Source organism: Rhodobacter capsulatus, assembly GCF_003254295.1.
Taxonomy (GTDB): domain Bacteria; phylum Pseudomonadota; class Alphaproteobacteria; order Rhodobacterales; family Rhodobacteraceae; genus Rhodobacter; species Rhodobacter capsulatus.
The window spans coordinates 230,687-287,621 of sequence record NZ_QKZO01000004.1 but is presented as its reverse complement, the minus strand read 5'-3'; the positions used below and the strand labels follow the sequence as shown (position 1 = coordinate 287,621).

49 protein-coding genes (2 of these 49 cut by a window edge) are annotated in these 56,935 nt (G+C 66.6%); 21 read left to right on the top strand and 28 right to left on the bottom strand.

Going from position 1 to position 56,935, the window contains the following annotated elements; all coding sequences use genetic code 11:
- The 3 genes in view from nikC to LY44_RS07825 are tightly spaced (at most 46 nt apart) and all read right to left on the bottom strand, a layout consistent with a single transcriptional unit that may run on beyond the window.
- On the bottom strand, window positions 1–800 hold the 5' portion of the coding sequence (gene nikC / locus LY44_RS07835) for a nickel transporter permease (RefSeq protein WP_055213460.1). It extends 106 nt beyond the left edge of the window; only the first 800 of its 906 coding nucleotides appear in the window; the start codon lies at window positions 798–800; its stop codon lies beyond the left edge, outside the window.
- Window positions 800–1,864: an ABC transporter permease gene (locus LY44_RS07830; RefSeq protein ID WP_055213461.1), complete on the bottom strand. Its 1,065-nt coding sequence runs from the start codon at window positions 1,862–1,864 to the stop codon at window positions 800–802. The genes nikC and LY44_RS07830 overlap by 1 nt, the downstream gene beginning before the upstream one ends.
- Before the next feature lie 46 nt (window positions 1,865–1,910).
- On the bottom strand, window positions 1,911–3,509 hold the full coding sequence (locus tag LY44_RS07825; RefSeq protein ID WP_055213462.1) for an ABC transporter substrate-binding protein: 1,599 nt from the start codon (window positions 3,507–3,509) through the stop codon (window positions 1,911–1,913).
- 576 nt (window positions 3,510–4,085) lie between these two features.
- Between LY44_RS07825 and LY44_RS07820 the strand changes: the two genes are divergently transcribed.
- Both LY44_RS07820 and LY44_RS07815 read left to right on the top strand, forming a co-directional pair.
- Entirely contained in the window at window positions 4,086–4,691 is a 606-nt protein-coding gene (locus LY44_RS07820) for a hypothetical protein (RefSeq protein ID WP_055213464.1), read from the top strand.
- Between the two features lie 235 nt (window positions 4,692–4,926).
- The gene (locus LY44_RS07815; protein ID WP_055213466.1) at window positions 4,927–5,481 is read left to right on the top strand and encodes a hypothetical protein; all 555 of its coding nucleotides are present in this window, start codon (window positions 4,927–4,929) and stop codon (window positions 5,479–5,481) included.
- Here the strand turns inward: LY44_RS07815 and LY44_RS07810 are convergent, their stop codons facing one another.
- On the bottom strand, window positions 5,482–6,456 hold the full coding sequence (locus LY44_RS07810) for a DUF808 domain-containing protein (protein ID WP_055213468.1): 975 nt from the start codon (window positions 6,454–6,456) through the stop codon (window positions 5,482–5,484).
- 234 nt (window positions 6,457–6,690) lie between these two features.
- Here LY44_RS07810 and LY44_RS17650 point away from each other — a divergent pair, with 234 nt between their 5' ends.
- Window positions 6,691–7,536 (top strand): hypothetical protein, encoded by an 846-nt coding sequence (locus tag LY44_RS17650; protein ID WP_146707220.1) that lies wholly within the window; start codon window positions 6,691–6,693, stop codon window positions 7,534–7,536.
- Window positions 7,537–7,890: 354 nt separating this feature from the next.
- Here LY44_RS17650 and gatB read toward each other — a convergent pair whose 3' ends face one another.
- Together gatB and pepN are read right to left on the bottom strand one after the other, a co-directional pair.
- Window positions 7,891–9,408 carry an Asp-tRNA(Asn)/Glu-tRNA(Gln) amidotransferase subunit GatB gene (gatB, locus tag LY44_RS07805; protein ID WP_055213470.1) on the bottom strand — a complete coding sequence of 506 codons (1,518 nt, stop codon included), beginning with the start codon at window positions 9,406–9,408 and terminating at the stop codon, window positions 7,891–7,893.
- A 173-nt stretch (window positions 9,409–9,581) separates the two neighbouring features.
- The gene (gene pepN / locus LY44_RS07800) at window positions 9,582–12,128 is read right to left on the bottom strand and encodes an aminopeptidase N (protein ID WP_055213472.1); all 2,547 of its coding nucleotides are present in this window, start codon (window positions 12,126–12,128) and stop codon (window positions 9,582–9,584) included.
- Window positions 12,129–12,284: 156 nt separating this feature from the next.
- Between pepN and LY44_RS07795 the strand changes: the two genes are divergently transcribed.
- The gene (locus LY44_RS07795) at window positions 12,285–14,438 is read left to right on the top strand and encodes a malate synthase G (protein WP_055213474.1); all 2,154 of its coding nucleotides are present in this window, start codon (window positions 12,285–12,287) and stop codon (window positions 14,436–14,438) included.
- A 133-nt stretch (window positions 14,439–14,571) separates the two neighbouring features.
- On the opposite strand, the gene LY44_RS07790 is transcribed toward LY44_RS07795, so the two are convergent.
- Entirely contained in the window at window positions 14,572–15,195 is a 624-nt protein-coding gene (locus LY44_RS07790; RefSeq protein ID WP_055213476.1) for a J domain-containing protein, read from the bottom strand.
- A 146-nt stretch (window positions 15,196–15,341) separates the two neighbouring features.
- Window positions 15,342–15,713, bottom strand: a complete 372-nt coding sequence (locus tag LY44_RS07785; RefSeq protein ID WP_055213478.1) for a hypothetical protein — start codon at window positions 15,711–15,713, stop codon at window positions 15,342–15,344.
- A 175-nt stretch (window positions 15,714–15,888) separates the two neighbouring features.
- Here LY44_RS07785 and cobS point away from each other — a divergent pair, with 175 nt between their 5' ends.
- The 3 genes from cobS to LY44_RS07770 are packed head-to-tail and all read left to right on the top strand — an operon-like array spanning window position 15,889 to window position 20,554.
- On the top strand, window positions 15,889–16,863 hold the full coding sequence (gene cobS / locus LY44_RS07780) for a cobaltochelatase subunit CobS (protein WP_055213480.1): 975 nt from the start codon (window positions 15,889–15,891) through the stop codon (window positions 16,861–16,863).
- A gap of 9 nt (window positions 16,864–16,872) precedes the next feature.
- Entirely contained in the window at window positions 16,873–18,747 is a 1,875-nt protein-coding gene (gene cobT, locus LY44_RS07775) for a cobaltochelatase subunit CobT (protein WP_055213482.1), read from the top strand.
- Window positions 18,748–18,754: 7 nt separating this feature from the next.
- Window positions 18,755–20,554: an aminopeptidase P family protein gene (locus LY44_RS07770; protein ID WP_055213484.1), complete on the top strand. Its 1,800-nt coding sequence runs from the start codon at window positions 18,755–18,757 to the stop codon at window positions 20,552–20,554.
- A 184-nt stretch (window positions 20,555–20,738) separates the two neighbouring features.
- Here LY44_RS07770 and LY44_RS07765 read toward each other — a convergent pair whose 3' ends face one another.
- Both LY44_RS07765 and LY44_RS07760 read right to left on the bottom strand, forming a co-directional pair.
- On the bottom strand, window positions 20,739–21,908 hold the full coding sequence (locus LY44_RS07765; RefSeq protein WP_055213486.1) for an acetate/propionate family kinase: 1,170 nt from the start codon (window positions 21,906–21,908) through the stop codon (window positions 20,739–20,741).
- Window positions 21,908–23,293 carry a bifunctional enoyl-CoA hydratase/phosphate acetyltransferase gene (locus LY44_RS07760; RefSeq protein WP_055213488.1) on the bottom strand — a complete coding sequence of 462 codons (1,386 nt, stop codon included), beginning with the start codon at window positions 23,291–23,293 and terminating at the stop codon, window positions 21,908–21,910. The genes LY44_RS07765 and LY44_RS07760 overlap by 1 nt, the downstream gene beginning before the upstream one ends.
- 158 nt (window positions 23,294–23,451) lie before the next feature.
- Between LY44_RS07760 and LY44_RS07755 the strand changes: the two genes are divergently transcribed.
- Together LY44_RS07755 and LY44_RS07750 are read left to right on the top strand one after the other, a co-directional pair.
- Complete coding sequence (locus tag LY44_RS07755; RefSeq protein ID WP_055213491.1) at window positions 23,452–24,837, top strand: FAD-binding oxidoreductase; 1,386 nt, start codon at window positions 23,452–23,454, stop codon at window positions 24,835–24,837.
- Window positions 24,834–25,226, top strand: a complete 393-nt coding sequence (locus LY44_RS07750) for a Cif family virulence factor (protein ID WP_055213493.1) — start codon at window positions 24,834–24,836, stop codon at window positions 25,224–25,226. The genes LY44_RS07755 and LY44_RS07750 overlap by 4 nt, the downstream gene beginning before the upstream one ends.
- Window positions 25,227–25,390: 164 nt before the next feature.
- On the opposite strand, the gene recN is transcribed toward LY44_RS07750, so the two are convergent.
- The 12 genes from recN to LY44_RS07690 form a co-directional block, all read right to left on the bottom strand.
- On the bottom strand, window positions 25,391–27,040 hold the full coding sequence (recN, locus tag LY44_RS07745; protein WP_055213495.1) for a DNA repair protein RecN: 1,650 nt from the start codon (window positions 27,038–27,040) through the stop codon (window positions 25,391–25,393).
- A gap of 30 nt (window positions 27,041–27,070) precedes the next feature.
- Window positions 27,071–27,916: an outer membrane protein assembly factor BamD gene (locus LY44_RS07740; protein WP_055213497.1), complete on the bottom strand. Its 846-nt coding sequence runs from the start codon at window positions 27,914–27,916 to the stop codon at window positions 27,071–27,073.
- A gap of 151 nt (window positions 27,917–28,067) precedes the next feature.
- Window positions 28,068–28,985 carry a UDP-3-O-acyl-N-acetylglucosamine deacetylase gene (lpxC, locus tag LY44_RS07735; RefSeq protein ID WP_055213499.1) on the bottom strand — a complete coding sequence of 306 codons (918 nt, stop codon included), beginning with the start codon at window positions 28,983–28,985 and terminating at the stop codon, window positions 28,068–28,070.
- Between the two features lie 216 nt (window positions 28,986–29,201).
- Window positions 29,202–30,920 carry a cell division protein FtsZ gene (ftsZ, locus tag LY44_RS07730; protein WP_055213501.1) on the bottom strand — a complete coding sequence of 573 codons (1,719 nt, stop codon included), beginning with the start codon at window positions 30,918–30,920 and terminating at the stop codon, window positions 29,202–29,204.
- Window positions 30,921–31,122: 202 nt separating this feature from the next.
- Window positions 31,123–32,451, bottom strand: coding sequence for a cell division protein FtsA (gene ftsA / locus LY44_RS07725; RefSeq protein WP_055213503.1), 1,329 nt, complete (start codon window positions 32,449–32,451; stop codon window positions 31,123–31,125).
- Entirely contained in the window at window positions 32,448–33,401 is a 954-nt protein-coding gene (locus tag LY44_RS07720; protein WP_055213505.1) for a cell division protein FtsQ/DivIB, read from the bottom strand. Before LY44_RS07720 ends, ftsA begins: the two co-directional genes overlap by 4 nt.
- A complete protein-coding gene (locus tag LY44_RS07715; RefSeq protein ID WP_236692567.1) occupies window positions 33,389–34,267 on the bottom strand; it encodes a D-alanine--D-alanine ligase in 879 nt (292 codons plus the stop codon). Before LY44_RS07715 ends, LY44_RS07720 begins: the two co-directional genes overlap by 13 nt.
- 112 nt (window positions 34,268–34,379) lie before the next feature.
- The gene (murB, locus tag LY44_RS07710) at window positions 34,380–35,300 is read right to left on the bottom strand and encodes a UDP-N-acetylmuramate dehydrogenase (protein WP_055213509.1); all 921 of its coding nucleotides are present in this window, start codon (window positions 35,298–35,300) and stop codon (window positions 34,380–34,382) included.
- A 185-nt stretch (window positions 35,301–35,485) separates the two neighbouring features.
- Entirely contained in the window at window positions 35,486–35,725 is a 240-nt protein-coding gene (locus LY44_RS07705; RefSeq protein ID WP_055213511.1) for a DUF2484 family protein, read from the bottom strand.
- 23 nt (window positions 35,726–35,748) lie between these two features.
- Window positions 35,749–37,155 (bottom strand): UDP-N-acetylmuramate--L-alanine ligase, encoded by a 1,407-nt coding sequence (gene murC / locus LY44_RS07700; protein WP_055213513.1) that lies wholly within the window; start codon window positions 37,153–37,155, stop codon window positions 35,749–35,751.
- Window positions 37,152–38,255, bottom strand: coding sequence for a UDP-N-acetylglucosamine--N-acetylmuramyl-(pentapeptide) pyrophosphoryl-undecaprenol N-acetylglucosamine transferase (locus LY44_RS07695; protein WP_065118443.1), 1,104 nt, complete (start codon window positions 38,253–38,255; stop codon window positions 37,152–37,154). The genes murC and LY44_RS07695 overlap by 4 nt, the downstream gene beginning before the upstream one ends.
- Before the next feature lie 11 nt (window positions 38,256–38,266).
- Window positions 38,267–39,436, bottom strand: coding sequence for a peptidoglycan glycosyltransferase FtsW (locus LY44_RS07690; RefSeq protein ID WP_055213515.1), 1,170 nt, complete (start codon window positions 39,434–39,436; stop codon window positions 38,267–38,269).
- 293 nt (window positions 39,437–39,729) lie between these two features.
- On the opposite strand from LY44_RS07690, the gene LY44_RS07685 reads away from it, so the two are divergent.
- Entirely contained in the window at window positions 39,730–40,659 is a 930-nt protein-coding gene (locus LY44_RS07685) for an L-lactate dehydrogenase (RefSeq protein ID WP_055213517.1), read from the top strand.
- Between the two features lie 4 nt (window positions 40,660–40,663).
- Here the strand turns inward: LY44_RS07685 and ygiD are convergent, their stop codons facing one another.
- Window positions 40,664–41,494: a 4,5-DOPA-extradiol-dioxygenase gene (gene ygiD, locus LY44_RS07680; RefSeq protein ID WP_055213519.1), complete on the bottom strand. Its 831-nt coding sequence runs from the start codon at window positions 41,492–41,494 to the stop codon at window positions 40,664–40,666.
- A 56-nt stretch (window positions 41,495–41,550) separates the two neighbouring features.
- Entirely contained in the window at window positions 41,551–41,976 is a 426-nt protein-coding gene (locus LY44_RS07675) for a DoxX family protein (protein ID WP_055213521.1), read from the bottom strand.
- A 126-nt stretch (window positions 41,977–42,102) separates the two neighbouring features.
- Between LY44_RS07675 and LY44_RS07670 the strand changes: the two genes are divergently transcribed.
- The 6 genes from LY44_RS07670 (at window position 42,103) to ppx (ending at window position 49,124) form a co-directional block, all read left to right on the top strand.
- Window positions 42,103–43,014 (top strand): LysR family transcriptional regulator, encoded by a 912-nt coding sequence (locus LY44_RS07670; protein WP_055213523.1) that lies wholly within the window; start codon window positions 42,103–42,105, stop codon window positions 43,012–43,014.
- Between the two features lie 102 nt (window positions 43,015–43,116).
- Complete coding sequence (locus LY44_RS07665) at window positions 43,117–43,380, top strand: hypothetical protein (protein WP_055213525.1); 264 nt, start codon at window positions 43,117–43,119, stop codon at window positions 43,378–43,380.
- A 149-nt stretch (window positions 43,381–43,529) separates the two neighbouring features.
- Window positions 43,530–44,633, top strand: coding sequence for an AI-2E family transporter (locus LY44_RS07660; RefSeq protein WP_055213527.1), 1,104 nt, complete (start codon window positions 43,530–43,532; stop codon window positions 44,631–44,633).
- 1 nt (window position 44,634) lies between these two features.
- Entirely contained in the window at window positions 44,635–45,312 is a 678-nt protein-coding gene (locus tag LY44_RS07655) for a P-loop NTPase family protein (RefSeq protein ID WP_055213529.1), read from the top strand.
- A gap of 47 nt (window positions 45,313–45,359) precedes the next feature.
- Window positions 45,360–47,534, top strand: a complete 2,175-nt coding sequence (locus tag LY44_RS07650; RefSeq protein ID WP_055213531.1) for an RNA degradosome polyphosphate kinase — start codon at window positions 45,360–45,362, stop codon at window positions 47,532–47,534.
- Window positions 47,535–47,570: 36 nt separating this feature from the next.
- On the top strand, window positions 47,571–49,124 hold the full coding sequence (gene ppx, locus LY44_RS07645) for an exopolyphosphatase (RefSeq protein WP_055213533.1): 1,554 nt from the start codon (window positions 47,571–47,573) through the stop codon (window positions 49,122–49,124).
- Window positions 49,125–49,361: 237 nt separating this feature from the next.
- Here ppx and LY44_RS07640 read toward each other — a convergent pair whose 3' ends face one another.
- Genes LY44_RS07640 through LY44_RS07625 form a run of 4 tightly spaced genes read right to left on the bottom strand, consistent with a single transcriptional unit; the run spans window position 49,362 to window position 52,071 of the window.
- On the bottom strand, window positions 49,362–49,817 hold the full coding sequence (locus LY44_RS07640) for a hypothetical protein (protein WP_223230732.1): 456 nt from the start codon (window positions 49,815–49,817) through the stop codon (window positions 49,362–49,364).
- Window positions 49,818–49,835: 18 nt separating this feature from the next.
- Complete coding sequence (locus LY44_RS07635) at window positions 49,836–50,864, bottom strand: endonuclease/exonuclease/phosphatase family protein (RefSeq protein WP_055213535.1); 1,029 nt, start codon at window positions 50,862–50,864, stop codon at window positions 49,836–49,838.
- A complete protein-coding gene (locus LY44_RS07630) occupies window positions 50,864–51,568 on the bottom strand; it encodes a tellurite resistance TerB family protein (RefSeq protein WP_055213537.1) in 705 nt (234 codons plus the stop codon). The genes LY44_RS07635 and LY44_RS07630 overlap by 1 nt, the downstream gene beginning before the upstream one ends.
- Window positions 51,569–51,585: 17 nt before the next feature.
- Window positions 51,586–52,071 carry a GNAT family N-acetyltransferase gene (locus LY44_RS07625; protein WP_055213539.1) on the bottom strand — a complete coding sequence of 162 codons (486 nt, stop codon included), beginning with the start codon at window positions 52,069–52,071 and terminating at the stop codon, window positions 51,586–51,588.
- A 149-nt stretch (window positions 52,072–52,220) separates the two neighbouring features.
- On the opposite strand from LY44_RS07625, the gene nhaA reads away from it, so the two are divergent.
- The 5 genes from nhaA to mrdA all read left to right on the top strand — a co-directional run.
- Window positions 52,221–53,390, top strand: coding sequence for a Na+/H+ antiporter NhaA (gene nhaA / locus LY44_RS07620; RefSeq protein ID WP_074553603.1), 1,170 nt, complete (start codon window positions 52,221–52,223; stop codon window positions 53,388–53,390).
- A gap of 145 nt (window positions 53,391–53,535) precedes the next feature.
- Window positions 53,536–54,573 carry a rod shape-determining protein gene (locus tag LY44_RS07615; protein WP_055213541.1) on the top strand — a complete coding sequence of 346 codons (1,038 nt, stop codon included), beginning with the start codon at window positions 53,536–53,538 and terminating at the stop codon, window positions 54,571–54,573.
- A 36-nt stretch (window positions 54,574–54,609) separates the two neighbouring features.
- Window positions 54,610–55,509 (top strand): rod shape-determining protein MreC, encoded by a 900-nt coding sequence (mreC, locus tag LY44_RS07610; protein ID WP_055213543.1) that lies wholly within the window; start codon window positions 54,610–54,612, stop codon window positions 55,507–55,509.
- A complete protein-coding gene (locus LY44_RS07605; protein ID WP_055213545.1) occupies window positions 55,502–56,041 on the top strand; it encodes a hypothetical protein in 540 nt (179 codons plus the stop codon). The genes mreC and LY44_RS07605 overlap by 8 nt, the downstream gene beginning before the upstream one ends.
- A gap of 16 nt (window positions 56,042–56,057) precedes the next feature.
- A protein-coding gene (gene mrdA / locus LY44_RS07600) for a penicillin-binding protein 2 (protein WP_055213546.1) crosses the window boundary here: on the top strand, window positions 56,058–56,935 show its 5' end (the start). Its footprint extends 1,060 nt past the window's final position; only the first 878 of its 1,938 coding nucleotides appear in the window; it begins with the start codon at window positions 56,058–56,060; the stop codon falls past the right edge of the window.

Genomic DNA, 56,935 nt, shown 5'->3' with positions numbered 1-56,935 from the left:
CACCATTGCTCGAACAGGAACTTGCGGCCAGACGAAATCATCAGCCCCCATTCCGGCAGCGGCGGCTGCACGCCAAGGCCAAGGAAGCCCAGACCGGCCGCGATCAGGATCACCCCGGCCATATCGAGCGTGACGCGGATGATCACCGAAGGCAGGCACATCGGCACGACATGGCCCCAGATGATCCGCCCCGCCCCCGCGCCCTGCAGCCGCACCGCGGCGATGTAATCGGAATTGCGCACGGTCAGGGTTTCCGCCCGCGCGACGCGCGCATAGGGCGGCCAGGCGGTCAGCGCGATTGCCAGCACGGCATTCTGCACCCCCGGCCCCAGCACGGCAACCAGCGCCAGCGCCAGGATAAGCCGCGGGAAAGCCAGGAAGATATCGGTGATCCGCATCAGCACGGTATCGACCCAGCCGCCGAAATAGCCCGCGACCGTGCCGATCAACAGCCCGATCACCGGCGCGGTGACGGCGACAAGGGCGACGATGGACAGCGTGATGCGGGCGCCATGGACGATCCGGCTCCAGATATCGCGGCCGAAATCATCGGTGCCCAGCCAATGCCCGGGCGTGCCGGGGGGCAAAAGCCGCTCGGCCAGGTTTTGCGCGAAAGGGTCCTGCGGCGCAAAGACCGGCGCCGCGGCGGCCAGAAGGCACAGCGCCGCGATGATGAAAAGACCCAGCATCGCCAGCGGGTTGCGGCGCAGCCGCAGCCAGGCAAGCCAGGCTTGGCCCAACCGGGCCTGACGGCGCGAGCTGGGGTTCGGATCGGTCAGCCAAAGGGTCAGCGCGGTCATCAGCGGGCCCTCGGATCAACGATGCGGTAGAGGATGTCGGAAGCCATGTTCAGCGTGACGAAGACGACGCCCACGACGACGGTGCCACCCAGAACGGCGGGCATGTCGGCGGCGAAAAGCGCGTCGGTGATGTAAAGGCCAAGGCCCGGCCAGGCGAAGATCGTTTCCGTCAGGACCGAGCCTTCGAGCAGATAGGCGTAAGACAGCGCGATCACGGTGATCAGCGGCACCGAGACATTGCGCATCGCATGCACCCAGATCACCCGCCATTCCGGCATCCCCTTGACGCGGGCGGTGGTGACATATTCCTGGCTCAGTTCGGTCATCATGAAGCTGCGCGTCATGCGGCTGATGTAAGCCATGGAGACATACCCCAGAATTCCCGCAGGCAGCAGGATGTGGGAAATCGCATTGGCAAAGATGTCCCAGGCGCCGTTCAGCGCAGAATCGATCAGGATGGCGCCGGTGTAGCGGGTCATGCTGAATTCCAGCATCATCTCGTAAGTCGCATCCAGCCGCCCGGGGCCACCGACCCAGCCCAACTGGCCGTAAAACACCAGAAGGCCGATCAGGCCGAGCCAGAAGACCGGCATCGAATAGCCGACAAGGCCGACAAGCCGCACGATCTGATCGGAGAGCGTGCCGGGCCGGGTCGCGGCCAGAACGCCCGCGGGCACGCCCAGCGCGACGCCGATCAGCGTGCCCAGCGTGGCCAGTTCCAGCGTGGCGGGGAAGACGCGGGCGACATCCTCGATCACCGGGGTGCGGGTGCGGATCGACTGGCCCAGATCGCCCTGCACGGCGTCGCGGACATAGATCCAGAACTGCTGCCAGAGCGGTTGATCCAGGCCCAGCGCCTCGCGGACGGCCTGATACTGCGCCTCGGTGGCGCGTTCGCCGACGATCGAGAGCACCGGATCGATCGGCACGACGCGGCCGATGACGAAGGTGACCAGCAAAAGGCCCAGAAGCGTGATGGCAAGGGTGAGAAGACCCCCGGCCGCATGGCGCGCGAGCGCAGGCAGACGGGAGGACGGGGCGGGGGAAGGTTCGGTCGTGGTCATGGGGCAAGCCCCGCCGCCCGGATCGGCCCCGGGCGGCGGGATCGTCTTACTTGGTCACGGTCCAGTAGCTCGCCTGATCGGTGGCGCCGCCGGCGTGGAAGCCCTTGATATTGGCGCGCAACGCATCTTGCCGCGCCATCTGGAACATGGTCACGAAGGCCGAGCTGTCGCGGTGCACGCGCTGCATGTCTTCATACATCGCGGCGCGCTTGGCGGCATCGGGTTCGGCCACGGCGGCCTCGGCCTCGGCGCCCATCGCACCCGGATCCCAGGCCGTGCGCCAGGCCAGATAGCCCGTCGCCTTGGCCGCGTCCGAGTTGTCGGGGTTTTCGGCGAAGGTCGAGGCGTTGGTATGCGGGTCGGGATAATCCGGGCCCCAGGTCTGCAGGGTGATCTGATGCTGACGGCCCCGGTATTTCTCCAGCACCTGCTTGCCGTCGCCCACATCCAGCGTGACGTTGATGCCGATCTGCCCGAAGGTGTGCTGCACCGATTGCGCGATGTTCATCCGTTCGGGGTTGTTGCGCACGGTCAGGCTGACCTCCAGCGGCAGTTTCACCCCCGACTCCGCCAAGGCCGCCTTGGCCTTTTCCAGATCGAGGCTATAGGGCGTGTCGTCCAGCGCGCCCAGGAAGCCCCTGGGCAGGAAGGCCTGATGCACGACCCATTGCCCCTTCAGGATGCTGTCGGCCATGCCCTGATAATCGACCGCCCAGCGCATCGCTTCGAGCACCTTGGGGTTCGCCAGATCGGCCACCTTCTGGTTCATCGCCAGATAATAGAGCTGCCCGCCGACATCCTTTTGCACCACGATATCGGGATTGCCGCTGACGCCCTCGATATCGGTCGGGGTCATTTCGCGGGCAATGTCGATGTCGCCCTTTTCGATCAGCAGCCGCTGCGTCGCGCCTTCGGGGATATGGCGCATCAGCACGTTCCTGATCGGCGCATCGCCGCGCCAATGCCCCTCGCGGGCCTGCAGGATATAGCCCTCGTTCGGCTTGAACGAGCGCAGCACATAGGCGCCGGTGCCTTCGGAATGCGACTTGAGCCATTCATTGCCCATGTCGCCGTTCACCTCATGCTCCATCGCCGCCTTGACATCGACGATATAGGCGGTGGTCGAGGTCAGGCAGTTGTAGATGAAGCTGGGCGCATAGCGCTTGTCGGTCTTCAGGATCAGCGTGTCGCCGTCAAAGCTGACGGTCTGCTCGACATTCTCCTTGGTCAGCCCGAACTGGGTAAGGATGAAGGCCGGGGTCTTGTCCATCTGGACGACGCGGCGCAGAGATTGCGCGGCGGCCTCGGCGGTGACCGGATTGCCGCTCGAGAAGGTGACACCCGGGCGCATCTTGAAGCGATAGGTGACGCCATCTTCATCGACCGACCAGCTTTCGGCCAACCCCGGCACCAGCTCACCGGGTTTCGCGGGGTCAAGCTCCACCAGCGAATCGTAAAGGTTGTTGTTCAGGTCCGCGCCCGAGAATTCAAAGGCTTCGGCCGGGTCGATCGAGACGATATCGTCGATCGCATCCGCCAGAACCAGCGTGTCGGCGGGCGTCTGCGCAAACAGTGCTGCGGGCGCGACACAAGCAAGAAGGGCGGCGAAAGCGGCCGCCGGGCGAAGGCTGCGGAGTGATGTCATGTGCGGACTCCCTGTCCTGTCGTTTCTTGTCGCGGGCGATCCGAAGCGGACCGACCCGATCGGACGAAGCTGGCCCGTTCCTTGCGGAAGATCAAGCGCGCGTGAACGCAAAGGCGCCTTGCAGCGGGAAAACGCCCGGCGACTGCCCGGCGTTTCCGCAGCGCGAACGACCGCCCCCGCCCTGCCGCGCGAATCGTCAACGCGGCCACGTCAAGCCCCCCGGCCCGACCTCCGACGGCCGGGACGGCCAACCGCGGCGGGATCGCGGCAGAGCGGCCCGGATCGCGCAATTTTGACACAATTGCCACTGACCGACGGTTGAGCGCGCGCGGCCAGTGCCGCCCCGAAAGCAGAATTATTGCCGCTTGGTTAACAGTTTTCCCCAAGTTTTAAGGGGTTGGCCGGGGAATTAAGGAGTCATTAAGGATTCTTGACGGCCTCAACACGTCGTTAACCTTTTGTTTCCATTTTGGGCGACAATTCCGAAAAGCTTCCTCACTCATGCCGCAGGCGGTGCCGATAGTGTCCTCATCAGACGGGTGCCCAAAGGGTGCCGACCAGCCGAGGAGAACCAACATGGCGTTCACGTTCCGCAAGAAGCACGAGATGAAAGAAGCCCAGCCGGTTGCGCTCGCCGTGGCGGCGGAAACGGAACACCTGGCCCTGTCCGAGAAGATCGCGCAATACGACTATCTCGAACATCTGCTGGAAGATCTGATCGTCGAACAGGAAACCCTGTCGCGGCAGTTCTACGCCAAGCAGCGCGAGACCGAGACCGACACGGTCGCGCTGGACTCGGGTGAGATGGTGGCCCGGGACAGCCTGACGATCACCGATCTTTCCTACACGGATTTCAAGCAGTTGAGCGATCTGGCCAAGCGCGTCGTGCCGGAGGGCCTGCCCAATGCGCATCGCCGCTTCGTGCTCAAGGCCTGCAGCCCCGAGATGGTGGCGATCGAGGATCTGGAAGAGATGATCAAGCTTTACCGCTACCGCATGGGCGTGGCGGAGCAGGACATCCTCGACCACCGTCCGACCTCGATCCTCGAAGCGACGGCGAAGCTGCGCTTCATGTCCAGCCTGATGCTCGACGGGCTCGACATCAAGCACGACTATTTCTTCTACCTTGTCGAGGAATGCGCGATGATCATCGAAAAGGTCGAACGTCGCCGCATCGTCTGAGATCGAAGGCCCTGCCCGCCGATGCGGGCCGGGCAGAGCAGTGGCACGCGTTCCAGTGCCCGGTCGGTGCCAGAGCGATGCAAATCGACATCGCCGGAACCGATAATTCCTCCCCCCCAGGGGGAAGCCGGGATTGTTAACCATATCTTAACCAATCCTGCGCGAGTCTCGCACAAAAGAAACGTCGGGGTGGCCCACTCCCCCACCGACGCATGCGAGGCAAAGGAAGATCGAAATGTCCCCCGAAGACCACGGCCAAGAGCAGCCCCCCAGCCTCTGGGTGCGGATGCGCAACCTGCTGACGCCCGGTGCCACCCGCCGGGCGGCCCGTCTGACTGCATTGCACCAGCAGATCGAGGCGGTGCGCGACAAGGCGCTGCAAGTCGTCGCCCATGCGGGCGAGGCGCGCGAACGCTGGCTTTTGCTGCAGGAAGAAGATCTTGATCTGGCCGTGGGCGAAATGCGGATGCTGGCCGCGGTGACGATGCAGGCGGAATTCATCCTGCGCGCCCAGGCGCAGCGCACCCGGCACGACACCCTGCCCGAGGCGCAGCTGAAAGCGCTCTCGGAGCAGCTGCACCAGACCCTGGCGGCACTGGAAGATCTGCGCACGGCGGCGGCGCTGTCGGCGCTGAAGGCGCGGCACGGGCTGTTGATGGCCCATCCCGAACCGCTTGGCCCCGAGGGACGCCCGGCCCAGCCCCCCCGCCCGGTGCCGCAGCGCCAGGGCAAGCTGCGGATGCTGAACGGCGTTCCCGCCGGGGCGCGGCCGCTGCCGACGGCGGTCTGATCAGCCGCGCAGCCGCGCCACCAGCCGCAGGGCCGGATCGACGACATACATCGCCAGCGGGATCAGCAGCAGCCCGAAGAGCAGCCCCAGCACGCCATCCAGGGCGGCCGTCACAAGCCATGCGGTGAAGCCGCCCGCGGGCAGCAGATGGCCCGCGCCCTCGGCCAGATGGTGGATCGTGTCATAGGCGGCGGGCCAGCCGAGTTCGGCCGCGCCATGCAAAAGGATCGAGCCGCCGACCCAGATCATCGCCGCGGTGCCGACGATCGACAAAACCGTCATCAGCGGCGGCATCGCCCGCACCAGGCCGCGCCCGACCCAGCGGATCGGCGCAATCTTGCCCCTGCGCGCCAGCCACAGCCCGACGTCATCGGCCTTCACGATCAGCGCGACGCCGCCATAGACCAGAACGGTGATCCCCACCGCCACCACGGCCAGCGCCAGCGTCTGCATCCAGAGCGGCTGCCCCGCGGGCAGCGAGGCCATGGCGATGGTCATGATCTCGGCCGAAAGGATGAAATCGGTCTTCACCGCGCCCGAGACCTTTTCGCGCTCGAGATGAGCCGGATCGCCCGCCGGATCGTCTTTCGGATCGACATGGCCATCGGCATGGGGGCCATGCGGGAACAGGACGTGAAAGACCTTTTCCGCGCCCTCGAAGCACAGATAGGCGCCGCCGAGCATCAAAAGCGGCGTGATCACCCAGGGCGCAAAGGCCGAGAGGAGCAGCGCGACGGGCAAAAGGAACACCAGCTTGTTGCGGATCGAGCCCATCGCGATCTTGCCCACGATCGGCAATTCGCGGCTGGCCTCGAACCCATGCACATAGCGCGGCGTGACGGCGGCATCGTCGATGACGACCCCCGCGGCCTTGGCCCCCGCCTTGGCCGCGCCCGCGGCGACATCATCCACCGAGGCGGCCGCAATCTTGGCGATCCCCGCCACGTCATCCAGAAGGGCGAGAAGGCCGCTCATTCAAATCTCCCTTGGGTTTTGCGGGTAAGTAGGGGCTGGGGGCGCGTGGTGCAAGGGGAATACGCGACACAAAACCACCTTTGAGAAACATATCACCGAGGATACTCTTTTTCGCCGAAAAGCTCACAACGTTAACGCCATCAAAAAAAGCAAACCGAATCGGCGAACAACACGCAAAGCAAGAGAGCCAAAGAATAAATTAAGAGCGATCGAGAGAGGTTGAGAGTTAACGCTATGCTGGATTGGATATTTTTAGCTGAAACGTCGGTCAGATGGGCCATCTTAAAGACTTTAGACGGTTTATTCTCCAAGGGAATTGGACTTGGCTCCCTCAGAAGCTTTCGCGACCGGAATGAAATATTTAAAAATAAATCCGAGATAGTATCCGAGACAGACCTTTTCAAATTCTACGGGAAAGAAAACCACATCAAAACATTCATCAGCGGAAAAGTGGATTACCTACCAGCTTGCCACTTCATCTCGCCAGCGGAAAGCAAATCAAATAGAATTACCCTTCGATGGAATGACGAAAAGAGAATTTTAAGCCGAAAAGTATCGAGCTTCACGGAGCCACTACTGGACGATTTAAGGAAATCCGGCAAAAAACGGAATCACTTATTCGACGGCGAGCCATTTTGCATAAACAAGATCGAAATCCATAAAAATGAAATCTCGATAACATTCTCCAGATGTAGTTACTTCGACTCGCTTAGAACTCACTTTTCTCCCGACATCATATTAGAAGGAACCACGCTCCGCAGAAAACTACTCGATGACTCCCAACAGCTTCCGCAGATCGGATCTGAGGATTTGACTTGGCACATGGGCGTCGTGGGAATGGCAGAAACATCCGACAACAAGTTGATCTTTCAGCTTAGAAGTAGATCTGTCGCGAATAGACCAAACTCCATCTCCGCTTCTTTTTCCGGCACGATTGAAGGAAATGATCTTCTTGAACTCGAAAGCGATCAAGATGGGCTTAACCGCATCACACAAAGCTTGAACCGTGAATGCCTAAAAGAACTAGGAGTTCACTTCTATGACAAAAAAAACACCGCCTATATTTCTTGGCGGAATTAGGGAGTATTATAGACTTGGCTTTCCCGACTTTTATTTCTACTCACGCATAGAGAAGTCATCGACCTCCATCACCAAAGAAGCCTTTATGGCCGAAGAACGGAGTGAGTTTTACAAGTTGATATTCTTCGACTTCAACTCACGAGCCTTTCTCGAAAACCCGCGCACATATCGAAGCGCTTTTGATTCCTCCGTAAAGAAAATCGCAGACGAATTGCGAAGGCGAGGCAATATCACAGCTATCATCGGCATTTCGCTTCTGTATGAAGAATTAATTCGGCAATCAGAAAAATAAATAGCTCCGTCTCGACTTCCCCCCAAAACCAAAAGGCGCCCCCGAAGGAGCGCCTTTTTCTCTTACAACCCGAGCTTCCTCGCCACGATCTCGTTCACCGCGGCGGGGTTGGCCTTGCCGCCGCTCGCCTTGATCACCTGGCCCACGAACCACCCCGCCAGCTTCGGATTGGCCTTCGCCTTCTCCACCTGCGCCGGGTTCGCGGCGATGATCTCGTCCACCGCCGCCTCGATCGCGCCGAGGTCGGTGACCTGCTTCATGCCGCGGGCCTCGACGATCGCGGCCGGGTCGCCGCCCTCGGTATAGACGATCTCGAAGAGATCCTTGGCGATCTTGCCCGAAATGTCGCCCGAGCGGATCAGCTTGATTATGCCCCCCAGCTGCGCCGGGCTGACCGGGCTTTGGCCGATCTCGTGGCCCTCTTTCTTCAAGCGCCCGAACAGCTCGTTGATCACCCAGTTCGCGGCCAGCTTGCCATCCTCGGCCACCGCCACCACGGCTTCGAAATACTCGGCATCCGCCACTTCCGCCGTCAGCACCGAGGCGTCATATTCCGACAGCCCCAGATCCTTGACGAACCGGGCCTTCTTGTCGTCCGGCAGTTCCGGCATCGTCGCGCCGATGTCATCGACCCAGGCCTGTTCGATTTCCAAAGGCAGCAGGTCCGGGCAGGGGAAATAGCGGTAATCATGCGCCTCTTCCTTCGAGCGCATCGAGCGCGTCTCGCCCTTGTCCGGGTCGTAAAGCCGGGTTTCCTGCACGATCGAGCCGCCGTCCTCCAGAATTGCGATCTGGCGGCGCGCTTCGTAATCGATCGCCTGCTGGATGAACCGCATCGAGTTCATGTTCTTGATCTCGCAGCGCGTGCCCAGATGGCTGAAGTCCTGTGTCGCCTGATATTTCTCGTATTGCCCGGGGCGGCAGACCGAGACGTTCACATCGGCGCGCAGGTTGCCGTTTTGCATGTTGCCGTCGCAGGTGCCGATATAGCGCAGGATCTGCCGCAGCTTGGCGATATAGGCGGCGGCTTCTTCCGGGCCGCGAATGTCGGGACGGCTGACGATCTCCATCAGCGCCACACCGGTGCGGTTGAAATCGACAAAGGACATGGTCGGGTCCATGTCATGGATCGACTTGCCCGCGTCCTGTTCCAGATGGATGCGCTCGATCCGCACCTTGCGCGCCACACCCGGGCCCATGTCGACGATGATCTCGCCCTCGCCCACGATCGGGTGGTAGAGTTGCGAGATTTGATAGCCCTGCGGCAGGTCGGGGTAGAAATAGTTCTTGCGGTCAAAGGCCGAACGCAGGTTGATCCCCGCCTTCAGCGCCAGCCCGGTGCGCACGGCTTGGGCCACGCAGAATTCGTTGATCACCGGCAACATGCCCGGCATCGCGGCATCGACAAAGGCGACGTTCGCGTTCGGCTCATTGCCGAACACCGTCGAGGCGCCCGAGAACAGCTTCGCGTTCGAGGCCACCTGCGCGTGCACCTCCATCCCGATCACCAGCTCCCAGTCGCTTTTCGCGCCGGCAATGACTTTCGGTTCGGGGGCGGTGAAGGCAAGGTGATCAAGCATTGCGGGTTCCCTTTCTCGGCTTGAGCCCTTCTAGGGCAGGGCGTGGCGCGGGGCAAGATGGCCCGCCCGCGCGGCGGGTCTGAGGTCGAAAGGGCGTATTTGACCCAAGAAAAAGCCGATGTGTTTTTTCTTGGCGCAAATACGCCGGGGTCCGGGGCAGCGCCCCGGCGCTTTCAGCCCGCAAGCCGCCCGACCATCTCGCCAAGATCGCGGCTGAGGCCGGGGGTGGCGGCGATGCGCTCAAGCGCCGCCTTGGCATGCGCCTGCCGCGTGGCATCATAGCGCCGCCAGGTCTCGAAGGCGGTCGACATCCGCGCCGCGGTCTGCGGATTGAGCGGATCGAGGCGCAACAGCCAATCGGCATAAAGCGCATAGCCCGCGCCATCGGCGCGGTGAAAGCCCGCATGGTTGGCGGCAAAGCCGCCCAGCAGGCTGCGGAAGCGGTTCGGGTTCTTCCAGTCGAACTCCGGCGCCGCCGCCAGCCGCGCCACGGTTTCCGCCGCCGCCTCGGGCGGGGTCAGCGCGCCCTGCGCCATGCGCCACTTGTCCATCACCAGCGGATCGGCCGCCCAGCGCGCGGCGAAACTGGCCAGCTGCCCCTGCCCCTTGCCCTCGACCACCAGCGCATTCAGCGCGCCGATGCTTTCGGTCATGTTCGTGGCCTCGGCAAACAGCGCCGCCGCCCGGGCGCCGCCATCTTCGGTGGTCAGAAGCGCCAGCGTGGCCAGCCGCAGCGCCCGGCGCCCGGCGGGCCCGGCGTCGGGGCTGTAGGGGCCCGTCACCGCGCAGCTGTCATAGACCCGGCTCAGCGCCGCGCCGTGGCGGGTGGCAAGCATCTTCATCAGCTTGCGCCGCGCGCCCCGGATCGCCTCCGGATCGGGGGTGTCGCCGCGCGCGAACAGCGCCGCCGCGATCTCGTCCTCGCCCGGCAGGCGCAGGCAGGCGGCGCGGAAGCCCGGATCGGCCTCGTCATCGGCAATGAGCCGCCCCACCGCATCGAGGTAATCAAGCTGCGCCCCCTCGCCGCGCGCCATCACCATCAGCGTCTGGCGCGCCAGCGTCCGCCCGGCCTCCCAGCGGTTGAAGGGATCGGTGTCATGGGCCAGCAGGAACGCCTGTTCGGCGGGCGTCGTCGCGCGCTCGAGGATCACCGGCGCCGAAAAGCCGCGCAGGAGCGAGGGCACCGGCCGCGCCGAAAGCCCCTCGAAGCGGAAGCTGTGCTGCGCCTCGGTCAGTTCCAGCACCGTGGTCGGCACGACCTCGTCGCCATTGGGCGACAACAGCCCCACCGCCAGCGGAATGTGGCGCGGCGGCTTGACCTCCTCGCCCGGGGTGGGCGGGGTGGTCTGGGTCACCTCCAGTGTATAGGTGCCGTTTTCGTAAGCCTCGGTCACCGTCAGCTTCGGCGTGCCCGCCTGAGTATACCAGAGCATGAACTGGCGCAGATCGCGGCCCGAGGCCTCCTCGAAGACCTTGATCCAGTCCTCGATCGTGCAGGCCTGGCCGTCGTGGCGGTCGAAGTAAAGATCCAGCGCCGCCCGATAGCCCTCAGGGCCCAGAAGCGTCGCCAGCATCCCCACCACCTCGGCGCCCTTTTCATAGACGGTCGCGGTGTAGAAGTTGTTGATTTCCTTGTAACGGTCGGGCCGCGGCGGATGGGCCAGCGGGCCCGCATCCTCGCGGAACTGGCGTGCGCGCAGGGCCGCCACGTCTTCGATGCGCTTGAGCCCGCCCAGCCGCACGTCGCGGGTGAAGCTCTGGTCGCGGTAGACCGTCAAGCCTTCCTTCAGGCAAAGCTGGAACCAGTCGCGACAGGTGATGCGGTTGCCGGTCCAGTTATGGAAATATTCATGCGCGATCACCGCCTCGATGCGTTCGTAATCGGTGTCGGTCGCGGTTTCGGGGCTTGCCAGGACCAGCTTCGAGTTGAAGATGTTCAAGCCCTTGTTTTCCATCGCCCCCATGTTGAAATCATCGACCGCGACGATGTTGAACAGATCAAGGTCATATTCGCGCCCATAGGCCGTTTCGTCCCATTCCATCGACCGGACCAGCGCGCCCAGCGCGAAATCGCAGCGCGTTTCATCGCCCGGACGCACCCAGATGTTGAGATCGACCCGCCGCCCCGAGCGCGTGGTGAAACTGCCCGAAGTGGCGCGCAGATCCCCCGCCACCAGCGCGAAAAGATAGGCAGGCTTCGGCCAGGGATCGTCCCATTCCGCCCAGCCCGGCCCCTGCCCGACCGGGTTGCCGTTCGACAGAAGCACCGGCAGATCCGACTCGATGCGGACATGAAAGCGGCTCATCACGTCGGGGCGGTCGGGGTAAAAGGTGATGTGTCGAAAGCCCTCGGCCTCGCATTGGGTGCAATAAAGCCCGTTCGACATGTAAAGCCCCTCAAGCGCAGTATTCGCGGCGGGGGCGATCTCGACCTCGGTTTGCAGCCGGAACGGGCCTGCGGGCAGCACCGCGGCGGGCAGCACCAGCGCGGTTTCGTCCAGCTGATAGTCGCCCGGGGCCAGCGCCCGCCCGTCAAGGGAAAGTGAGATCAGCCGCAGATCTTCGCCCTGCAACACCATGTCGGCACCCGGCTGCCGCGGCGTCACCTCCAGCGTCGCCGTGACCCGCGTGGCCGCCGGATCCAGCCGGAAGGTCAGGGAAACGGACGCGATCTCAAAGGGATAGGGCTTGTAATCCGACAAAAGGGTGACGCCGTCCATGACTTTCCTCGCACTGGGCTTGCACTGGGCTTTCGTGCAAGCTAGGCGCTTACCGCCCCCCCGGCAAGGCATCGCCGACAGCCGGGGGGATCGCGAATTTCGCTGGACAGGGGCGACATCAGGGCCAAGATACCGGCCAAAGCTTGGGAGGAGCCGATGACGGAACGCGTGGAACGCGAGGGGCTGCAGGTTGCGGCGGAACTGGCGGCCTTCATCGAAACCGAGGCATTGCCCGGGACCGGGGTCGATCCGGCGCGGTTCTGGACGGGGTTTTCGGCGCTGATCCATGACTTGGCTCCGCAGAACCGGGCGCTGCTGGACAGGCGCGACGACCTGCAGGCGCAGATCGACGCCTGGCACCTGCAGCATCGCACTCAGGGCCATGACGCCACCGCCTATCGCGCCTTTCTGGAGGAGATCGGCTATCTCGTGCCCGAAGGCGCCGATTTCAGCATCGAGACCGGCCCGACCGATCCCGAGATCGCCCGGGTCTGCGGCCCGCAACTGGTCGTGCCGATCACCAATGCGCGCTATGCGCTCAATGCCGCGAATGCGCGCTGGGGCAGTCTTTATGACGCGCTTTACGGCACCGATGCGCTGGGACTGCCGCCCGCCACGCCGGGTTACGACCCCGTGCGCGGCGCCAGAGTGATCGCCTGGGCCAAGGATTTCCTCGATGCCGCCTGCCCGCTGGTGGCCGGGTCCTGGGCCGCGGCCAGCCGTCTTTGGCTGCACCAGGGCGGGCTTTTCGCCGAGGTCGCGGGAGAGGAAACCGGGTTGAAAGACCCGGCGCAATTCGCGGGCTATCGCGGCGCACCCGCGGCGCCCGACGAGATTCTGTTGCGCAACAACGGCTTGCATCTGATCCTGAAGCTTGACCGCAGCCATCCGATCGGCGCGACCGATCCGCTGGGGCTGGCCGATCTGGTGCTGGAATCCGCCCTGTCCTCGATCATGGATTGCGAGGATTCGGTGGCCACCGTCGATGCCGCCGACAAGGTTCTGGCCTATCGGAACTGGCTGGGCCTGATGCGCGGCGATCTGACGGAAACGGTGACGAAGGGCGGGCGCAGTTTCACCCGGGCGCTGGCGCCGGATCTGAGCTTCACCGCGCCCGAGGGCGGCACGGTCACGCTCAAGGGTCGGGCGCTGATGCTGGTGCGCAATGTCGGCCCCCTGATGACCACCCCCGCGATCCTGACCCGCACAGGCGCCGAGGCGCCCGAGGGGCTGATGGATGCGATGGTGACCACGCTTTGCGCGCTCCATGACCTGAAACGCGGCGCCAATTCCACCACCGGCTCGGTCTATGTGGTCAAGCCGAAGCTGCACGGCCCCGAGGAAGTCGCCTTCACCTGCGCCAGCTTCGCCCATGTCGAGCGGGTGCTGGGCCTGCCCGCCAATACGGTGAAACTGGGCATCATGGACGAGGAACGCCGCACCAGCGCGAACCTCAAGGACTGCATCTGCGCCGCCAAGGATCGGCTGGCCTTCATCAACTCGGGCTTCCTCGATCGGACGGGCGACGAGATCTTCACCTCGATGGAAGCCGGGCCGATGGTGACCAAGGCCGAGATGAAATCGCAGCCCTGGATTTCCGCCTACGAGGATCGCAACGTCGACATCGGCCTGCGTTGCGGGCTGCCGGGCAAGGCGCAGATCGGCAAGGGCATGTGGGCCGCGCCCGACAACATGGCCGACATGCTGGTGCAGAAGATCGCCCATCCGATGGCCGGGGCCAACTGCGCCTGGGTGCCCTCGCCCACCGCCGCCGTGCTGCATGCGACGCATTACCACCGCGTCGACGTGAAGGCGCGACAACGCGAGATCGCGCAGCTGCAACGGCCGCTGCGGCTGTTTGATCTTTTGACGATCCCGCTCGCCGTCGGGCGCACCTATTCCGAGGCCGAGATCACGGCCGAAATCGAAAACAACGCGCAGGGCATTCTGGGCTATGTCGTGCGCTGGGTCGATCAGGGCATCGGCTGCTCGAAGGTGCCAGATATCCATGACGTGGGCCTGATGGAAGACCGCGCGACGCTGCGGATCAGCAGCCAGGCGCTGGCGAACTGGCTGCATCACGGCATCGTCGGCGAGCCGCAGGTGATGAAGGCCTTCCGCAAGATGGCGGCCGTGGTCGATCGGCAGAATGCGGGCGATCCGGCCTATCAGCCGATGGCGCCGAATTTCGACGGGCTGGCGTTTCAGGCCGCCTGCGATCTGGTCTTCCTCGCCCGGATCCAGTCCTCGGGCTATACCGAACCCGTGCTGCACCAGCGCCGGGCGCAGGTGAAGGCCGCCAAGGTATAAGAAAGGGGGGCTCTGCCCCCCGTCCGCAAGCGGACTCCCCCCGAGGTATTTTTGGCAAGATGAAAGCAGACCACAGCTGCCCTTCATCTTGCCCGAAATACCTCGGGGGTGCGGGGGCAGCGCCCCCGCCGCCTCACTTGAAGTTGCGGCTGTCCTTGATCTGATCCCAGGCCCAGACCACCTGCTGCAGCATCTCTTCCTGCGAGCGGTCGCCGCCGTTCATGTCCGGGTGCAGCACCTTGATCAGCGCCTTGTAGCAGCCGCGGATCTCGGTCTTCGTCATCGTGTCGCGGGCATCCAGAAGCTCGAGCGCGCGCCGCTCGGTCGGCGGCAGCTTGCGGCCGATGACCGTCCGCCCCGGGTTTTGCGTCGCATTGGCGCCCAGAAGCTCCATCGGGTCGGTGATGCCATGCCGCGCCCAGCCCTTTTCCTCTTTCGAGCGGCCAAAGGGTTTCGTCGGCCGTTCCCAGACATTGGCATTGTCCAGAAACTGCTGGAATTCCTCGTCCGACTGGCCCTGAAAATAGTTCCAGCGCAGGTTGTATTCCCGCACATGGTCCTTGCAGAACCAGAAATAGTCATCCAGCACCTTCGGGCTTTTCGGCGCCCGATACTGGCCCGGCTCCTTGCAATCGGGGTGATCGCATTGCCTTGTCGACGTTTCGAAGGCGCCGGACATGCCGCGCTTGCCCTTGGTCCGACTTTTCTTGTCGGCCGCGGCAGAAATATTGAAGCCGAAAGGGTCGGTCTTGCTCATCGGGTCTTGCTCATGGGGCCAGCTCGGGGGGCCAGGTTTCGCTGCGGTGCGGCTTCTGGGTCCGCTGACCGACTCGGGGGGCAGAGGATAGAGCATTTCCCCGCCAAGCCAAGGGGCAAGCTGCCGTCGCGCCGCAAAGGCCGGTCTCAGAACGTCTCGTCCGCAGCCGGACCCAGCCGCGGCGCCCGGCCTTCGGGGGCGAAGGCGGTCAGCCTGCCGCGCCGTTCGGTCGAAAAGGTCAGGCCGGTCTCGTCTTCCGTCTCGCCCTCGCCGGGCTCGGCCGTGGCCAGCGCGCGGCGGAACACCAGCAGATGGTGCATCACCGTCACCTTCGAGGCCAGCCCCGCCCGTTCCTCGGCGGGCAGCGTCTCGGCGCGCCAGTATTCCCAGCCCTCGCGCGCCAGCTCGTTCATCAGCTCGCCCAAAGCATGGGCAAAACGCTCGGCCCCGGTCTTCAGACCGCGGTCCTTTTCGCCCCGCACCGGCGCGGGAACCACCTTGTAGTCGTAAAGCTGCATGGCGCACCTCGTTTTGGCCGCGACAGATACGCCTTGCGCGCGGCAGGTCAAGCAACGAAGGGGTGAACGACGCCCCTCCCCTCCCAGTCCCCCTCCTTGTCCCTGTCACAATCCGCCTCTTGCGCCGGGGCGCCCCATCGGCCACAAAACAACGAGTGCACGAAGAGGACCGAAGATGCTCGACCAGACCGCCAAGCCCACCGAAGAGATCGATCTGCGCGAAGTCTTCGGGATCGACAGCGACATGAAGGTGAAAGCCTTTGCCGAACGCACCGACCGCGTGCCGGACCTTGATCCGACCTACAAGTTCGACCCCGACACCACGACGGCGATTCTGGCGGGCTTTGCCTACAACCGCCGCGTGATGATCCAAGGCTATCACGGCACCGGCAAATCGACCCATATCGAACAGGTGGCGGCGCGGTTGAACTGGCCCTGCGTGCGGGTCAACCTTGACAGCCACGTCAGCCGCATCGACCTGATCGGCAAGGACGCGATCAAGCTGGTGGACGGCAAGCAGGTCACGGTCTTCCACGAGGGGATTCTTCCCTGGGCGCTGCGCAACCCGACCGCGATCGTCTTCGACGAATATGACGCCGGCCGGGCGGACGTGATGTTCGTGATTCAGCGCGTTCTGGAGGCCGACGGGAAACTCACCCTGCTCGATCAGAACGAGGTGATCACGCCGAACCCCTATTTCCGGCTCTTTGCCACCGCGAACACCGTGGGTCTGGGCGACACGACCGGGCTTTACCACGGCACGCAGCAGATCAACCAGGGTCAGATGGACCGCTGGTCGCTGGTGGCGACGCTGAATTACCTCAGCCACGACGCCGAGGCCGCGATCGTCCTGTCGAAGGTGCCGCATTACAACACCGAGAAGGGCCGCAAGGTGATCAACCAGATGGTCACCGTGGCCGATCTGACCCGGACCGCCTTCATGGCCGGGAACCTCTCGACGGTGATGAGCCCCCGCACGGTGATCGCCTGGGCGCAGAATGCCGACATCTTCCGCAATGTGGGCTATGCCTTCCGGCTGACCTTCCTGAACAAATGCGACGAACTTGAGCGCGCCACCGTGGCCGAGTTCTACCAGCGCCTGTTCGACGAGGAACTGCCCGAAAGCGCCGCCGTCATCGCGGGGCGTTAAGGGGGGGCGATGACGAAGCCCAGTGACAACCCCGCCGATCCGTTCAAGAAGGCCTTGGCCGAGGCCACGCGGACCCTTGCCGATGCGCCCGATCTGAGCGTCAGTTTCAGCGTCGATCCGCCCGGCGTGGCGGGTGATCAGATGCGCCTGCCGCAGGTCTCGCGCCGGATGACGCGCGACGAGATCATGATGGCGCGCGGTACCGGCGATGCGCTGGCGCTGCGGCAACGCCATCACGACACAACTGTGGCCGCCCGCTATGCGCCCGCGGGCGACATGGCGAAATCGCTCTACGAGGCGATGGAAACCGCGCGCTGCGAAGCGCTTGGCGCGCGCGACATGCCGGGCACGCTGACCAACATCGACTTCAAGATCGGCTTTGAGGCCGAGCGCAAGGGCTATGGCCAGATCCGCACCCAGGCCGAGGCGCCCTTGGCGGTGGCCGCGGGCTACATGGTGCGCGAAATGGCGACGGGGCGGAAGCTGCCGCAGGCCGCGAACCATGTGCTCGACCTCTGGCGCGGCTTCCTTGAAGATCAGGCGGGCGCGGAGTTTCAGGGCATCGAGGCGGCGCTTTCCGATCAGGCCGCCTTCGCCCGTCTTGCGCGCAAGGTGATTGCCGATCTGGGCTACGGCGATCAGCTGGGCGAGGATCCCGACGCGCAGCAAAACGACGAGGCCGATCAGGAGAGCGAGGAAGATCCCGACGCGGATCAGGACAACCGCTCGGAGGAAGAGCAGCAGGACGACGAGGGCGAGGCCAGCCCCGAGCAAAGTCAGGAACAGCAGCAGGATCAGCGGCAAACCACCGTCAGCCAGGACGATCTGGCCGATGACGAGAGCGGCGACGAGATCGACATGCCGCAGGCCGACGCGCCGCCCGAGCCGCCGCCGCCCGCGCCGCATTCGAATGCCGATCCGAATTACACCGTCTTCACCACCGAGTTCGACGAGGAAATCCGCGCCGAGGATCTGGCCGAGGCGGCGGAGCTGGAACGGCTGCGCGCCTATCTGGACACCCAGCTCGAACCGCTGAAAGGCGCCGTGGCGCGGCTGGCGAACAAGCTGCAACGCCGCCTGCAGGCACAGCAGAACCGCAGCTGGGAATTCGACCGCGAGGAAGGCACGCTTGACGCCGGGCGGCTCGCCCGCGTCGTGGCGAACCCGACGACGCCGCTGTCGTTCAAGATCGAAAAGGACACCGAGTTTCGCGACACCTGCGTGACGCTGCTGCTGGACAATTCCGGTTCGATGCGGGGGCGGCCGATTTCCATCGCCGCGATCTGCGCCGATGTGCTGGCGCGCACGCTCGAACGCTGCTCGGTCAAGGTCGAGATCCTCGGCTTCACCACCCGGGCCTGGAAGGGCGGGCAATCGCGCGAAAGATGGCTCGCCGAGGGGCGCAAGCAGGGGCCGGGGCGGCTCAATGACCTGCGCCACATCATCTACAAATCGGCCGATGCGCCGTGGCGGCGGGTGCGCGCGAACCTTGGCCTGATGATGAAGGAAGGCCTGCTGAAGGAAAACATCGACGGCGAGGCGCTCGAATGGGCCTGGAAGCGCGCGATGGCGCGGCCCGAGGCGCGGAAAATCCTGATGGTGATTTCCGACGGCGCCCCGGTCGATGATTCCACGCTGTCGGTCAACCCCGCGATCTACCTTGAAAAACACCTGCGCGACGTGATCGCCATGGTGGAACGCAAGCGCGCGGTGGAACTCTTGGCCATCGGGATCGGCCATGACGTGACGCGCTATTATTCGCGCGCCGTCACCATCACCGATGTCGAGCAGCTGGCGGGCGCGATGACCGAACAGCTTGCCGCGCTGTTTGACAGCGATCCGCGGGCACGGGCGCGCATTCTGGGCACGAAAAAGACGGGGTAAGCCGCGCATGTTTCAGGATTTCACCACCCGCTCGACGCGCGCGCACGGCCCCGGGCGGCTTGCGGCACTGCGCAAGGCGATCGCGTCGGAGGGTATGACCGGCTTCCTGATCCCGCGCGCCGACGTGCATCAGGGCGAATATGTCGCCGAGTGTGACGCGCGGCTGGGCTGGCTGACCGGCTTCACCGGCTCGGCCGGGTTCTGCCTCGTGCTGCCCGACATCGCCGGGGTCTTCATCGACGGCCGCTACCGGGTGCAGGTGAAATCCGAGGTCGATCTGACCGCCTTCACCCCCGTCCCCTGGCCCGAGGTCAAGGCCGGTCCCTGGCTGCTGGAGCACCTGCCCGCGGGCGGGCGGATCGGTTTCGACCCCTGGCTGCACACGCGCAAGGAGGTCGAGGATCTGCGCCGCGCGCTGGACGGATCGGCCATCGCGCTGGTCGAGACGGCGAACCTGATCGACGCGATCTGGACCGACCGCCCCGCCCCGCCGAGCGCGCCCGCACGGGTGCATCCGGCGGAGTTTGCGGGGGAGCCGAGCGCGGAGAAGCGCCAGCGTCTGGGCGCGGCGCTGATGAAACAGGGGGCGGCGGCGGCGGTGCTGACCCTGCCCGACAGCATCGCCTGGGCGCTGAACATCCGCGGCGCCGACATTCCCCGCAACCCGGTGATGCAGGCCTTTGCCGTGCTGCAGGCGAACGGCGATCTGACGCTTTTCGCCGAGGCCGCGAAACTCTCGGATGCGCTGCGCGCGCATCTGGGCAACGCGGTGACGTTGCGCCCGGTCGCGGCCTTCGACGCGGCGCTGCGCGGCCTGAAAGGCCCGGTTCTGGTCGATCCCGCCTCGGCCCCGCATCAGGTCGGCCGCGAGCTGGAAGCGATGGGCACGGAGGTGCTCTGGGCCGAGGATCCCTGCATCCTGCCCAAGGCCCGCAAGACCGCCGCCGAGGTGGCGGGGATGCGGGCCGCCCATCTGCGCGACGGCGCGGCGATGGTCGAGTTCCTGACCTGGCTCGACGCCGAGGCGCCGAAGGGCGCCCTGACCGAAATCGACGTGGTCACGCAGCTGGAACAGCACCGCCGCGCCACGGGGCAGCTTCTGGACATCAGCTTCGACACGATCTGCGGCGCCGGGCCGAACGGCGCCATCGTGCATTACCGGGTGACCGAGGCGACGAACCGCAAGGTCACCCCCGGGGAACTGCTGCTGATCGACTCTGGCGCGCAATATCCCGACGGCACCACCGACATCACCCGCACCCTCGCCGTGGGCCCGGTCCCCGAGGGCGCGGCCGAAGCCTTTACCCGGGTGCTGCAAGGCATGATCGCAATTTCCCGCGCCCGTTTCCCGCGCGGCCTTGCGGGGCGCGACCTGGACGCGCTCGCCCGGGTGGCGCTCTGGTCTGCGGGGATGGATTATGATCACGGCACGGGGCACGGCGTTGGCGCGGCGCTCTGCGTGCATGAGGGCCCGGCGCGGATCTCGCGCATCTCCGACGTGCCCCTCGCGCCGGGCATGATCCTGTCGAACGAGCCGGGCCATTACCGCGAGGGCCAGTGGGGCATCCGGATCGAGAACCTGATCCTGGTGGCCGAGGCGCCGAAGATCGGCGACGGTCGCGACCATCTGTGCTTCGAAACCCTGACCTGGGTGCCGATCGACCGCCGCCTGATCGTGGTGGAGATGCTCTCGCGCGGCGAACGCGACTGGCTTGACGCCTATCACGCGGGGGTGCTGGACCGGATCGGCCCGCTTGTGAGCCCGGCGGCGCGCGCCTGGCTGAGCGCGGCCTGCGCCCCGCTTTGACCGCAGAAGGGGGGGCTCTGCCCCCCGTCCCTGCGGGACTCCCCCCGGGATATTTGCACCAAGGTGAAAACAGCTCTCGGTTTTCCTTGGCAAAATACGCCGCGGGGGTGAATTGCCGCAGGCAAGGGGGGGGGGGCGCAGCCCCCCCTCTCTCAGGGGTCCGGGGGCAGCGCCCCGGCCCGGTTCAGAGATGCAGCGCGTCTTTCGCCGCCTGCGCGATCACCACTTCCTCGTTCGTCGGAATCACCCGCACCGCGACGCGCCCGGTGGAAATCTCGCGCGCATGTGCCAGGTTCGCCGCTTCGTCCAGCGTGATCCCGGCCCAGTCGAGCCCCTCGCAAACCGCGGCGCGGACATGCGAGGAATTCTCGCCCACCCCGCCGCAGAAGACGAGCGCATCCATCCCTCCCATCGCCGCCGCCAGCGAGGCGATCTCGCGCTTCACCCGATGGCAGAAATAGTCGATCGCTTCCGCGGCATGCGGGCTCTTCGACGCTTCGAGCGTGCGCATGTCATTCGACACCCCCGACATGCCGATCAGCCCCGAGCGCTTGAACAGCAGCTCGGTGATGTCCTCGGCATTCATCTTTTCCTGATCCATCAGGTAAAGCACCACGCCCGCGTCCAGTTCCCCGGCGCGCGTGCCCATCGGCAGCCCCGACAGCGTCGAGAAGCCCATGGTGCAGGAGATCGACTGGCCAGCGTGCACGGCGCAGATCGAGGCGCCCGAGCCAAGGTGGGCAATCACCACCCGGCCCGCGCGCAGTTCGGGTTCCTCGGCCGCCAGCACGCCGTCGATATAGGTGTAGCTCAGACCGTGGAAGCCGTAGCGCCGCACGCCCTTTTCGTAATAGTGCCGCGGCAGCGCATAAGTGTCATCGACAAAGGGATGGCCGCGATGAAAGGCGGTGTCGAAACAGGCGACATTCGGCACGCCCGGAAAGGCCTCGATCGCGGCGCGCACGCCCGCCAGGTTGTGCGGCTGGTGCAGCGGCGCAAACGGGTTCAGCCGTTCGAGGTGGTCCATCAGCACGTCGGTGACCTTTTCCGGCTCGGCGTGATCGGTGCCGCCATGCACGATCCGATGCCCGATCGCGATGATCTCCAGCTCCGGCATGTCGGTGCGAAACGCGCCAAGCGCCGAGCGCAGCGCCAGCGTGTGGGTGGCGAAATCATCCGGGCCCAGATGCGGCACCGGCATGGCATCGCCCGCTGCATCCTTCAGTTTCAGCGAGCCCTCGGGCGCGCCCAGACGGTCGACATGCGCGGTGGCGAGGGGCGCCAGCTCCTCGTCGAAAAGCCCGAGCTTCAGCGATGATGAGCCCGCGTTCAGCGTCAGAATCGCGCGCGTCATCAGGCATTCCCCCCGCAGATCCGGTTCCAGTGGATCGAGGCGACGGCGGCCGAAGCCAGCCGCGCCATCGCCGAATCCGACCGCGAGTTCAGGATCACCGGCACCCGCGCGCCCAGCACGACGCCCGCGGCTTCGGCGTGGGAAATATAGGCCAGCTGCTTGGCCAGCATGTTGCCCGCGTCGATCCCCGGCACCACCAGCACATCGGCATGACCGGCCACCGGCCCGCGCAGCCCCTTGGTGCGCGCAGCCCCGATATCGACCGCATTGTCCATGGCGAGCGGCCCGTCGACCACCCCGCCCCGGATCTGCCCGCGCTCCGCCATTTTCGACAAAAGCGCCGCATCGATCGAGCTCGGCATCGCCGGGTTCACCGTTTCGACCGCGCTCAGCACGCCGACCTTCGGCGTCTCCATGCCCAGCGAAATCGCCAGATCGATGGCGTTTTGCACGATGTCGACCTTGGTCGCCAGATCGGGGGCAATGTTGATCGCCGCATCGGTGACCAGCAGCGGATGGCTGACGCCGGGCACGTCCATCACGAAGACATGGGTGAAGCGCCGCCCGATCCGCAGCCCCTTTTCCTTGTCAAGCATCGGCCGCAGCAGATCATCGGTGTGCAGGTGCCCCTTCATGATCGACTGGGCGCGGCCCGCGCGCACCAGCTCGACCGCCGCCCGGGCGGCCTCGCGGTGGCTCAGCATCTCGACGATCTCGAAGCCCGACAGCGATTTCGACAGCGCCTTCGCCGCCGCCTCGATCTTGGCCGGATTGCCGATCAGGATGGGCTTGATCAGCCCGCGCTCGGCCGCGATCAGCGCGCCTTCGAGCGCCGATTGCTCCTCGGGGCAGACCACCGCCGTCGCCAGTTCCGGCAGCGCCTCGGCCTTTTCCAAAAGCGCCTCGAAATGGCGGTGGCGCTGCACGATCAGCCCCGGCGCGTCGATTTCCTCGTAGCGGATATAGGTCTTGGGCGCCAGAACCCGGGCCGTGCCCGAACAGATCAGCGCGCCGCCCTCGACCCGCCGCACCTCGGTTGCCAGCACGATCACGCCCTCGGGCTCCTTGTCCGTCACCGTGACCTTGGCCACCAGCTCCTCGCCCGCGGTGACATAATCATGGAAGGTCAGCTGCTGGTCGCGGTAGCGCGTGCCCGGCCCGGGCAGGATCGAGCCCAGAAGCGAGGAAATCAACGCGGCCACGAACAGCCCCGGCGCCAGCGGCTTTTCCTTTTGCCCGTCTTCGTCAACATGCTCGAGGTGCATCGGGTTGTGGTTCCCCGAGGCAGCGACGAAGGCATAGATATCATCGGCGGTGCAAAGCCGGCGCAGCTCTGCGCTCATCCCCGGCTCGATTTCGTGATACATGCGGCTTTCGAAAATCATCGCGGACTCCCTCCATCACCGCGACTCTGCGGCGTTCTCCTGTCCCAGCGGAGTGGTGCATCCGCCAGAGACATTGTTCAACGCCTGTTGCTGCGGTTTTTCGCCCCTTTCCGGACGGCGCCGATCCGCATAAGACGGGGCGACAGCGGGAGGGGCAGATGGCAGACGCGACATTCTGGCAAGAGGCGCAGGTAATTTTCGGCAATCGGATCAGCAAAAAAAGGACAGATTGCGAAAGCCATGGCCAATCCGAGACCTGGTTCCCCCTGACCCCGCCCGAGGCGGTGGTCTTCCCCGAAACGACCGAGGAGGTCGCGGCCCTCACGAAAATTTGCGCGGCCCATCGCGTGGCCCTGGTCGGCTGGGGGGCGGGAACCTCGCTTGAAGGCCATGCTCTGGCGGTTGCGGGCGGGATCGTGGTCGATTTCAGCCGCATGAACCGGGTGCTGGAGGTTCGCGCCGAAGACCGTCTGGTGCGGGTCGAGCCCGGCATCACCCGCGAGGCGCTCAATGCCGAGCTGCGCGCGACGGGGCTGTTCTTTCCGGTCGATCCGGGGGCGAATGCGTCGCTTGGCGGGATGGCGGCGACGCGGGCCTCTGGCACGACGACGGTGCGCTATGGATCGATGCGGGACAATGTGGCGGGGCTGAGCGTGGTTCTGGCCGACGGGCGGGTGATCCGCACCGGCTCGGGCGCGGCGAAATCGGCCAGCGGATATGATCTGACGGCGCTGATGCTCGGCTCCGAAGGCACGCTCGGCCTGATCACCGAACTGACGCTGCGACTGCATGGCCAGCCCGAGGCGGTCTCCTCGGCGGTCTGCGCCTTTGAGCGGTTCGAGGCGGCGGTGGAAACCGTGCAACATGTCATCCAGCTCGGCATCGAGGTCGCGCGGATCGAATTCGTCGACGAGGACATCGCCCGCATCTTCAACAAGATGAACGGCACCACCCTGCCCGAGACGCCGCATCTGATGGTGGAATTCCACGGCTCCGAGGCAGGCGTGGCCGAGGCCTCGGAACGTTTCGGCGAGGTGGTGGCCGAGATGGGCGGCGCCGATTTCCAATGGGCGACGACGACCGAGGACCGCAACCGGCTCTGGAAGATGCGGCATGGCGCCTATTCGGCCTGCATCGCCTCGCGGCCGGGCTGCATGGGGCTGGTGACCGATGTCTGCGTGCCGATCTCGCGGCTGGCCGAGGCGGTGGCGCGGGCGCGGGCGCTGATCGCCGCGGCGGGGCTGACGGGTCCGATCCTCGGCCATGTCGGCGACGGCAATTTCCACGCCATCCTGCTTCTGGACCGGGACAACCCGGCGGAACTGGCGACGGCGAAACAGGTCGCGCATGATCTGGCCGCGATGGCGCTGGCGATGGGCGGCACGATCACCGGCGAGCATGGCATCGGCCTTGGCAAGCGCGCGATGATGGCGGAAGAACACGGCGACGCCTGGGCGGTGATGGGGGCGATCAAGGCGGCGCTCGATCCCTTGAACATCCTCAACCCCGGCAAGCTGGTGCCGCAAGCCGGAGAGATGCCGTGAGCCTGAGCCAACCGGAAGAGCTGCCGCGGACCTTTGCCGTGCTTTGGGGGGCGCGCGACGCGCTGGGGCTGTCGCAGCTGTTCGTCGAGGATGGCGAGTTGCTCAGCCTGACCGGTGGCGCGGCGCAGGGCCGGACGGCGATCGCCGAGCTGATGGCGGGCGAATTCGCCGGCGCCTTCCAGCGCGCGCGGCTGGTGACGGGCCGCACCCGGCTGCGCCCGATCGGCACTGCGGTGACGGTGCTTTTGCAGCGCTTCGTGCTCTCGGGTCTGGTGGACGAGGCCGGGCAGGATGCGGGCAGGATCGGCGCCGTGCTTTGCGCCACGCTCGAACGCCTCGGCCCCGAGGATTGGCAGATCGTCACCGCGCAATTCGTGGTGGAATCGTAAGAAAAGCGGGGGGCGCTGCCCCCCCCTTTGCGCTGACGCCAAGTTCCCCCCCGGGATATTTCGGCCAAGGTGAAATGGGGTCGGGGAAAGCCCCTGCCCTTTCACCTTGCTGCAAATATCCCGGGGGGAGTCCGCTTGCGGACGGGGGGCAGCGCCCCCCTGCCTCAGCCGTGCAGAAGCGATTGCGCCGCGGCCCGGGCGGCATCGGTCACCTCGGCCCCCGAGATCATCCGGGCGATCTCATCGACCCGCTCGGGCGGCGGCAAGGCTTCGACGCGCGAGGTGGTCATGCCGTCACTGACCGATTTCGCGACGCGGAAATGATGCGATCCGCGCGCGGCGACCTGCGGGCTGTGGGTGACGACCAGAACCTGCGCGGTTTCCGACAGCTGCGCCAGCCGTCGCCCGACCGCATCGGCGGTGGCGCCGCCGACGCCGCGGTCGATCTCGTCGAAGATCAGAACCAGCGCATCCGCGCCCTTGGCCAGAACCACCTTGAGCGCCAGAAGGAAGCGCGACAGCTCCCCCCCCGAGGCGATCTTGTCAAGCGGCCCCGCGGGCGCGCCCGGGTTCGTCGCCACGGTGAAGGCGACCGTGTCCCAGCCCTCGGGCCCGGGCTCGCCGCGGGTGATTTTCGTCGCAAAAACCGCGCGTTCGAGCTTCAGCGGCGCCAGCTCCGCCGCCATCGCCGCATCGAGCCGCCCCGCCGCCTCGGCCCGCGCCGCCGAAAGCCGCGTCGCCGCCGCGGCAAAGGCCGCCTCGGCCGCCGTGACTTCGGCCGCGAGCCGGGAAATCCCCTCCTCGCCCGCATCAAGCGCCGCCAGCCGCGCCGAAAGCTTGCCGCTCAGCTCGGCCAGATCGTCCGGCGCCACGCCATGCTTGCGCGCCGCCGCCCGCAGCGCGAAAAGCCGCTCCTCGCAGGCTTCCAGCGCGCGCGGATCGAAGGCCATCGCCTGCAGCGCCGCCTCGATCCCCGAGACCGCCTCACCGAGCTCGATCAGCGCCCGTTCCAGCGAGGCCATCGCGCCGTCGAGCATCCCTTCGGCCTTGTCGGCGGCACCCGCAAGCCAGCGGTCGGCATCGCGCATCGCGCCCTCGGCGCCCTCGGGGCCAAGGATCTGATGCGCGCGCAGCACATCGGCGCGGATGCGCTCGGCCGCCTGCATCAGACGGCGGCGGGTATCAAGATCGGCCTCCTCGCCCGCGACGGGGGCGAGCTTGTCGAGTTCCGCCACGGCATGGCGCAGGAAATCCTCCTCGCCCTTCACCGCGACCAGCGCCGCCTCGGCCGCGGAGAGCCGCCTTGCCGCCGCCGCCCGCGCCGTCCAGGCCGTGCGGACCGCCGCCAGAAGATCGTCATGACCGGCAAAGGCATCCAGCGCCGCCCGGTGGCCGCGCGCGTTCAGCAGCCCGCCGTCATCCTGTTGCCCGTGCAGCTCGACCAAGGTCTCGGAGACCGCGCGCAGCACCTCTCCGCTCGCCCGGCGGTCGTTGATGAAAGCGGTCTTGCGGCCATCGCGCGCATTCACCCGGCGCAGGATCAGCTCGTCCTCGGCCGGGATCCCGGCCTCTTCCAGCACCCGGCGCGCCGGATGGCCCGCGGGCAGCTCGAACACCGCCACCACCTCGCCCTGCGCGGCGCCCTTGCGCACCAGCTCCGCCCGGCCGCGCCAGCCCAGCACGAAGCCCAGACAATCGAGCAGGATCGACTTGCCCGCCCCGGTCTCGCCGGTCAGCACATTCAGACCCGCGCCGAAGTCAAGCTGCAGCCGGTCAATCAGCAGCATGTCACGAATGTCGAGCGTGCACAGCATCTCAGTCCCCTGCCCCGATCCCCGGCGGGATCAGAGCCATTCGCCCTTGATGACCTGCCGGTAGATCGCCGAAAGCCAGCTCGACCCCTTCGCCTCGGGCTCGAGACCGATCTTTTTCAGACGCTTGTAGGCGTCGTCATAGAAGGGCGAGGACTGGAAGTTGTGACCAAGGATCGCCGCCGCGGTCTGCGCCTCGTCGGTCAGGCCAAGCGAGAGATAGCATTCGACGAGCCGCATCAGCGCCTCGGGCGTGTGGGTGGTGGTCTGATATTGCTCGACCACGACGCGGAAGCGGTTGATCGCGGCGGTGTAATGACCCTTTTTCAGGTAGAACCGGCCGATCTCCATTTCCTTCGACGCCAGATGGTCGAAAGCCAGATCGAATTTCAGCGCCGCCGAGCGGGCGTAATCGCTGTCGGGATATTCCTCGATCACCGCGCGAAGCGCCTGCAGCGCCTGGAAGGTCAGGCCCTGATCGCGGCCGACCTCGTCGATCTGGTCGTAATAGCTCAGCGCCAGCAGATATTTCGCATAGGCCGCATCTTCGGAGCCCGGATAGGTGTCCAGATAGCGCTGCGCCGAGGACCGGGCCTCTTCGTATTTCTTCGCCTTGTGGCTGGCGAAAGCCTCCATGATCAGCGCGCGCTTGGCATATTCGGAATAGGGGTAAAGCCGCTCCACTTCCGAGAAATAGCGCAGCGCATCGGCGGGACGGCGCGGGTTGCCGACCTCAAGTTCATATTCGCCGCGCTTGAAGATTTCCTCGGCGGTGAAGTTTTCCAGCGGCGGCTCCTTTTGTGTCGGACCGCAGGCCGCCAAAGCCGCAAGCAGCGCAAGACTGCCGACCCGTAGCGCCGCCGTTTTGCCCGTTGCCATCGCTGCCTCTTCCGTTCGTCACCGGAACTGCGTCCGGTCTGCCGCCTCTGACCCCCGGGGGAGCCGCTGTTTCGTCCGTCCTAGCACAGAAAAAACGGCGGCGCAAAACGCCTTTCGCGCGCGGGCGGAGGACTGACGCGGCCGTGAAGGCTCAGCGCGCCGCCATCGCCCCGCGCAGCACGCCCGCGCCCGGCAGACGATGCGCCTGTTCGGGCGAGCAGGTTTCCCAGACCCAGGCGTCGGGATCGGCGAAAAGCGCGCGCAGAAGCTTGTTGGTCAGCGCATGGCCCGCCCGATTGCCGACATAACGCGCCATCAAGGGCGCCCCGGCCAGCGCCAGATCGCCCATCGCATCGAGCATCTTGTGGCGCACGGCCTCATCGGCATGGCGCAGCCCGCCGGGCGAGAGCACCTCGGCGCCATCGACGACGACGGCGTTCTCATAGGTGCCCCCCAGCGCAAGGCCATGGGCGCGCATGTAATCGACATCGGCCTGACGGCAGAAGGTGCGGCTGTCCATCAGCTCGCGCACGAAGGCGCCATTGGCCATCTTCAGGCTTTTCGCCTGCTTGCCGATCGCCGCATCGGCGAAGTCGATGGCGAAATCGATCTCCAGCGTCGCGGCCGGTTCCAGCCGCGCGACGGCCTCGCCCTCGCGCACTTCGACCGGATGCAGCACCCGGATCGCGCGCAGATCGGCGTCAAGACGCCGCAGGCCGACGCGGCGGATCGCCTTCACGAAGGGCGCCGAGGAGCCGTCGAGAATCGGCACTTCCGGCCCGTCGATCTCGATCAGCGCATTGCCGATGCCCAGACCGGCCAGCGCCGCCATGACATGTTCGATCGTCGAGACCGAGACGCCGTCGGCATTCTCGATCAGCGTGCACAGCTTCGAGGGCGTGACATGATCCCAAAGCGCCGGGATGCGCGGATCGACCCCCGTCACATCGGTGCGACGAAAGACGATGCCGTGATCGGCGGGGGCGGGATGCGCGATCATCCGCACCGGCTTGCCCGAATGCAGGCCGATCCCGACGAAGGTGACAGATGCGCCAAGCGTGGTTTGCACGGTCGTGCTTGCCTTTCTTTTCCCCAGGCCGATCGTGGCGGGGAGTTCCGAGGATCAGTTAAGAACCGTTGACCAAACACACAATTCACCTTTTGCAACAAACTGAAACAGAAGGCCGGAGCTTGGGCGTATCCCCGCCGACCAAGGCTTAAATATTTGATGAACAAAAGAAAAGGGCCGGTTTTCACCGGCCCTTGCGCGACATGTTGTGATGCGTCAATTCGCCTGACGCCGCAGGAAAGCCGGGATTTCGATGCGATCCTGATCGGGATCCTGTTCGTCGTCATAGGGCTGATGCTGCGGCGCGGCGGGCATCTGACGCTGAGTCGGGGCCAGCGCGGCGGCCTCGGCATGGCCGGTCATCCGGTTGATCAGCGAATTGATCCCGAAACGCGGTTTTTCCGCCGGTTGCGGCGCCGGGGCGCGGGCGAGGCTGCCCGCGGGTTGCGCCATCGGCCGGTGATAGCCCGCGGCGGGGGCCGGGTTGCCCGAAGGCACCTTGCTCACCGCGGCCTGCAGCCGGGCCAGCGCCTCGGGCGAGGGTTGGCCGGGCGCGCGCGGACGCGGCGCGACGAAGCTCGCCTCGTCGTCCAGCATCATCTCGCGCGCGGCGGCGGCGCGGGGCTGATAGGCGGGCGGCGGCAGCTCGTCGCTGAACTGTTGCGGCTGCGGTTGCGGTTGGGGCGCGTGCATCGGCTGCGGCGCGGGCGCGGCGGCGACCGGGGCCTCGAACAGGTTGCGGTCATAGACCGGCTGCGCGGCCGGTTGCTGCGGCGCGGGCTGTTGCGCGACCGGCTGCGGCGCGGGTTGCGACGCCACGGGCTGCGGCGCGGGTTGCGCCATCGTCACCGGCTGCGCCGAGGTCACGGTCAGCGCCGGACGCGCGGCTTCGACCGGGGCGGGGGCGGGCGCCGCGGCCTTCAGCGGTTCGGCCATCGAGCGGCGCGGCACCGGGATTTCCTGCGCCGGGGCGGCATCGATGCCGGTCGCCACGACCGACACCCGCATCATGCCTTCCATCGACGGATCCAGCGTCGAGCCGACGATGATGTTCGCGTCCGGGTCCACTTCCTCGCGGATGCGGTTGGCGGCCTCGTCCAGCTCGAACAGCGTCAGATCATAGCCGCCGGTGATGTTGATAAGCACGCCCTTGGCGCCGCGCAGGCTGATTTCATCGAGCAGCGGGTTCGAGATCGCCTTTTCGGCGGCCTGAACGGCGCGGTCATCGCCCTCGGATTCGCCCGTGCCCATCATCGCCTTGCCCATCTCGTCCATCACCGCGCGCACGTCGGCGAAGTCGAGGTTGATCAGGCCCGGACGGACCATCAGATCGGTCACGCCCTTGACGCCCTGATAGAGCACGTCATCGGCCAGCGCGAAGGCTTCGGTGAAGGTGGTCTTTTCATTCGCCAGACGGAACAGGTTCTGGTTCGGAATGATGATCAGCGTGTCGACGACCTTTTGCAGGGCTTCGATCCCCGCCTCGGCCTGACGCATGCGTTTCGGGCCTTCGAATTGAAAGGGTTTCGTCACCACGCCGACGGTCAGCACGCCCAGCTCGCGGGCGGCCTGCGCGATGATCGGGGCCGCGCCGGTGCCGGTGCCGCCGCCCATCCCCGCGGTGATGAAGCACATGTGCGCGCCGACCAGATGATCGACGATCGCCTCGATGCTTTCCTCGGCCGCGGCGGCGCCGACCGAGGGACGGGCCCCGGCGCCGAGACCCTCGGTCACCTTCACGCCCATCTGGATCCGATCGCGCGAGCGCGATTGCTGCAGCGCCTGCGCATCGGTGTTCGCCACGACGAATTCGACGCCTTCCAGCGCCTTGTCGATCATGTTGTTGACCGCGTTGCCACCCGCACCACCGACCCCGAAGACGGTGATCCGCGGCTTGAGGTCTTCGTGCTCTGACATGCTCAGATTCAAGGTCATAGGAGTCCGCCTGTGTTCCCGCGGCCTTCGACGGCCGACTGTCCCCGATATTACTGTCAATAGTATCCAGCTTTCAGGGTTCCGTCACCCAAAAAACACAACAAATCCACAAAATGTGGACAGCTGCCAGAGACGTTGGGCGGCATTTCGCGCATGACGCATCATCTGGGGAAGCGAATCGGCTTTCACCCTGTGGATAGGTCTACCAATTGTCGCGGAACCAGCGGATCGCGCGCTTGAACGAGCGCCCTCCCATGCGTTCCAGCGGGATCTCGAAATCCCACCATTCGTCTTGCGGACAGGCCGCGAACAGCGCCAGACCGACCATCGCGGCAAAGCCCGGGCCGCGCATCGCCTCGGGCATGCCCTGAACGCGCATCGGTCGGCCCAGCCGCACGTTCTGGCCCAGGATCTTCGCCGCCAGCATGTCCAGCCCGGGGATCTGGCTGGCGCCGCCGGTCAGCACGATCTGCTGGCTCGGCAGCAGGTCGAAGCCGGCCACGTCCAGACTTGCGCGGACCTCCTCGAGGATTTCCTCGACACGCGGGCGCATGATGCCGATCAGCTCGGTGCGGCTGATCTGGCGGCGGTCCTTTTCCCAGTCGCCCGAATTCGCCGACAGCTCGATCATCTCGCGGTCGTCCATCCCGGTCGCATGCACGCCGCCGTGGAAGGTCTTGATCCGCTCGGCCAGCGCCATCGGCACCTGCAGCCCGGCCGAGATGTCGCGGGTGACGGTATCGCCGCCCATCCGCACGGTATCGGCGAAAATCATGTGCTTTTTCAGGAAGATCGAGACGCCGGTGGCGCCGCCACCCATGTCGATGCAGGCCGCGCCCAGTTCCTGTTCATCCTCGACCAGCGCCGAAAGCCCCGCCACATAGGCCGAAGAGGCGATCCCCGCCAGTTCCAGATCGCAGCGCCGGATGCAGGTGATGATGTTCTGCACCGAGGCGGCATCGACGGTCAGCATGTGCATGTCGGTGGCCAGTTTCGCGCCGACATGGCCGCGCGGATCCGAGAGCCCCGAGCGGTGATCGAGCGCGAAATTCACCGGATGGGCATGCAGCACCTCGCGACCCCAGCCGATGTCGGGCATGTCGCAGGCGGCCAGCACCCGGGCGACATCCTGTTCCTCGACATGACTGCCCGCCACATCGACCTCTCCGGCCAGCCCGTAGCTGCGCGGATCGCCACCGGCAAAGCAGGCGATGACGTGATCGACGCGGGTATTCGCCATCTTCTGCGCCGCCTGCACCGCGGTGCGGATCGCGCGTTCGGTTTCCGCCATCGCGTCTATCTCGCCGTAGCGGACACCTTGCGAGGCAATGGTCTTCGCCCCGATCACCCGCATCGCCGATTGCTGGAACAGCGGCGTGACGACATCATTCGCCGCTTCCGGGTTTTCGAAGCGCAGCACCAGACAGGACACTTTCGAGGTGCCGATATCCAGCAGCGCGATCACGCCGCGCGCCATCGCGGTGGTGCGCATCGTCCGCATGGCACGCTGAGTCTTGTGGAACTCGGTCATCGCGACGCCCCCGATGTGGTTTGCGCGGCCGCCTGCTGCAGCGCCACCAGCGCGGGCGCGCTGAGGCGGATCGTCGGCCGGGTTGCATTGCGCAGGTCAAGCCGGGAGAAATCGCGGCTCAGAAGGTCTTCGGCGGCATTGAGCGCCAGCGCCCGGTCGATTGCCTGCACCGGGTCTTTCTCGGGCAGCAGGATGCGGCGGTCGTTGTCCAGCACGATGTCCCAGCGCCGCTCGCCGATGCGGATCAGCCCACGCGCCCGCGGCAGGATCGGCTTGGCCGCCGCCAGGATCGCCAGCGCCTCGGGTACGGCCTGATCCGCCCCCTCGCCCGCAATCAGCGGCAGGTCGGGGCGGGCGTCGCGCCGGGTCAGCGAGGCGGTGCGGTGCCCGCTTTCATCCAGCATCTGCAGCCCCAGCGCGGTGCGCCACAAGATCACCGGCTCGCGCTCGGTCACCCGCACCGAGAGCGTGCCGCCCGGCTGCACCACCAAAGCCACCGTCTTCACCGCGTCAAGCCGCAGGATCGCGGCGCGGTAGCCATCCAGATCCAGCGCGAAGCGCGAGGCGGGCAGCCGCACCGGCAACAGCGCATGGACCGCGCCTTCGACCTCGGGCGAGGCGCCCTCGATGGCCAGGGTCGAGAGCTGGAATTCGGGGCGGTTCTCGATCTGCATGCGCAGATCCTGCGACCATTCGATCAGATCGGCGCGGCGGTCGTCATTGCCCAGCCACAGGCCAAGGCCCAGGGTGACGCAGAACACCGGCACGCCGACACGGGTAACGACGCGCACGACCGGCGTCAGCCAGAGCCGCTCCAGCCGGAACGAGAGCCGGGTCGGCGCCACGCTGCGCCGCGGCGGCCTTGCGGCTGCGGCGGGCTTCAGGGCCAGTTTCGCCGCCCCCGCCCCGGGCGCCTGCGGATAGCGCGGCTCGGCGATCAGCGGTCGCATGAGGCATCCTCCACCATCCAGCGGCACAGATCGGCGAATGACATCCCCTCGGCCGCCGCCTGTTCCGGGGCCAGCGAGGTCGGCGTCATGCCGGGCTGGGTGTTGGTTTCCAAAAGGATCAGCCCGGCGGCGCCGCGGCTTTCATCCCAGCGAAAATCGGTGCGGCTCAGGCCGCGACACCCCAGCGCTTGATGCGCGCGCAGGGCATAGTCGCGGATCGTCGCGGCGATCTCGGCGGGCAGATCGGCCGGGCAGACATGCCGCGACCCGCCCGCAGTGTATTTCGCGGCGTAATCATACCAGCCGGTGGTGAGGATCTCGGTCACGCAGAGCGCCCGGTCGCCCATCACCGTGCAGGTCAGTTCCCGCCCCGGCGCATAGGTTTCCACCATCACCAGCTCGGGCATCTCGTCCGAAAGCTGCGGCGGCCGATTGGCACCATCCAGCACCAGATAGACGCCGACGGACGATCCCTCGTTGTTGGGCTTGACCACATAGGGCGCGGGCAGCACATGCGCCGCCATGACCTCGGCCTTGCCCGCCAGACGGCTTTCGACCACGGGCAGCCCGGCGGCCTTGTAAGCGGCCTTGGCGCGGGTCTTGTCCATCGCCAGCGCCGAGGCCAGCACGCCCGAATGCGTATAGGGAAGCCGCAGCCACTCAAGGATGCCTTGCACGCAGCCATCCTCGCCCCAGCGGCCATGCAGCGCGTTGAAAACGACATCGGGCCTCAGCGCCCGAAGACGCTCTGCAAGGTCCGCCCCCGCATCGATTTCCGCCACATCGTATCCCGCCGCCCGCAGTGCCTTGGCGCATTCGCGCCCGGAGGACAATGACACCTCGCGCTCGGCCGAGGGTCCGCCCATGAGTACCGCCACGAGGGGGACCGTCCTGCTCGACATGCCCGCCACTTTCGCATTTGCCGGGGTTCGCCCCCGGGCTGTTCTGCCGCATCTTGTTATGGACTGCGCGACGACCTCAATATTCGCCCACGCGCATGATTTCCCATTCTAACGAAATTCCCTGCGTCTGCAAAACCTTTTTGCGCACCTCCTCGCCCAATGTTTCCAGATCGCGCGCCGTCGCGCCGCCCGCATTGATCAGGAAATTCGAGTGCATTTCGCTGATCTGCGCGCCGCCCAGCCTTGCCCCGCGCATGCCCGCATCGTCGATCACCTTCCAGGCCTTCAGCTCCTGGCTGTCATCGGCGCGACCGGTGGAGGACGCGCCCGAGGGGTTGCGGAAGGTCGATCCGGCCGAACGCGCCTTTGTCGGCTGGCTGGCGTCGCGCTTGGCGATCTGTTCGGCCATCCGCGCGGCCAGCGCCGCGGGATCGCCCGGCGCGGCGCGGAAGGTCGCGGCGATGATCACCGCCTGCTCGGGCAGGGTCGAGCTGCGATAAGCCAGATGCAGATCTTCGGCTTTGATTTCAACACTTTCGCCCGAGCGCAGCACGACCCGGGCAGAGATCAGATGATCGGCGACATAGGCGCCATAGCAGCCCGCATTCATCCGCACCGCGCCGCCGATCGCGCCCGGAATGGTGCGCAGAAAGGTCAGATCGCGCCCGGCCTCGGCCGCCTTGCGCGCGACATGGACATCGAGCGCGGCAGCCCCCGCCGTCACCCGGTCGCCCTCGACATCGATCGCGCTGAAACCGCGGCCCAGCCGGATCACCACGGCGCGCAGCCCGCCGTCGCGCACGATCAGGTTCGAGCCCACCCCCATCGGAAAGACCGCGACATCGGCAGGCAGCGCCGCCAGAAAGGCGCTGAGATCCGCCTCGTCGGCGGGCTGAAACAGCCAATCGGCCGGACCGCCGACGCGCAGCCAGGTCAGATCGGCCAGGGGGTAATTCGGCGTCAGCGCGCCGCGCGGGGTATAGCTCAGCTTGTCCATCCCCCTGCCATAGCGAGAGCACCCCAATGGGGCAAGAGGGGGGCGCTGCCCCCCGTCCGCAAGCGGACTCCCCCCGGCGTATTTGCGCCAAGAAAAAGCCCGCCGTTTTTTCTTGGCGCAAATACGCCGGGGGGTGAATTTTGGCGCAGCCAAAAGAGGGGGGCAGCGCCCCCCTGCCCCGCCCGTCAGTCGCGCGGATGCATCGCGGCAAAGAGCCGCCGCACCGGCCAGCGCAGCACGCTCAGCCCCCCCGCCAGCGCGCCCATCCCCCAGACCGGGCCGTTCTCATAGGTGACCCAGCCCAGGATCGGCACCCCGACCGCGATCAGCGCCCAGGCGGCGCGCCAGTGAAACCGGCGCGGCCCCAGCGCGATGAGGGAAGCGATCACCGCCCAGAGACAAGCGGTGGCAAGCGAAAGCGTCATGGCTGTCCTCCGATGCTGCCGGGTTATCCGAGTTTCGCGGGCAATCCGTTCGCCCAGGTCGAGATCGTCCCGGCGCCAAGGCACACCACGATATCGCCGGGACGCGCCTGTTCCCTGACCAGCCGCGCCAGATCTTCCTCGTTCAAAAGCGCGCGGGCGTGGCGGTGGCCGTGGCGGATCAGACCCGAGACCAGATCATCGCGAGAGGCGCCGGGGATCGGCTCCTCGCCCGCGGCATAGACATCGGCGATGGCGACGACATCGGCCTCGTTGAAGCAGGTGCAGAAATCATCGAACAGGTTCTGCAGCCGGGTGTAGCGGTGCGGCTGATGCGCCGCGATCACCCGCGCGCCCGGAGTGGCGGAAACCGCCTGCCGCGCCGCCTTCAGCACGGCTGCGATTTCAACCGGATGATGGCCGTAATCGTCGATCACCGTGACGCCGCCCAGCACCTCGCCCACCTTGGTGAAGCGCCGGTTCACGCCGGCGAAATGCGCCAGCGCCTCGCGGATCTCGTCCTTCTTCATGCCCAGATGGCGGGCGACGGCAACGGCGGCCAAAGCGTTCGAGACGTTGTGATTGCCCGGCATCGGCAGGGTGCAGCCCTCGATCACCGCGCCCTCGGCCTGCAGCTGGATGTCAAAGCAGTTGCGCCCGCCCTCGAAGCGCAGGTTCACCGCCCGCACATCGGCCTGGGCGTTGAAACCGAAAGTCACGACGCGGCGGTCGGTGATCTTGCCCACCAGCGCCTGCACCTCGGGGTGGTCGGTGCAGCAGACGGCGAGACCGTAGAACGGGATGCCGGAGACGAAATCGTAAAAGCCCTTGCGCAGGTTCTCGATCGTGCCCCAGTGCTCCATGTGTTCGGGGTCGATATTCGTCACGATGGCGATCGTCGCGGGCAGCCGGTTGAAGGAGCCGTCGCTTTCATCCGCCTCGACCACCATCCATTCCCCCGCCCCGGCCCGCGCGTTCGAGCCGTAGGCATGGATGATGCCGCCGTTGATCACGGTCGGATCAAAGCCGCCCTTGTCGAGCAGCGTCGCCACCATCGTCGTCGTGGTGGTTTTCCCATGCGTGCCCGCCACGGCGATGTTCGAGCGCAGCCGCATCAGTTCCGCCAGCATCTCGGCGCGGCGCACCACGGGCAGATGGCGGCGGCGGGCTTCTTCAAGCTCCGGATTGCCCGGCTTGATCGCCGAGGAAATCACCACCACCGCGGCGGCGCCGATGTTTTCGGCGCGCTGGCCTTCGAAAAACGTCGCGCCCAGTTCCACCAGCCGGTCGGTGATCTTCGACGCTTTCGCATCCGAGCCCTGCACCGAAAAGCCCTGCGTCATCAGCACCTCGGCAATGCCCGACATGCCGATGCCGCCGATGCCGATAAAATGGATGGGGCCCAGCTCTCCGGGCAATTTGGTCGCGTTCATGGGCGGGGTCCTGCAAGCTTTTCGACGATGGTCACGAGCCGCGCCGTGGCATCGGGGATGCCTTCGGCCAGCGCTGCCCGCGCCATTTGCACCGCGCCTTCGGGATTGTCCAGAACAAGCGCGATCTGGCTGGAGAGCGTGGCGACCGAGGCGGCGGTCTCGGGGATCAGGATCGCGGCGCCCGCTTCGGTCAGGCCGCGGGCATTGGCGGTCTGGTGATCGCCCGTCGCGGCGGCATAGGGAATGAGGATCGCAGGCCGCCCGATCACCGAAATGTCGGCGACCGAGGAGGCGCCCGAGCGCGAAATGACGAGCTGGCATTCCGCCAAACGGCGGGGGACATCGGCGAAGAAGGGCGCGACCTCGGCCTCGATGCCCGCGCGTTCATAGGCTTCGGTGACGCGGTCGGCATCTTCGGGGCGGGCCTGATGGGCGACGCGCAGATGGCGGCGCAAGCTCTCGGGCAGCGCGGCAAAGGCGGCGGGAACAAGGTCCGAGAGGATCCGCGCCCCCTGCGAGCCGCCGATCACCAGCACCGACATCGGGTAATCGCCCGGCGGAATATAGGGGGCGCCCGCGCGTTCGACGACGGCGGCGCGGACCGGGTTGCCGGTCGGAGTGCCCTGCACGCCGGGCGGCAGGTCGGTGGGCCAGGTGCCGCAGGCAAAGGCATGGACGCGGCGGGCAAAGACGCGGTTGACCTTGCCCATCACGCCGTTTTGTTCATGGATCGCGCGCGGCACGCCCAGAGCCAGCGCCGAGGCGAGCGCCGGGATCGTCGGATAGCCGCCAAAGCCCACGACGACGGCGGGCCGGTCCAGCAGATTGCGGGCGATCGCCGAAACCATCCCCCCCGCCAGCCGGAACGGCACGGCCAGTTTCGCCAGCACGCCGCCACGGGCAAAGGTGGCCGAGGCCACCTGTTCCACCGGCACCTGCGCCGGAAAGGCCCCGGCATAGCGGGCGCCGCGGGCATCGGTCGAAAGCTTCACCCGCCAGCCGCGGCGGACCATCGCCTCCGCCAGCGCCTGAGCCGGGAACATATGCCCCCCGGTCCCCCCGGCAGCGATCAGAAGCAGAGGCGGTTTCGCGTGATCCATGTCACCCTCCCTCAGGCGGCGGGACGATTGCCGAGAATCCGGGCGATCTCGTTTTGCGGCCGGGTGCGGGTGAGCGCGAGCAGGAAGCCGAGCGCAATGCCCGAGGCGATCACCGAGGAGCCGCCATAGCTGACGAAGGGCAGCGTCATGCCCTTGGCGGGCAAAAGCCGCACCGCCACGCCCATGTTGATCAGCGCCTGCACGCCGAAGGCGAAGGCAAGGCCGGTGCCCGCGATCCGCGCGAAGGGGTCGCGTTCGGCCATCATCCGGCTGAGCGAGCGCAGCACGACGACGGCATAAAGCGCGATGATGCCCAAAACGAGGACAAGGCCGTATTCCTCGGCCGCGACGGCGACGATGAAATCGGTATGGGCGTCGGGCAGCGACCATTTCACCGAACCCTCGCCGACGCCGACGCCGAAGAAGCCACCCTCCTGGATCGCGTTCGTGGCATAGCCGATCTGGGTGCGCGGATCGACCTCGGCCGAAAGAAAGCCGTTGATCCGGCGCGCGACGTGTTCGGACATGTTGTAGGCCATGACCCCGCCCGCGACGGACAGCCCGCCCGCCGCGACCAGCGGCAGGATCGGCGCGCCGGAGACGAAATACATCACCATCCAGGAGAAGAGGATCAGCGAGGCCTGGCCGAAGTCCGGCTGCAGCGCGAGCGTGACGACGATCAGCGCGGTGAGGCAGAAGGAGTAAAGCCGCCCGGGCGGGCCCGCCACTTCCAGCGCGGCGGCCATGAACCAGGCCGAGACGATGACGAAGCCGGGCTTGAGGAATTCCGAGGGCTGGAACGAGGCGAAGCCGAGCGAGATCCAGCGTACCGCGCCCTTGCCGAAATCGGTGCCGATCACCGGCAGCGCCATCAGGGTGAGGAAGGCGAGCGCGAAACCCACGACGCCGATGCGGCGGACCTGCTGCGGGCTCATCATCGAAAGCGCGACCATCACGACAAGGCCGACGCCGCCGAACAGCGCCTGGCGCTTGACGTAATAGAAGGGTTCAAGCCCGTTCTTTTCGGCAAGCGGCACCGAGGCTGCAAGGCCCAGAAGCATGCCGACGCCAAAGAGCGCGAAGACCGCGGTCAGCGCCCATTTGTCGATCGTGCGCCACCAGCGTGGAAGCACGGGATCCGTCGCCCGCAAGGGGACGGTGCCGAAAACCATTTCCGTCATCGCGAAAACCGCTCGTTTGCCTGATCTGCCGAGAAACGCCCGATTATCGGGTCTTGGCGCCGACTTTAGCCCAAGTCGCCCCTTCTGACCAGAGCTTTTGCCGGGCCGCAGCGCGGGGAGGCTTTCGCCCCGGCAGGGCCGGGGCGACCCGCGGGGGCTCCGCCCCCGCACCCCCGGGCGTATTTGCGCCAAGGAAAACCGGGATTGCGGCAAAGGGGCGGCGGCGGCGAAAACGGGGTTGCGCGGGCGCGTGAGCGTGCCATGGTAGCGCCATCACAATCAGGAGACGGGCGATGAAGGTCGGAATCGTGGGCGCGGGGATGGTCGGCTCGGCGGCGGGATTTGCCATCGCGATGCGCGGCGGCGCGTCCGAGGTGGTGTTTGTCGATCGCAACGCGGCCTTAGCGCAGGCCCAGGCCGAGGATATCGGCCATGCCGTGCCCTTCGCGCATCCGGTGAAGCTTGGCGCGGGCGATTACGAGGTGCTGGCGGGGGCGGGCATCGTGATTCTGGCGGCGGGGGTGGCGCAAAAGCCGGGCGAGAGCCGGCTCAGCCTTCTGTCCCGCAATGCCGAGGTGTTTTCCGACGTCATCGCGAAGGTGCGCGCCCATGCCCCCGAGGCGCTGCTGATCGTCGCCTCGAACCCGGTCGACATCATGACCGAGGTGGCGCAGCGGGTCTCGGGCCTGCCGCCCGAACGGGTGATCGGCACTGGCACGCTGCTTGATTCGGCGCGGTTCCGGGCGCTGCTGGCGGGGCATCTGGGGCTGGCGGCGCATTCGGTGCATGGCTTCGTGCTGGGCGAGCATGGCGACAGCGAGGTGCTGGCCTGGTCGAGCGCGCGGGTCGGCGCCGAGCCTTTGGACCGGATCGCGTCACAGCTGGGCGTCGCGATCACCGAGGAGGTGCGGGCGAAGATCGATGCAGGCGTGCGGCAGGCCGCTTACCGCATCATCGCGGGCAAGGGCGCGACCTGGTATGGCATCGGCGCCGGGCTGGCGCGGCTGGTGCAGGCGATCCGCGACGATCAGCGCGCGGTGATGTCGGTCTCGATCCGCTCGCCCGAGGTGGCGGGGATCGCCGATGTGGCGCTGTCGTTGCCGCGGGTGATCGGCGCGGCCGGGGTGGTCTCGACGCTGGTGCCCTCGCTGGATGCGGAGGAATGGGCGGCGCTGCACCGCTCGGCCGCGGTCCTGAAGGAAAGCGCCGAGGGGCTGTGGTGAGCGCTCAGCGCGGGTGAAAGACGAAGGAGCGCATCGAGATCGCGCCCAGATCGATCGTCTCGGTCAGAAAGGTCAGATCGTCGCCCGCATCCGAGGCGCCCGCGATGGTCAGCGTCGGCAGGTAGTGATCGAGGCTCGGATGAGCCTGCTGCAAAAGCGGCCCCAGCCCGGCGCGGTCGGCAAGTGCCGCGAAATCGCGATCGGTCAGCCGACCGGTGAACAGCGCATCGAAGTCCTGTGCGAAATCAAGGGGTTTCGCGTCATCGCCCCAGCTCACCGCGCGCAGGTTGTGCACCACATTGCCCGAGCCGAGGATTAGCACGCCGCGGTTGCGCAGCTCTGACAGGGTGCGGCCGATGGCGAGCTGATGGGCCAGATCGCGGCCCATATCGATCGAGACCTGAAACACCGGCACGTCGGCCTCGGGGTAAAGGTATTTCAGCACCGTCCAGGCGCCGTGATCAAGCCCCCAGGTCTCGTCGCCCGCGGCCCGGTGGCTGGCCAGAAGCGAGACCACCTCGCGCGCCAGCGCCGGAGCGCCCGGGGCCGGATAGCGCTGATCGAAGAGCGCCTGCGGGAAGCCGTAGAAATCATGGATCGTGCGCGGCAGCGCCGAGACATCGACGAGCGTCGTGCCCCGCGTCATCCAATGCGCCGAGACGACCAGGATCGCTTTCGGCCGCGGCAGGCTGCGGCCGAGCGCGGTCCAGGCACGGCTGTTGGCCGTGTCCTCGATCGCGTTCATCGGGCTGCCGTGGCCCAGAAAGACCAACGGCATCCGGTCCGAGGGCGCGAAGCGGTCGCGCAGGGCCGAGAGAGAGGAGACGGGGTGCATGGCTTTCTCCTTGTGCGGACCGCCCGCGGGTCTGGGCCGCGGGCGATGAGGGGCGGTCAGGCGAAGATGCCAAGGCGGCGGCTCAGACCGGGCAGGCGCAGCGCAAAGGCCCCTGCCCCCAAAAGCGCGATCACCAGCTGGATCATCGCCCAGAACAGCGGGAATTCCCAGCCGCCGCCGGTGCCCGAGAACAGCCAGCCGTTGCCCGCATGCACCCAGACCGCGCCCAGCAGCACCGGGATCAGCGCCAGCGCCACCGCCCGCGTGGCGACGCCCAGCACCAGCGCCAGCCCGCCGCCCAGCTCGGCCAGGATCGTCAGATAGGCAAAGGCGCCCGGCAGGCCGAGGCTTTCGAAATAGCCCACCGTGCCCGGGGTGGTGAACACCGTCACCTTGAGCAGCCCATGGGCAAGGAAGGTCACGCCTGAGGTGAGGCGCAACAGCGTGGCGGCATAATCGGCGGCGGCGGGGGGCGTGGTCATCTGGAAAACTCCTGTTCGGGGCCGCCCGACGCGGCCTTGCTGCAACCGGAATAGGCCTTGCGCACCCCGCACAAAATGGCGAATATCCGGAATGACTATCCCTGATTTGTTCCGAATGGGGACCGGATGGACATCACCGAGGAATTGCGGGCCTTTGTCGCCACGGCGCAGACCGGGTCTTTCACCGCCGCCGCCGATCAGCTGGGGGTGTCGAACCGGCTGACCTCGAAATATGTCGCGGAGCTGGAGGCGCGGCTGGGCGTGCGGCTGTTGCAGCGCACCACGCGGCGCGTCGGTCTGACGCCCGCGGGGGCGGATCTTCTGGCCCGGGCGCCGGCGCTGCTCGATGATCTCGACGATCTTCTGGCGGGGGTCTCCGAGGGCTCGCGCGGGTTTTCCGGGGTGATCCGGCTTTCGGCGCCGGTGACGCTGGGCGAGATCTATGTGGGCGGCATGCTGGCGCGGTTCGCCGCGGCGCATCCGGGGTTGCATTTCGATCTGCGGCTGAGCGACCGTTTCGTCGATCTGGCGCGCGACGGGATCGATGTCGCCTTTCGCATCGGCCGCTCGGACATGCTGTCGCTGAAGGCGCGGCGGCTGGGCGAAAGCCGGACCGTGGTGGTGGCGAGCCCCGCCTATCTGGCCGCGCATGGCACGCCCGCGCAGCCCGAGGATCTGGTGCGGCATGATTGCATCGTCGACACCAACCGGCAGCTGCCGCGGCGCTGGCAGTTCCATGCGGGCGGCGCGCTGCGGGAGGGGGCGGTGCGGGAGGTCACGGTGCAGGGCCGGTTTCACGTCAATTCGGCGCGGGCGGCGGCCGAACTGGCAATCGCGGGCCTTGGCATCGCCCATGCGCCGCGGTTCGCGGTCTGCGGCGCGCTGGAGACGGGGGCGCTGGTGCCGGTGCTGACCGGGTTCGACAGCCCGCCCAGCCCGGTCAGCGCGGTCTATCTGGAAGGCCGGGTGTTGCCGCGCAAGCTGCGGGCGCTGATCGATTTCGCCGCCGAGGACATCCGCCATGCCGGGATCCTTTAGCCCCGCCCGGGCGCCGCGTCGGATCGGCAACAGCCCGCGCGGGATTGCCCCGTCACGAAAAAACCAGTTGGCGCCGGGCATGTCCCTTGCCATGCTGCAGCCATGACCCATGTGCCCTTTTTGATCGAAAGCGACCACGCCCGGCTGCGCCACCATCTGCGCGGCATCCGCATCATCGAGCTGCGCCAGATCGGCGGCACGCCCGAACACGGCGCCGAAATGATGGCGCATCTGGAAAGCCTTGGCTTTGCGGTGAAATTCCGCAAGCTTGAACGGATGTCGCCGCCGCCGCTTCTGCGCATGGCCTTCCGCTATCCCGGCCCCGGCACCGCCGAAATGACGATCGCCCCCGACGTCGGCGCCTGAGGCGCCGGGGCGCCCCCGACGTCGGCGCCAGAGGGCGCCGGGGCGCCCTCTGACCTCGGCCGCTGATCCGGCCTAGTTTTCACCGCATCGGCCCTTGCAACCGGGCCGCAAAACCCCGATTTTGCCCCGGTACTCGCAAGGAGAGGCGCATGGCCCTGCCGGTTCGCAGTCAAATCACCATCTGGGGCCTCACGGCCGCGGTGTTTGTTCTGGTGCTTTGGAAACTGGGCGACGTGCTCTTGCCCTTTCTGGTGGGCGGCGCCATCGCCTATTTCCTCGATCCGCTGGCCGACCGGCTGGAGCGGCTGGGGCTGAGCCGGGCGCTGGCCACCACCACCATCGCGCTGATCGCCACGCTGGGCATCGTCATTCTGGCGCTGGCCGTGGCGCCGCTTCTGGTGCGCCAGCTCATCGGTCTGGTCGAGACCGCCCCGGTCATCGCCACCAGATTGCAGGGGTTTCTGACCTCCACCTTCCCCTCGATGATGGAACATGGCTCGATCATCAATGAATCGCTGACCAGCCTCGGCAATGCGATCAAGGCGCGCGGCGGGGAACTGGCGCAGGGGATCCTGTCCTCGGCGATGACGCTGGTGAATGCGGTGGTCTTCCTCGTCGTCGTGCCGGTGGTGACCTTTTACATGCTGCTCGACTGGGACCGGATGGTGGCGCAGATCAACACGCTTCTGCCGCTCGACCATGCGCCGACGATCCGGCAGCTGGGCCGCGACATCGACCGGGTGCTGTCGGGCTTCGTGCGCGGGCAGGTCTCGGTCTGCCTGATTCTGGGCGCGTTCTATGCCGCCGCGCTGATGGCGGCGGGGCTGAGCTTCGGTCTGCTCGCAGGCGCCATCGCCGGGGCGCTGACCTTCATTCCCTATGTCGGCGCGCTGGTCGGCGGCGCGCTGGCGATCGGGCTGGCGCTGTTTCAATTCTGGGGCGACTGGATGTCGATCGGCCTTGTCGCCGGGATCTTCGCCATCGGCCAGTTTCTGGAAGGCAACGTGATCACCCCGCGGCTGGTCGGCAATTCGGTGGGGCTGCATCCGCTGTGGCTGATCTTCGCGCTCTCCGCCTTTGGCACGCTTTTCGGCTTTGTCGGCATGCTGGTCGCGGTGCCGGTCTCGGCGGTGATCGGCGTGCTGATCCGCTTCGCGATCGATCATTACCGGCAGGGGCGGCTGTACCGCGGCCTTGCCGGGCTGGACGATACGCCGACGACGCTCTCCGACGCCACCGAGACCAAGGCCTGACATGACCCGCCAGTTGCCCCTGCCGCTGCCGGTGCGCGTCGCCGAAGGACGCGAGGATTTCTTCGTCGCCCCGGCCAATGCGCTGGCCTTGAGCCTACTTGATGCGCCCGAAACCTGGGCGCAGGGCCGGATGCTGCTTCTGGGCCCCGAGGGCGCGGGCAAAAGCCATCTGGCGGCGATCTGGGCGTCCGAGCGCGGCGCGGTGATCCGCCCCGCCGCCGATCTGCGCCCCGAGGCGGTGGCCGATCTGGCCGCGACCGGCGCCGTGGTGATCGAGGATGCGCAGCATCTGGCCGGGCGGGCGGCGGCGGAACAGGCGCTGTTTCACCTGCTGAACCTGACCGCGGCCGAGGGCGGGCGCTGCCTGATCACCGCGCCCACCCCGCCGCGCGACTGGGGCGTGGCGCTGCCCGATCTGAAAAGCCGCCTTGATGCGACGCAATCGGTCCGCATCGCGCCGCCCGACGAGGCGCTGCTGGCCGCCGTGCTGGTCAAGCTTTTCGCCGACCGGCAGCTGACGGTGCCGCAAAGCCTGATCGACTGGCTGGTCTTGCGGATGGAACGCGCGCTGGGCACCGCGCGGGCGGTGGTGGAGGCGCTTGACGCAAGGGCTTTGGCCGAGGGCCGCGCAATTACCCGTGCGATGGCCGCCGAAGTGCTGGACAGGCTGCAAGGCTGAAGCCAAACTGTCATCGCGCCGTCACAATCGAAAAGCATAAGCGCCCCATGACACTCGCCGATTTCCTCTCCGCCCCCTACCCCGCCCCCGTCACCATCCCGGACGAAGAACGCACCGGGCCAAAGCGGTTCTTCAACCGGGAATTGAGCTGGCTCGCCTTCAACTGGCGGGTTCTGGAAGAGGCGGAAAATCCGCGCGTGCCGCTTCTGGAACGGCTGCGCTTCCTGTCGATCTCGGCCAACAATCTGGACGAATTCTACACCGTCCGCGTCGCCGGGCTGATGGAGCTGGTGCGCGAACGCAACGTCGTGCCCTCGGATGACGGGCTGACACCGGCGGAACAGCTGGTGCTGATCAACGCCGATGCGCGCAAGCTGATGGAAACGCAGCAGATCACCTTCAACCGGCTGCGCCGCGAGATGGAGACCGAGGGCATCCAGCTGCTGACCCGCACCAAGATCAACGCCCGCGACCGCGCCTTTCTGTCCGAGCATTTTCTGGCCAATGTCTTCCCGGTGCTCTCGCCCTTGGCGATCGACCCGGCCCACCCCTTCCCCTTCATTCCGAACACCGGCTTCTGTCTGGCGCTGGAACTGGAACGCGAGATCGACAAGCGCCGGATGCAGGCGCTGCTGCCGATCCCGCAGCAGATCGCCCGCTTCGTGCGCCTGCCCGGCGAGGCCCGCTTCCTGCCGCTCGAAGAATTGCTTTTGCTGCATCTGGGGATGCTTTTCCCCGGCTATGCCGACACCGGCCATTGCGCCTTCCGGGTGCTGCGCGACAGCGATCTTGAGGTCGAGGACGAGGCCGAAGATCTGGTGCGCGAGTTCGAAACCGCGCTGAAACGCCGTCGCCGCGGTCAGGTGATCCGGCTGAAGATCTCGGCGGGCGCCCCCGAGGCGCTGCGCCGTCTGATCATGGACGAATTGCAGGTCGCCCCCGATGCGGTGGTCGAGGTCAAGGGCCTGCTCGGCATCGCCGATCTGTCGCAGCTGGTGCTCTCAAGCCGCCCCGACCTGCTTTGGCCGCCGTTTTCCCCGCGCGTGCCCGAACGGGTCGAGGATCACGCGGGCGACATGTTCGCGGCGATCCGGCAGAAAGACATCCTGCTGCATCACCCCTACGAGACCTTCGATCTGGTGATCCGCTTCCTCAATCAGGCGGCGCATGACCCGAACGTGCTGGCGATCAAGCAGACGCTCTACCGCACCTCCAAGGACAGCCCCGTGGTGGATGCCCTGTGCGAGGCGGCCGAGGCGGGCAAGTCGGTGACCGCACTGGTGGAGTTGAAGGCGCGGTTCGACGAGGCGGCGAACATCCGCCAGTCGCGGCGGCTCGAACGCTCCGGGGCGCATGTGGTCTATGGCTTCATGCATCTGAAAACCCATGCGAAAATCTCGACCGTGGTGCGGCGCGAGGGCGATGCGCTGGTCACCTACACGCATTATGGCACCGGCAACTACCACCCGATCACCGCGCGGATCTATACCGATCTGAGCTTCTTCACCTGCGATGCGCAGCTGGGCCGTGACGCGACCAAGGTCTTCAATTATCTCTCGGGCTATGTGCAGCCCGCGGGGTTGGAAAACCTCGCGATCTCGCCGATCACGCTCAAGCCGCGGCTGCTGGAGCTGATCGCCGCCGAGATCGACCATGCCAAAGCCGGGCGCCCGGCCGAGATCTGGGCAAAGATGAACAGCCTGATCGACCCCGAGGTGATCGACGCGCTTTATGCCGCCTCGAATGCCGGGGTGAAGATCTCGATCGTCACCCGCGGCATCTGCGGCGTGCGGCCCGGCATCAAGGGCCTGTCGGAAAACATCCGGGTCAAATCCATCGTCGGGCGGTTCCTGGAACATTCCCGCATCGTCTGTTTCGGCAATGGCCACGGCCTGCCCTCGGATCAGGCGCGGGTCTTCATGTCCTCGGCCGACTGGATGGGCCGCAACCTGACGCGGCGGGTCGAAACCCTGGTCGAGGCGAAGAACGAGACGGTGAAGGCGCAGATCGTGGGCCAGATCATGACCGCGAACATGGCCGATACGGCGCAAAGCTGGCTTTTGGGCCCCGACGGTCACTACACCCGCCATCTGCCTGAAGGGAAAGAGCTTTTTTCCTGCCATCATTACTTCATGGAAAATCCGTCGCTCTCGGGGCGGGGCTCGGCGGGGGCAAAGGACGTTCCTGCCCTTGCCCATTCCCCCCTGGACACGATAGCGTGATATCGCTCACACCGTAACGACTCAGCAGGCTGCCCGATGATCGCAAAGACCGTTGCCCCGCACTCGGACAACGAGGACTGGGATCCTTTCGGGCGCGAGCTTTTCGATGACCCGTCCGCGCGGGCGCTCTCGCGCGTCGGCGTCGTCGATGTCGGCTCGAACTCGGTGCGGATGGTGGTCTTTGACGGCGCCGCCCGCTCGCCCGCCTATTTCTACAACGAAAAGGTGATGGCGGGGCTGGGTCAGGGGCTGGCGGAAACCGGGATGCTGTTCCCGAAGGGCCGCGCCCGGGCGCTGGCGGCGCTGAAGCGCTTTGCGCTTCTGGCCAAGGGCATGGAGATCGGGCCGCTGACCTGCGTCGCCACCGCCGCGGTGCGCGAAGCCAAGGACGGCCCGGCGTTTCAAAAGCAGGTCGAGCAGGAAACCGGCCTCAGGCTGCATGTGATCGACGGCGCCGAGGAGGCGCGGCTTTCGGCGCAGGGCGTGCTGGTCGGCTGGCCCGAGGCGCAGGGGATCATCTGCGACATCGGCGGAAACTCGATGGAACTGGCGGTTCTGGGCGGCGGCAAGGTGGGCGCGCGGGCGACTTCGCCGCTCGGTCCGTTCCGGCTGCAGCAGGTCAAGGGCGGCCGCAAGGAGCTGACCGCGCATATCCGCGAACACATGGCGAAGCTGGCCGCCGCGGTCGGGCTGGGCCATGAGCGGCTCTATCTGGTCGGCGGCTCGTGGCGGGCGATTGCGCGGCTGGACATGGAACGGCGCAACTATCCGCTGCTGGTCTTGCACGAATACCGGATGGATCCGGAGAACCTGTTGAAAACGCTCGACTGGGTGGCCAAGCAGGACATGGCGGCGCTGCGCGCGAAGACCGGCACCTCGGAAGCGCGAATGGAGCTGGTGCCCTTGGCCGCGATGGTGCTGCGCGAGCTGATCGAGACCTTCAAGCCCAGGGAAATCGACGTTTCCTCCTATGGCATCCGCGAGGGGCTGCTCTACGAAAAGATGCCCGACAAGCTGCGGGCGCGCGATCCCCTGATCGAGGCCTGTCGCCATGCCGAACGCACGATGTCGCGGCTGCCGGGCTTCGGCAAGCGGCTGCATGCCTTCATCCAGCCGCTCTTCGGCGAGGTCTCGCCCAAGCGCTACCGGCTGATCCGGGCGGCCTGCCTGCTTCATGACACCACCTGGCGCACCCATCCCGATTACCGCGCCGAAGCCTGTTTCGACAATGTCACCCGCGCCAACATGGCGGCGCTGAGCCATCCCGAACGGGTGTTTCTGGGGGTGTCTCTGCTGCATCGCTACAAGAATTCGCGCGCAGGCAGCCGGTTCGAGCCGCTCTTCTCGCTGCTGTCGCCCGAACAGCTGCGCGAGGCGGAGATCCTGGGCAAGGCGATGCGCTTTGGCGCGATGTTTTCGATCCAGGATCCGGGCGATGCCGGGGAGCTGGACTACAACGCGACGACGAATGCGATCGAGCTGCGGCTGACGAAACGCGGCGCGGGGCTTTTCGGCGAGGTGGCCGAGGCCCGGTTCGCCGCGCTGGCCGCGGCGATGAAGGCCACGCCGATGGTGGTGCTGCCGGGCTGAGGCGGCCGATTTGGCGAAGGCCATCGCCTTCGCCACGCCTTGACATGGTCCCGTGACCCCCGAGTGCTTCAGGCACTCGGGCAGCGCCCGCCCCGCCCATGGCGGGCGCTTCTCGCCCGCCGGGCCGGGCGCTGCCCTCTGTCACGCTTGCGGAAACGGTCTTGTCACCGCCGCTGTGCCACGGGCGGGGAAAGGCAATGCCTTTCCTGTTCCGCCCGATCCTTCGCGGCAAACGGGCTACAGATCCGTCACCGGCCCCGGCATCGCCGGCTTCGCCCGGTCATCGGGCGCGGGCAAGGGCGGCGGCTTCGGCGCATCCGGCAGGCGGCGGATCACGATATCGCCGTTCGGCAGCCGCTCGGGCGCCTGATAGTTCCGCACATCGTCGATCAGCGCCAGGATCTCGCGCAGCTTCGGCCCAAGCTTGTCGGCGGCTTCGCCCAAGCCCTTTTGCATGTCCTCGATCTGGGGCGCCATTTCCTCAAGCAGCCCGCGCAGGAACATGTCCGCGCCCCGCTCCACCAGTGACTTGCCCGCCGCCATGTCATCGCGCGGGCTCGGCGCGGGCACCTCCGCCACCGGGGGCGGCACGGGGGGCGGCACGGGTTGCGGCGCCTCCTCGGCCCAGACGAACCAGCCGCCCAAAGCAAGGGCGAGCGCGGCAGAGGCCAAAAGAAGCGGTTGCGGTTTCATGCCGCCAATATAAGCGCCTCAAAGCGCCAAATCCACCGAGACCGGAAAATGATCCGAGGCCTGCAGCAAGGCCTCGCGCAGGTCCGCCAGCTGATAACAGCCAGGATCGTCAAACGGATGCCAGATCCGCCATTTCGGTGCATGCGCGCACAGATCGGGCGAAAGCGCGATATAATCCAGCATCGCCGACAAGAACCGCCCCGGCGGCGGCTCGGGGATGAAGAACCGCGCCGAGGCGGGCAGCGCCGTCGTCTTGCCGCGCGGCAGCCTTGCATGCGGGTCATGCAGCTGCCGCGCGGGCGGCCCGCCGGTGCCCAGCACGATTTCAAGCCCCGAACGGCCGAACAGCGCCTCGTATTCGTCCAGCCCGGGCCCGTCGTTGAAATCGCCCAGCACGATCAGGCTTTCGCCCGCGTCCAGAACGTCGTCGACCCGACGGCGCAGCCACAGACATTGCGCCAGCTGCTTGCGGCGGTTCTCGATCCCCAGCCGCACCTCGGCGGCCGGATCATTCGCCCCATGCGGCGCCTTCGATTTCAGATGCACCCCGATCAGCCGCAGCCGCCTGCCCGCCGCGGGGCCGGTCAGAACCTCCAGCTGCACTTCCAGCGGCGGTTTCGAAAACCGCACCGTATCCAGCCGGTCATCGACATCGAGATCGATCTTCAGCGACCGATCAAACCGCGGCGCGGTGGCGCTGCCCTCGGCGGGATCATGCGACAGGCGCAGCACTTCGGGGTCATAAAGCGCGGCGATTTCCTGCTGCGTGTCATTGGCAAAGCCCATCACCGCGCGCCGCTGCCGCAGCCCGAATTTCGCCGCAAAGGCTTCCAGCATCGGCACGGTCTTGCGGCGGGTGTTGTCGTCGGGGGCCTCGACGATGACGATGCAATCGGCGTCCAGCGCGGTGAAAACGATGCCAAGCGCGCCCAGCTGCTCGGCCCGGGTCACGCCATACCGCCCGGACTCCCCCGCATCTTCCAGAATCCGCCCGCGCCGGTCAAAAAGCGCGGTGAACCATTCGACATTGTAACAGGCGATCCGCATCAGAGCGCCGCCTGTTTCGCCCCGGCCGAAATTTCTGCCCAGGCGCGGTTGAGCGCGATGATCCGCTCCTCGGCCAGTTTCACCGCCTCGGGCGGCAGGCCGCGCGCCATCGCACGATCCGGATGGGCCTCGCGCACCATCGCCTTCCAGCGCGCCCGCGCCGCCGCCAGATCCGATCCCGGCGCCAGTTCCAGCACCGACCAGGGATCGGGCGCGGCATCGGCCACATAAGTCGCGCGGATCGAGCGGAAACAGGCCTCGTCCAGCCCGAAGATCGCGGAGACCTCGCGCAGGAAGGCATCCTCGTTGTCGTGATATTCGCCATCGGCCAGCGCGATGGTGAAAAGCCCTTCCAGCAGATCCTGCAGCACCGGCGCGCCGGGGCCGAACATCGCCACGATCTTGCGCGCATAGGCGTCAAAGCCCGCCACATCGGTCCGCGCCATGTCGAAGACGCGGGCGGCATTCTGTTCTTCCTCGGGCGGGATCACGAAGACGCGGCGAAAGGCCGTCACCTCGTCGCGGGTGACGCGGCCATCGGCCTTGGCCATCTTGGCGCCCAGCGCGATCACCGCGATGGTGAAGGCGACGGTGCGTTCGGGCGGGGTTTTCAGATGGTCGAAAACCGCCGAAAGCCCCTCGCCCCGGGCGAGAGCCGAAAGCGCCTCGCCAATGCGGGCCCAAAGGGAAAGCGGCTTGTCCATGGCGCCAGTCTAAACGGTCAGAGCAGCTTTTGCATCAGCACAAGGTCGATAAAACGGCCGAATTTGTATCCGGCCCCGGCGATCCGCCCGGCCTCGGCATAGCCCACCGCGGCGTGAAAGCGCAGACCGGCCGGGTTTTCCGCCGACACCCCCGCCACCATCAGATGCGCGCTCCGCGCGCGGGCATGGTCCTCGATCGCCGCCATCAACGCCCGGCCGACGCCCTGCCCCCGCGACGCCTCGGACAGGATGATCGTGTGTTCCATCGAGCGCGCATAGCCAAGCCCCTTGCGGAACTGGTCATAGCTGGCAAAGCCCGCCACCGCGCCGCCGATCTCGGCCACCAGAAAGGCGCGGTCGTCGGCCTGCCGGGCGGCGATCTGCGCGGTCAGGCTCTCGACCGTATGCGGCGTCGGCGAGAAGCCCACGGTGGCGGTTTCGATCAGCGGATTCCAGAAGCCAAGAATGGCCGGAACATCGGCGGGGGTGGCGGGGCGGATCATCGGGCATCTCCTTTCGCGCACCATGGCCCGGGGCCGCCGCAGATGCAATCGGCGCCAGAGTCGCGAAAACGACGGGCCAAGGGTCGATTTTTCTTGCACCCGGGGTCTCAACCCCCATTTTCGAACAAGCAACAACGAGAGGAGCGCCCGTGCTGAGACGGATCGAGACACTTTTCGCGCATGAGGCCGCCGGCGGCATCATGCTGATCTTGGCAACGGTGGTGGCGCTGATCCTGGCGAATTCCGAGCTTGCGGCGCTTTACACGCAGGTTCTGCACCTGAAATTCACCGTCGCGCTGGGCGAGACGGGGCTGTCGAAACCCTTGATCCTTTGGATCAACGACGGGCTGATGGCGATCTTTTTCCTGCTGGTCGGGCTGGAGCTGAAACACGAGCTGCGCGCGGGGCGGCTGAAGACGCCCTCGAATGTGGTGCTGCCCGGGGTGGCGGCGCTGGGCGGGATGATCGCGCCCGCGCTGATCTATCTCGCCTTCACCTGGTCCGATCCGTTGCACCGCACCGGCTGGGCGATCCCGACGGCGACCGACATCGCCTTTGCGGTGGGGGTGGTGGCGCTCTTGGGACCGCGGGTGCCGCCGGCGCTGAAGCTGTTCTTGCTGACGCTGGCGATCCTCGATGACCTTGGCGCCATTCTGGTGATCGCGCTGTTCTACACCGCGACGCTGAAGCCGATCTATCTGGCGCTGGCGCTGATCCCGATCGCGCTGATGGCGCTGCGGCTTTGGTTTGGCGCGCATCGGATCGCGCCGACGCTGATCCTTGGCGCGGTGCTTTGGGTGCTGGTGCTGAAATCGGGGGTGCATGCGACGCTGGCGGGGGTGATCACCGCCTTCTTCCTGCCGATCCGCGACCGCTTCGGCAAATCGCCGCTGCATGCGCTGGAACATGGGCTGGCGCCCTATGTCGCCTTCCTGATCGTGCCGATCTTCGCGCTGGCCAATGCGGGCGTCAACCTGAGCGGCCTTGGCCTGGCCGATCTGGCCGCGCCGCTGCCGCTTGCCATCGCGCTGGGCCTGGTGGTGGGCAAGCAGCTGGGCGTCTTTGGCGCCACTTTCGCGCTGGTGAAACTGGGCTTTGCCCGCCTGCCCGAGGGCACCGGCTGGCTGCAGCTTTACGGCATCTCGGCGCTGGCGGGGATCGGCTTCACCATGTCGCTCTTCATCGGCTCGCTGAATTTTGAAACCGATGTCGAAATGAACGCGGTGCGGCTGGGTGTTCTGGCGGGCTCGCTGGTCTCGGCGCTGATGGGCTTTGCCGTGCTGCGCCTTGCGCCGCTGCGCGCGGAGCCCGCCCGATGAGCCGCCCCGGCCCGGGCAGCCCCGCCGCCGCCGTCAATCCGCCGATTTCGGCGATAGCGGCTTTCCCCGCGCGGGGGCTTTGCCTATATGGGCTGAAACCGGGCTCGGAGCCGAGTCGCGGCAGCATCATCATGGGAACGGCGATATGAGCGGGTGGGGCGGAATCTTCTCTTCCGACATGGCAATCGACCTTGGGACGGCGAATACGCTGGTCTATGTCAAGGGCAAGGGCATCGTGCTGAACGAGCCCTCGGTGGTGGCCTATCACGTCAAGGACGGCAAGAAACAGGTCCTGGCCGTGGGCGAGGATGCCAAGCTGATGCTCGGCCGGACCCCCGGCTCGATCGAGGCGATCCGGCCGATGCGCGATGGCGTGATCGCCGATTTCGACAGTGCCGAGGAAGTGATCAAGACCTTCATCCGCAAGGTCCACAAGCATTCCACTTTCTCGAAGCCGAAGATCCTCGTTTGCGTGCCGCATGGCGCGACGCCGGTTGAAAAGCGTGCGATCCGGCAATCGGTGCTGTCGGCGGGCGCGCGTCGCGCCGGTCTGGTGGCGGAACCGATCGCGGCGGCGATCGGCGCGGGCATGCCGATCACCGATCCCACGGGGAACATGGTCGTCGATATAGGGGGAGGCACCACCGAAGTCGCGGTGCTCTCGCTCGGCGACATCGTTTACGCGCGCTCGGTCCGCGTCGGCGGCGACCGCATGGACGAGGCGATCATCTCCTATCTGCGCCGCAATCTGAACCTTTTGATCGGCGAATCCACCGCCGAGCGGATCAAGACCACGATCGGCACCGCGCGCATGCCCGATGACGGCCGCGGTGCCAGCCTGCTGGTGCGGGGGCGTGATTTGCTCAACGGCGTGCCGAAGGAAATGGAAATCAATCAGGCCCAGGTCGCCGAGGCGCTGGCGGAACCCGTGCAACAGATCTGCGATGCGGTGATGCAGGCGCTGGAAACCACGCCCCCCGATCTGGCCGCCGACATCGTCGACCGCGGCGTGATGCTGACCGGCGGCGGCGCGCTGCTGGGCGAGCTGGATCTGTCCTTGCGCGAACAGACCGGGCTCTCGATTTCCATCGCCGATCAGCCGCTCAATTGCGTGGCTCTGGGCACCGGCAAGGCGCTGGAATACGAAAAGCAACTGCGGCATGTGATCGACTACGACAGCTGAGGCCCTGCCCAGTTCCAGTCGTGACCGGAGGCTTGCGTGGCACGAGACCGCGACGAGGACTATGCCGGACCGCTGCGCCGCATCCTGATTGCGGTGCTGGCGGTCGGGCTTGCCCTTTCTTTCCTTTTGTGGCGCATCGACGGCCCGCGGGTCGAGCGCTTGCGCTCGACCTTTGTCGACCGTTTCGTGCCGACCTTCGACTGGGCGATGGTGCCGGTGACGAAGGCGCTTGGCATGGTCGAGGGCTTTCAAAGCTACGCCCGCATTTACGAACAAAATCAAGAGCTTCGCCGTGAACTTCAGCAGATGAAGGCGTGGAAGGAGGCGGCGGTGCAGCTGGAGCAGCAAAACGCCAAGCTGCTGGCGCAAAACCAGGTGCGGCTGGATCCGAAGCTGACCTCGGTTTCGGGGGTGGTGCTGGCCGACAGCGGCAGCCCGTTCCGGCAATCGGTGCTGCTCAACGTCGGCTCGCGCGATGGCATCGTCGACGGCTGGGCGACGATGGACGGGCTGGGGCTGGTGGGCCGCATTTCCGGCGTCGGCAAGACGACAAGCCGGGTGGTTCTGCTGACCGATACCGCGTCGCGCGTGCCGGTGACGATCCAGCCCGCCGGGCAGCGCGCGCTGCTGGCGGGCGACAATTCGACCCTGCCGCCGCTCGATTTCCTCGAAAACCCCGATCTGGTGCGGCCGGGCGACCGGGTCGTGACCTCGGGCGATGGCGGGGTGTTCCCGGCCGGGCTGCTGGTCGGCCAGGTCGTGCAGGGGCAGGACCGCCGGTTGCGCGTGCTTCTGGCCGCCGATTACCAACGCCTTGATTTCCTGCGCGTCCTGCGCTCGCATCCGGCCGAGCGGATCAAGGACGTCGGCCCGCTCGTGCCGCCGCCCGCCATCGAGCCCCTGCCCCCCGCCGCCTCCGGGGGCGAGGATGGTTGACCCCGTCACCTCGCGCCGGCTGGCGCATGCGGCGCTTTATCTTGGCCTGGTGCTGATCATCCTGTTTTTGCGGATGCTGCCGATCAACCCGGTCTCGGACGGGTTTCCGGGCCCGGACCTGACGCTGGCGCTGACGCTGGCCTGGGTGATGCGCCGCCCCGATTACCTGCCCGCAGCGCTGATCGTCGTGGCCTTCCTGCTGGAAGATTTCATCTATTGGCGCCCGATCGGGCTTTGGACGCTGATCGTTCTGGGCGGCACCGAATTCCTGCGCGCGCGCGAGGAAAGCTCGCGCGATCTGCCCTTCGTGCTGGAAGCGGTGCTGATCGGCTCGGTGATGGTGGGGATGCTGCTGGCGAACCGCTTCATCCTGGGCCTGGTCATGGTCGAGCAACCGCCGCTCGGTCGCGAAGTTTTGCGCATGCTGGCGACCTTTGTCGCCTATCCTTTCGTCGTGGCGCTGTCGGCGCTGGCCTTCGGGCTGCGCCGCGCCGCGCCGGGCGAGGTCGACGACCTCGGGCGGCCGTTGTGAACGGGGGGGCGGCAAGATGCTGAAGGGGCTCAGACGGCGCAGCCAGGCCAGTGCGCAGGCCAGCCGCACGACGATCACCCGCCGCGCGCTGATGCTGGGCGGCGCGCAAGTGGCGATGGTGGCGGCGCTCGGGCTGCGGATGCGGCACATGCAGCTGGAACGCGCCGATGAATTCCGCATGCTGGCGGATGGCAATTCGATCAAGATCCGGCTGATCCCGCCCGCGCGCGGGCTGATCTATGACCGCAACGGCCTGCTTGTGGCGGGCAACGAACAGAATTACCGCGTGACGATGACGCGCGAGGATGCCGAGGACGTGCCGGGGGAACTGGCCGCGCTGCGCCAGCTGATCCCGATGACCGATGCGGAGGCCGGGGAGCTGCTGACGGAGATCGCCCGCCGTCCGCCGAATGCGCCGATCACCATCGCCGACCGGCTGAGCTGGGAGGAATTCTGTTCGGTCTCGATCAACACCCCCGCCCTGCCCGGCGTGACCCCCGAGGTCGGCCTGTCGCGGCATTACCCGCATGGGCCCGATTTCGCGCATGTGCTGGGCTATGTCGGGCCGGTGTCGGATTACGACCTGTCGAAGCTGGAAAACCCCGATCCGCTGCTGCGCATCCCGCGCTTCCAGCTGGGCAAGTCGGGGATCGAGGCGAAACTGGAAGACGAGCTGCGCGGCACCGCCGGGCAGCGCCGGGTCGAGGTGAATTCGGCCGGGCGCGAGATGCGCGAACTCAGCCGCCGCGAGGGCGATCCGGGCGTGGCCTTGCAGCTGACACTGGATGCGCGGCTGCAGAATTTCGCGCTGCAGCGGCTGGCCGGGGAAAGTGCGGCCGCGGTGGTGATGGATGTGACGAACGGCGACATCATGGCGATCGCCTCGGCGCCGTC

Bases quoted from the DNA above. Each gene is read 5' to 3' on its own strand.
- murB (WP_055213509.1), bottom strand. From the start codon at position 35,300: ATGGACAAGCTGAGCTATACCCCGCGCGGCGCGCTGACGCCGAATTAC.
- LY44_RS17650 (WP_146707220.1), top strand. From the start codon at position 6,691: ATGCTGGATTGGATATTTTTAGCTGAAACGTCGGTCAGATGGGCCATC.
- recN (WP_055213495.1), bottom strand. From the start codon at position 27,040: ATGCTGTGCACGCTCGACATTCGTGACATGCTGCTGATTGACCGGCTG.
- LY44_RS07705 (WP_055213511.1), bottom strand. From the start codon at position 35,725: ATGACGCTTTCGCTTGCCACCGCTTGTCTCTGGGCGGTGATCGCTTCC.
- LY44_RS07690 (WP_055213515.1), bottom strand. From the start codon at position 39,436: ATGACGGAAATGGTTTTCGGCACCGTCCCCTTGCGGGCGACGGATCCC.
- LY44_RS07820 (WP_055213464.1), top strand. From the start codon at position 4,086: ATGGCGTTCACGTTCCGCAAGAAGCACGAGATGAAAGAAGCCCAGCCG.
- LY44_RS07635 (WP_055213535.1), bottom strand. From the start codon at position 50,864: ATGCGGATCGCCTGTTACAATGTCGAATGGTTCACCGCGCTTTTTGAC.
- LY44_RS07660 (WP_055213527.1), top strand. From the start codon at position 43,530: ATGGCCCTGCCGGTTCGCAGTCAAATCACCATCTGGGGCCTCACGGCC.
- LY44_RS07755 (WP_055213491.1), top strand. From the start codon at position 23,452: ATGGCAGACGCGACATTCTGGCAAGAGGCGCAGGTAATTTTCGGCAAT.
- LY44_RS07770 (WP_055213484.1), top strand. From the start codon at position 18,755: ATGTTTCAGGATTTCACCACCCGCTCGACGCGCGCGCACGGCCCCGGG.
- ftsZ (WP_055213501.1), bottom strand. From the start codon at position 30,920: ATGACCTTGAATCTGAGCATGTCAGAGCACGAAGACCTCAAGCCGCGG.
- cobS (WP_055213480.1), top strand. From the start codon at position 15,889: ATGCTCGACCAGACCGCCAAGCCCACCGAAGAGATCGATCTGCGCGAA.
- LY44_RS07825 (WP_055213462.1), bottom strand. From the start codon at position 3,509: ATGACATCACTCCGCAGCCTTCGCCCGGCGGCCGCTTTCGCCGCCCTT.
- ftsA (WP_055213503.1), bottom strand. From the start codon at position 32,451: ATGACCGAGTTCCACAAGACTCAGCGTGCCATGCGGACGATGCGCACC.
- LY44_RS07785 (WP_055213478.1), bottom strand. From the start codon at position 15,713: ATGCAGCTTTACGACTACAAGGTGGTTCCCGCGCCGGTGCGGGGCGAA.
- LY44_RS07650 (WP_055213531.1), top strand. From the start codon at position 45,360: ATGACACTCGCCGATTTCCTCTCCGCCCCCTACCCCGCCCCCGTCACC.
- LY44_RS07675 (WP_055213521.1), bottom strand. From the start codon at position 41,976: ATGACCACGCCCCCCGCCGCCGCCGATTATGCCGCCACGCTGTTGCGC.
- LY44_RS07810 (WP_055213468.1), bottom strand. From the start codon at position 6,456: ATGAGCGGCCTTCTCGCCCTTCTGGATGACGTGGCGGGGATCGCCAAG.
- gatB (WP_055213470.1), bottom strand. From the start codon at position 9,408: ATGCTTGATCACCTTGCCTTCACCGCCCCCGAACCGAAAGTCATTGCC.
- LY44_RS07790 (WP_055213476.1), bottom strand. From the start codon at position 15,195: ATGAGCAAGACCGACCCTTTCGGCTTCAATATTTCTGCCGCGGCCGAC.
- LY44_RS07760 (WP_055213488.1), bottom strand. From the start codon at position 23,293: ATGATTTTCGAAAGCCGCATGTATCACGAAATCGAGCCGGGGATGAGC.
- LY44_RS07615 (WP_055213541.1), top strand. From the start codon at position 53,536: ATGAGCGGGTGGGGCGGAATCTTCTCTTCCGACATGGCAATCGACCTT.
- LY44_RS07605 (WP_055213545.1), top strand. From the start codon at position 55,502: ATGGTTGACCCCGTCACCTCGCGCCGGCTGGCGCATGCGGCGCTTTAT.
- LY44_RS07765 (WP_055213486.1), bottom strand. From the start codon at position 21,908: ATGACGCGCGCGATTCTGACGCTGAACGCGGGCTCATCATCGCTGAAG.
- LY44_RS07670 (WP_055213523.1), top strand. From the start codon at position 42,103: ATGGACATCACCGAGGAATTGCGGGCCTTTGTCGCCACGGCGCAGACC.
- LY44_RS07655 (WP_055213529.1), top strand. From the start codon at position 44,635: ATGACCCGCCAGTTGCCCCTGCCGCTGCCGGTGCGCGTCGCCGAAGGA.
- LY44_RS07795 (WP_055213474.1), top strand. From the start codon at position 12,285: ATGACGGAACGCGTGGAACGCGAGGGGCTGCAGGTTGCGGCGGAACTG.
- LY44_RS07640 (WP_223230732.1), bottom strand. From the start codon at position 49,817: ATGAAACCGCAACCGCTTCTTTTGGCCTCTGCCGCGCTCGCCCTTGCT.
- murC (WP_055213513.1), bottom strand. From the start codon at position 37,155: ATGAACGCGACCAAATTGCCCGGAGAGCTGGGCCCCATCCATTTTATC.
- LY44_RS07740 (WP_055213497.1), bottom strand. From the start codon at position 27,916: ATGGCAACGGGCAAAACGGCGGCGCTACGGGTCGGCAGTCTTGCGCTG.
- pepN (WP_055213472.1), bottom strand. From the start codon at position 12,128: ATGGACGGCGTCACCCTTTTGTCGGATTACAAGCCCTATCCCTTTGAG.
- ygiD (WP_055213519.1), bottom strand. From the start codon at position 41,494: ATGCACCCCGTCTCCTCTCTCTCGGCCCTGCGCGACCGCTTCGCGCCC.
- LY44_RS07625 (WP_055213539.1), bottom strand. From the start codon at position 52,071: ATGATCCGCCCCGCCACCCCCGCCGATGTTCCGGCCATTCTTGGCTTC.
- cobT (WP_055213482.1), top strand. From the start codon at position 16,873: ATGACGAAGCCCAGTGACAACCCCGCCGATCCGTTCAAGAAGGCCTTG.
- LY44_RS07665 (WP_055213525.1), top strand. From the start codon at position 43,117: ATGACCCATGTGCCCTTTTTGATCGAAAGCGACCACGCCCGGCTGCGC.
- ppx (WP_055213533.1), top strand. From the start codon at position 47,571: ATGATCGCAAAGACCGTTGCCCCGCACTCGGACAACGAGGACTGGGAT.
- LY44_RS07685 (WP_055213517.1), top strand. From the start codon at position 39,730: ATGAAGGTCGGAATCGTGGGCGCGGGGATGGTCGGCTCGGCGGCGGGA.
- LY44_RS07630 (WP_055213537.1), bottom strand. From the start codon at position 51,568: ATGGACAAGCCGCTTTCCCTTTGGGCCCGCATTGGCGAGGCGCTTTCG.
- LY44_RS07715 (WP_236692567.1), bottom strand. From the start codon at position 34,267: ATGGGCGGACCCTCGGCCGAGCGCGAGGTGTCATTGTCCTCCGGGCGC.
- LY44_RS07815 (WP_055213466.1), top strand. From the start codon at position 4,927: ATGTCCCCCGAAGACCACGGCCAAGAGCAGCCCCCCAGCCTCTGGGTG.
- LY44_RS07695 (WP_065118443.1), bottom strand. From the start codon at position 38,255: ATGGATCACGCGAAACCGCCTCTGCTTCTGATCGCTGCCGGGGGGACC.
- LY44_RS07830 (WP_055213461.1), bottom strand. From the start codon at position 1,864: ATGACCACGACCGAACCTTCCCCCGCCCCGTCCTCCCGTCTGCCTGCG.
- LY44_RS07720 (WP_055213505.1), bottom strand. From the start codon at position 33,401: ATGCGACCGCTGATCGCCGAGCCGCGCTATCCGCAGGCGCCCGGGGCG.